Source organism: Dokdonia sp. LLG6352-1, from assembly GCF_045055815.1.
Lineage (GTDB): Bacteria > Bacteroidota > Bacteroidia > Flavobacteriales > Flavobacteriaceae > Dokdonia > Dokdonia donghaensis.
This window is the reverse complement of the sequence record NZ_CP159329.1, coordinates 670,687-728,357: the sequence shown is the minus strand read 5'-3', so window position 1 is coordinate 728,357 and position 57,671 is coordinate 670,687. Positions and strand designations below refer to the sequence as shown.

General features: G+C 38.2%; 44 protein-coding genes and 1 tRNA gene (2 of these 45 only partly in view). 11 read left to right on the top strand and 34 right to left on the bottom strand.

Annotated features, from left to right (window positions below; genetic code table 11):
• Positions 1-90, bottom strand: partial view of a BlaI/MecI/CopY family transcriptional regulator gene (locus tag ABVM49_RS03305; RefSeq protein WP_035326836.1) — the start only. 282 nt of this gene lie to the left of the window's left edge; the window shows 90 of its 372 coding nt (coding positions 1-90); its start codon is at positions 88-90; its stop codon lies off the left edge, out of view.
• 264 nt (positions 91-354) lie between these two features.
• A complete protein-coding gene (locus ABVM49_RS03300) occupies positions 355-1,743 on the bottom strand; it encodes a dipeptidase (protein ID WP_405203024.1) in 1,389 nt (462 codons plus the stop codon).
• Between the two features lie 131 nt (positions 1,744-1,874).
• Here ABVM49_RS03300 and ABVM49_RS03295 point away from each other — a divergent pair.
• Positions 1,875-1,956: transfer RNA gene (locus tag ABVM49_RS03295), tRNA-Leu, on the top strand.
• A gap of 265 nt (positions 1,957-2,221) precedes the next feature.
• Here the strand turns inward: ABVM49_RS03295 and ABVM49_RS03290 are convergent.
• From ABVM49_RS03290 to ABVM49_RS03225, 14 genes are all read right to left on the bottom strand, one after another.
• Positions 2,222-2,896: a bifunctional 4-hydroxy-2-oxoglutarate aldolase/2-dehydro-3-deoxy-phosphogluconate aldolase gene (locus ABVM49_RS03290; protein ID WP_405203022.1), complete on the bottom strand. Its 675-nt coding sequence runs from the start codon at positions 2,894-2,896 to the stop codon at positions 2,222-2,224.
• A 2-nt stretch (positions 2,897-2,898) separates the two neighbouring features.
• Positions 2,899-3,921: a PfkB family carbohydrate kinase gene (locus ABVM49_RS03285; protein WP_405203021.1), complete on the bottom strand. Its 1,023-nt coding sequence runs from the start codon at positions 3,919-3,921 to the stop codon at positions 2,899-2,901.
• 7 nt (positions 3,922-3,928) lie between these two features.
• Complete coding sequence (locus tag ABVM49_RS03280; protein WP_405203019.1) at positions 3,929-4,693, bottom strand: SDR family NAD(P)-dependent oxidoreductase; 765 nt, start codon at positions 4,691-4,693, stop codon at positions 3,929-3,931.
• Between the two features lie 14 nt (positions 4,694-4,707).
• Positions 4,708-5,979: an MFS transporter gene (locus ABVM49_RS03275; RefSeq protein ID WP_375253056.1), complete on the bottom strand. Its 1,272-nt coding sequence runs from the start codon at positions 5,977-5,979 to the stop codon at positions 4,708-4,710.
• A gap of 136 nt (positions 5,980-6,115) precedes the next feature.
• Positions 6,116-6,817: a FadR/GntR family transcriptional regulator gene (locus ABVM49_RS03270; protein WP_038598723.1), complete on the bottom strand. Its 702-nt coding sequence runs from the start codon at positions 6,815-6,817 to the stop codon at positions 6,116-6,118.
• A 71-nt stretch (positions 6,818-6,888) separates the two neighbouring features.
• Positions 6,889-7,797, bottom strand: coding sequence for a polysaccharide lyase family 7 protein (locus tag ABVM49_RS03265; protein WP_405203651.1), 909 nt, complete (start codon positions 7,795-7,797; stop codon positions 6,889-6,891).
• 5 nt (positions 7,798-7,802) lie between these two features.
• Complete coding sequence (locus tag ABVM49_RS03260; protein ID WP_035326860.1) at positions 7,803-8,639, bottom strand: PKD domain-containing protein; 837 nt, start codon at positions 8,637-8,639, stop codon at positions 7,803-7,805.
• A 17-nt stretch (positions 8,640-8,656) separates the two neighbouring features.
• The gene (locus tag ABVM49_RS03255) at positions 8,657-10,120 is read right to left on the bottom strand and encodes a RagB/SusD family nutrient uptake outer membrane protein (protein ID WP_405203017.1); all 1,464 of its coding nucleotides are present in this window, start codon (positions 10,118-10,120) and stop codon (positions 8,657-8,659) included.
• An 11-nt stretch (positions 10,121-10,131) separates the two neighbouring features.
• On the bottom strand, positions 10,132-13,200 hold the full coding sequence (locus ABVM49_RS03250; protein WP_405203016.1) for a SusC/RagA family TonB-linked outer membrane protein: 3,069 nt from the start codon (positions 13,198-13,200) through the stop codon (positions 10,132-10,134).
• Between the two features lie 266 nt (positions 13,201-13,466).
• The gene (locus ABVM49_RS03245) at positions 13,467-13,814 is read right to left on the bottom strand and encodes a cupin domain-containing protein (RefSeq protein WP_038598735.1); all 348 of its coding nucleotides are present in this window, start codon (positions 13,812-13,814) and stop codon (positions 13,467-13,469) included.
• Between the two features lie 5 nt (positions 13,815-13,819).
• Positions 13,820-16,117, bottom strand: coding sequence for an alginate lyase family protein (locus tag ABVM49_RS03240; protein WP_405203014.1), 2,298 nt, complete (start codon positions 16,115-16,117; stop codon positions 13,820-13,822).
• A gap of 6 nt (positions 16,118-16,123) precedes the next feature.
• Positions 16,124-18,343 (bottom strand): heparinase II/III family protein, encoded by a 2,220-nt coding sequence (locus tag ABVM49_RS03235; RefSeq protein ID WP_405203013.1) that lies wholly within the window; start codon positions 18,341-18,343, stop codon positions 16,124-16,126.
• Entirely contained in the window at positions 18,343-20,646 is a 2,304-nt protein-coding gene (locus ABVM49_RS03230) for a chondroitinase-B domain-containing protein (protein ID WP_405203010.1), read from the bottom strand. The genes ABVM49_RS03235 and ABVM49_RS03230 overlap by 1 nt, the downstream gene beginning before the upstream one ends.
• A 46-nt stretch (positions 20,647-20,692) precedes the next feature.
• A complete protein-coding gene (locus ABVM49_RS03225; RefSeq protein ID WP_405203008.1) occupies positions 20,693-21,658 on the bottom strand; it encodes a polysaccharide lyase family 7 protein in 966 nt (321 codons plus the stop codon).
• A 254-nt stretch (positions 21,659-21,912) separates the two neighbouring features.
• On the opposite strand from ABVM49_RS03225, the gene ABVM49_RS03220 reads away from it, so the two are divergent.
• The 3 genes from ABVM49_RS03220 to ABVM49_RS03210 are packed head-to-tail and all read left to right on the top strand — an operon-like array spanning position 21,913 to position 23,416.
• Positions 21,913-22,242, top strand: a complete 330-nt coding sequence (locus ABVM49_RS03220; RefSeq protein WP_038598747.1) for a helix-turn-helix transcriptional regulator — start codon at positions 21,913-21,915, stop codon at positions 22,240-22,242.
• 49 nt (positions 22,243-22,291) lie between these two features.
• Positions 22,292-22,759, top strand: coding sequence for a DUF6428 family protein (locus tag ABVM49_RS03215; protein WP_405203006.1), 468 nt, complete (start codon positions 22,292-22,294; stop codon positions 22,757-22,759).
• Between the two features lie 24 nt (positions 22,760-22,783).
• Positions 22,784-23,416, top strand: coding sequence for a low molecular weight phosphatase family protein (locus tag ABVM49_RS03210; RefSeq protein ID WP_405203005.1), 633 nt, complete (start codon positions 22,784-22,786; stop codon positions 23,414-23,416).
• Between the two features lie 90 nt (positions 23,417-23,506).
• Here ABVM49_RS03210 and ABVM49_RS03205 read toward each other — a convergent pair whose 3' ends face one another.
• The 6 genes from ABVM49_RS03205 to ABVM49_RS03180 form a co-directional block, all read right to left on the bottom strand.
• Entirely contained in the window at positions 23,507-24,115 is a 609-nt protein-coding gene (locus ABVM49_RS03205; RefSeq protein ID WP_405203002.1) for a hypothetical protein, read from the bottom strand.
• 10 nt (positions 24,116-24,125) lie between these two features.
• On the bottom strand, positions 24,126-25,121 hold the full coding sequence (locus ABVM49_RS03200; protein ID WP_405203001.1) for a YHYH protein: 996 nt from the start codon (positions 25,119-25,121) through the stop codon (positions 24,126-24,128).
• An 18-nt stretch (positions 25,122-25,139) separates the two neighbouring features.
• Positions 25,140-25,853: an SCO family protein gene (locus ABVM49_RS03195; RefSeq protein WP_405202998.1), complete on the bottom strand. Its 714-nt coding sequence runs from the start codon at positions 25,851-25,853 to the stop codon at positions 25,140-25,142.
• Positions 25,774-26,343 carry a toxin-antitoxin system YwqK family antitoxin gene (locus ABVM49_RS03190; RefSeq protein WP_405202997.1) on the bottom strand — a complete coding sequence of 190 codons (570 nt, stop codon included), beginning with the start codon at positions 26,341-26,343 and terminating at the stop codon, positions 25,774-25,776. Before ABVM49_RS03190 ends, ABVM49_RS03195 begins: the two co-directional genes overlap by 80 nt.
• A 22-nt stretch (positions 26,344-26,365) precedes the next feature.
• A complete protein-coding gene (locus tag ABVM49_RS03185) occupies positions 26,366-27,217 on the bottom strand; it encodes a YHYH protein (protein WP_405202996.1) in 852 nt (283 codons plus the stop codon).
• A gap of 217 nt (positions 27,218-27,434) precedes the next feature.
• Positions 27,435-27,731: a hypothetical protein gene (locus ABVM49_RS03180; RefSeq protein WP_035326904.1), complete on the bottom strand. Its 297-nt coding sequence runs from the start codon at positions 27,729-27,731 to the stop codon at positions 27,435-27,437.
• 191 nt (positions 27,732-27,922) lie between these two features.
• Here ABVM49_RS03180 and ABVM49_RS03175 point away from each other — a divergent pair, with 191 nt between their 5' ends.
• Genes ABVM49_RS03175 through ABVM49_RS03165 form a run of 3 tightly spaced genes read left to right on the top strand, consistent with a single transcriptional unit; the run spans position 27,923 to position 30,149 of the window.
• Complete coding sequence (locus ABVM49_RS03175; protein WP_405202994.1) at positions 27,923-28,936, top strand: sensor histidine kinase; 1,014 nt, start codon at positions 27,923-27,925, stop codon at positions 28,934-28,936.
• Positions 28,933-29,613 (top strand): LytR/AlgR family response regulator transcription factor, encoded by a 681-nt coding sequence (locus ABVM49_RS03170; protein WP_405202993.1) that lies wholly within the window; start codon positions 28,933-28,935, stop codon positions 29,611-29,613. Before ABVM49_RS03175 ends, ABVM49_RS03170 begins: the two co-directional genes overlap by 4 nt.
• A gap of 47 nt (positions 29,614-29,660) precedes the next feature.
• The gene (locus tag ABVM49_RS03165) at positions 29,661-30,149 is read left to right on the top strand and encodes a DUF3124 domain-containing protein (protein WP_405202992.1); all 489 of its coding nucleotides are present in this window, start codon (positions 29,661-29,663) and stop codon (positions 30,147-30,149) included.
• Positions 30,150-30,172: 23 nt separating this feature from the next.
• On the opposite strand, the gene ABVM49_RS03160 is transcribed toward ABVM49_RS03165, so the two are convergent.
• The 3 genes from ABVM49_RS03160 to ABVM49_RS03150 are packed head-to-tail and all read right to left on the bottom strand — an operon-like array spanning position 30,173 to position 34,033.
• On the bottom strand, positions 30,173-31,111 hold the full coding sequence (locus ABVM49_RS03160; RefSeq protein ID WP_405202991.1) for a carbohydrate kinase: 939 nt from the start codon (positions 31,109-31,111) through the stop codon (positions 30,173-30,175).
• Positions 31,104-32,450 (bottom strand): sugar porter family MFS transporter, encoded by a 1,347-nt coding sequence (locus ABVM49_RS03155; RefSeq protein WP_405202990.1) that lies wholly within the window; start codon positions 32,448-32,450, stop codon positions 31,104-31,106. The genes ABVM49_RS03160 and ABVM49_RS03155 overlap by 8 nt, the downstream gene beginning before the upstream one ends.
• A gap of 38 nt (positions 32,451-32,488) precedes the next feature.
• Positions 32,489-34,033, bottom strand: a complete 1,545-nt coding sequence (locus ABVM49_RS03150; protein ID WP_405202989.1) for a glycoside hydrolase family 32 protein — start codon at positions 34,031-34,033, stop codon at positions 32,489-32,491.
• A 206-nt stretch (positions 34,034-34,239) separates the two neighbouring features.
• Here ABVM49_RS03150 and ABVM49_RS03145 point away from each other — a divergent pair, with 206 nt between their 5' ends.
• The 3 genes from ABVM49_RS03145 to ABVM49_RS03135 all read left to right on the top strand — a co-directional run bounded on the left by ABVM49_RS03145 (position 34,240) and on the right by ABVM49_RS03135 (position 38,376).
• The gene (locus ABVM49_RS03145) at positions 34,240-35,280 is read left to right on the top strand and encodes a LacI family DNA-binding transcriptional regulator (protein ID WP_375253457.1); all 1,041 of its coding nucleotides are present in this window, start codon (positions 34,240-34,242) and stop codon (positions 35,278-35,280) included.
• 82 nt (positions 35,281-35,362) lie between these two features.
• Positions 35,363-36,019, top strand: coding sequence for a beta-phosphoglucomutase (gene pgmB / locus ABVM49_RS03140; protein WP_405202988.1), 657 nt, complete (start codon positions 35,363-35,365; stop codon positions 36,017-36,019).
• A 62-nt stretch (positions 36,020-36,081) separates the two neighbouring features.
• Positions 36,082-38,376 (top strand): glycoside hydrolase family 65 protein, encoded by a 2,295-nt coding sequence (locus ABVM49_RS03135; protein WP_405202987.1) that lies wholly within the window; start codon positions 36,082-36,084, stop codon positions 38,374-38,376.
• Positions 38,377-38,389: 13 nt separating this feature from the next.
• Here the strand turns inward: ABVM49_RS03135 and ABVM49_RS03130 are convergent, their stop codons facing one another.
• From ABVM49_RS03130 to ABVM49_RS03090, 9 genes are all read right to left on the bottom strand, one after another.
• Positions 38,390-38,995 carry a DUF4230 domain-containing protein gene (locus ABVM49_RS03130; protein WP_375253459.1) on the bottom strand — a complete coding sequence of 202 codons (606 nt, stop codon included), beginning with the start codon at positions 38,993-38,995 and terminating at the stop codon, positions 38,390-38,392.
• Positions 38,996-39,156: 161 nt separating this feature from the next.
• Positions 39,157-39,726: a pentapeptide repeat-containing protein gene (locus ABVM49_RS03125; RefSeq protein WP_405202986.1), complete on the bottom strand. Its 570-nt coding sequence runs from the start codon at positions 39,724-39,726 to the stop codon at positions 39,157-39,159.
• A 1-nt stretch (position 39,727) separates the two neighbouring features.
• The gene (locus tag ABVM49_RS03120; protein WP_405202985.1) at positions 39,728-40,618 is read right to left on the bottom strand and encodes a GyrI-like domain-containing protein; all 891 of its coding nucleotides are present in this window, start codon (positions 40,616-40,618) and stop codon (positions 39,728-39,730) included.
• Positions 40,619-40,628: 10 nt separating this feature from the next.
• On the bottom strand, positions 40,629-41,984 hold the full coding sequence (locus ABVM49_RS03115; RefSeq protein WP_405202982.1) for a vanadium-dependent haloperoxidase: 1,356 nt from the start codon (positions 41,982-41,984) through the stop codon (positions 40,629-40,631).
• A complete protein-coding gene (locus ABVM49_RS03110; protein WP_405202981.1) occupies positions 41,984-45,229 on the bottom strand; it encodes a VCBS repeat-containing protein in 3,246 nt (1,081 codons plus the stop codon). The genes ABVM49_RS03115 and ABVM49_RS03110 overlap by 1 nt, the downstream gene beginning before the upstream one ends.
• Positions 45,230-45,231: 2 nt before the next feature.
• Complete coding sequence (locus ABVM49_RS03105; RefSeq protein ID WP_405202980.1) at positions 45,232-48,573, bottom strand: VCBS repeat-containing protein; 3,342 nt, start codon at positions 48,571-48,573, stop codon at positions 45,232-45,234.
• Between the two features lie 4 nt (positions 48,574-48,577).
• On the bottom strand, positions 48,578-51,868 hold the full coding sequence (locus tag ABVM49_RS03100; RefSeq protein WP_405202979.1) for a VCBS repeat-containing protein: 3,291 nt from the start codon (positions 51,866-51,868) through the stop codon (positions 48,578-48,580).
• 86 nt (positions 51,869-51,954) lie between these two features.
• Positions 51,955-53,571: a RagB/SusD family nutrient uptake outer membrane protein gene (locus ABVM49_RS03095; RefSeq protein WP_405202978.1), complete on the bottom strand. Its 1,617-nt coding sequence runs from the start codon at positions 53,569-53,571 to the stop codon at positions 51,955-51,957.
• Between the two features lie 18 nt (positions 53,572-53,589).
• The gene (locus ABVM49_RS03090) at positions 53,590-56,727 is read right to left on the bottom strand and encodes a SusC/RagA family TonB-linked outer membrane protein (protein WP_405202977.1); all 3,138 of its coding nucleotides are present in this window, start codon (positions 56,725-56,727) and stop codon (positions 53,590-53,592) included.
• 521 nt (positions 56,728-57,248) lie between these two features.
• Here ABVM49_RS03090 and ABVM49_RS03085 point away from each other — a divergent pair.
• Positions 57,249-57,671 carry the 5' portion of an NAD(P)/FAD-dependent oxidoreductase gene (locus ABVM49_RS03085; RefSeq protein ID WP_405202976.1) on the top strand. It continues 813 nt past the right edge of the window, so the window shows 423 of its 1,236 coding nt (coding positions 1-423); its start codon is at positions 57,249-57,251; the stop codon falls past the right edge of the window.

The following is a 57,671-nucleotide window of genomic DNA, read 5'->3' as shown; positions in this document are numbered from 1 at the left end:
TGGATATGCTTCTATGAGATCTTTCATAAAAGCCTTTTCCTGTTTCCAGAGCAATTGCATAAGCTGTTCTTCAGAAGTGGATAGTGCCATAATGTTCTACAGTGTTAGAATGTACTCTACAAATGTAGAATAATATTTTGATTCTACAAGTGTAGAGTTAAAATATTTTAAGATAAGTGTCTGTAAGTGTGTCTCTTTACGCTTTCGCGAAAGCGTAGTTACCCTAGTTAATATCAGTAGGGGATAGGCTTCTGTCTATTGTCTAGCTTCGTTTTTTGAAAAATAGTGGAATAAAAAAAGCGCCTTAGTAATTACTAGATTACCAAAGCGCTTTTAATTAAATAAGATGTAGTACTACTTACTCATCTCTGTAAAATACTGGTAGAAATAAGGGATGGTTTCTATTCCTTTTAAGTAATTCCATACGCCAAAATGTTCGTTTGGTGAGTGTATGGCATCACTGTCGAGACCAAAGCCCATAAGGATTGTTTTACTTTTAAGCTCTTTCTCAAAAAGCGCCACAATAGGAATACTACCTCCACTACGTTGCGGGATAGGTGTTTTTCCAAAAGTTTGCTCATATGCCTTTTCGGCAGCTTGATAAGCCACATTATCTATAGGAGTAACATAACCTTGACCTCCGTGGTGAGGTGTTACCTTAACTTTTACGCCTGCTGGAGCAATACCCTCAAAATGCGTTTTAAATAGTTCTGTGATTTCTTCCCACTCTTGGTGTGGGACTAGACGCATTGATATTTTTGCATATGCCTTGCTTGCAATCACTGTTTTGGCTCCTTCTCCAGTATATCCTCCCCAGATACCGTTTACGTCTAGGGTAGGGCGTATAGAGTTGCGCTCGTTTGTTGTATATCCTTTTTCTCCATATACAGCGTCTATGTCTAATGCTTTTTTATACTCATCTAGTGAGAATGGTGCTTCGCCCATTTTATCGCGCTCTGCCTGTGTGAGTTCTTCTACCTTGTCATAAAAGCCCTTAACCGTGATGTGATTATTCTCATCGTGTAGTGAGGCAATCATTTTTGATAACACATTAATAGGGTTTGCTACGGCACCACCATAAAGACCAGAGTGAAGGTCACGGTTAGGTCCTGTAACTTCTACTTCTACATAGCTCAAACCACGTAGACCTGTTGTAATAGAAGGAATATCATTTGCAATCATCCCCGTGTCTGAAATAAGGATGACGTCATTTTCTAGTTTTTCTTGGTTACGCTCTACATACCAAGCAAGGTTTGCGCTTCCTACTTCTTCTTCACCCTCTATCATAAACTTTACGTTGCAAGGTAGCTTATCATTTGCAACCATATACTCAAGCGCTTTTACGTGCATATACATTTGTCCCTTGTCATCACAAGCACCACGTGCAAAGATGGCACCCTCTGGATGCTTGTCTGTTTTTTTAATTACAGGTTCAAACGGTGGTGAGTCCCATAGATCAATAGGATCTGGTGGTTGTACGTCATAGTGACCGTACACGAGTACTGTAGGTAAGTTTTTATCTATAATCTTATCTGCATACACAATTGGGTAGCCTGGTGTCTCACAAATTTCTACGGTATCGCAACCAGCTTTACGTAAGCTTTCGGCAACGGTAGCGGCAGTTTGATGTGTGGCTTCTGCATAGGCAGAGTCTGCACTAACACTCGGTATTTTAAGGAGTTCTATAAGTTCGTTAAGAAATCTGTCTTTGTGTTGTGCTATATATTCTTTTGGATCTTGCATTGTAATCTCATATTTGAAGTAAAAATACGAATAACGAATTGCAATTTTTATTAAAAAAATATTTTGCAATTGAAAAAATGTATTATATTTGCACCCCGTTACGAAGTAAACGAGTAACGATTTATTGAAATGCAGGCGTGGTGGAATTGGTAGACACGCTAGACTTAGGATCTAGTGCCTTACGGTGTGAGAGTTCGAGTCTCTCCGCCTGTACAACGAGAAAAGCTGACTTTAATTAGTCGGCTTTTTTTATGCGATAAATTCTCGTGAGTAATTAAAGGCCTTTTTAAGGCTCTTTTTGTTGCTTCAGGAAGTCTTTGTGCGTAAGACGTTGTAATGCTGACATTAGCTTCTTAGAAACCTCCTAACGTTCATTAAAAGGCAAAAAAATAAAGAGCATCCCCCGATACTCTTTATTATACACTCATTTTTGTAGTAAGCAAACTAATTCAAATATTGTGAGTGTTGTAAAATCTTATTATACTTTTTTAATTGAAGCTACAATGTCTAGCGCTTTTTTGGTTTTTTGTTCAATAGCTTTATAATCCCAAACACCTGTTGTCGTATCTGGAGCGATAAGTTTTGATCCCATACCTACGCAAGTGACACCTGCATTAAACCATTCTTCCAGACTCTCTTGAGTAGGAGATACGCCACCTGTAGGCATTATAGAGGTCCAAGGACACGGGCCTTTTATAGCTTTTACAAACTGAGCTCCATATATCCCTCCAGGAAAAAGTTTTACTACCTCACAACCTAACTCTTCTGCACGAGCAATTTCTGTAAGAGACCCACAGCCTGGTGACCAGAGTACTTTTCTTCTGTTACACACTAAGGCGATATCTTCTCGTAACACTGGTGTTACAATAAAGTTTGCGCCTAGTTGCATATAAAGCGATGCTGCAGCACCATCTGTAATACTACCTACACCTAGTATGAGTTCTGGTAATTCCGCTTTCGCGAAAGCGCACAACGCATCAAACACTTTGTGGGCATTATCACCTCTACTTGTAAACTCTATCACTCGAGCACCTGCACTATGGCAGGCTTTGAGAATGTTTTTACCCACCTCAATAGACTCGTTATAAAACAAAGGCACGATGCCTGTGTCTTTCATTGCTTGAGCTACTTCTATTCTTGTAAATCTTGCCATAATTATCTTGAAACTTTACCTGTTTGATCTCCATCCATAAATCGCTCTATGTCTTGTAAAGATACAAGGTTATAATCGCCGTAAATGGTATGTTTAAGGCAACAAGAAGCCACGGCAATATCTATTGCGCGTTGTTTATCCATAGGTTTATCTATGAGGCCATATGCAAGACCACCCATAAAAGCGTCTCCACTACCTACACGATCTACCACAGGGGTTACCTCTTGCACGTGTGCTTTATAAATTTGATCACCATCATATAGTATTCCTCCTATGCGCTGGTGAGAGGCGCTTACAGAGTAGCGCAATGTGGTCGCAACTTGCTTTAGGTCTGGACACATTTTAAAGAGTTTATCATACAGCACGGGTAACGACTTTTCGTCGTGATAATTGGGCTGTACTTTAGGTTCTCCTAGCATAAAATATGCAGTGTCTATGTCGCCTAGTATGAGATTACTATACTTGAGTAGCTCTGGCATTACCTCGTGAGGTTCTTTTCCCCATTTCCATAATTTTGACCTGTAATTTAGATCTGTAGAAATGGTAAGTCCCATCTTTTTTGCCATTTTAACTGCTTCTAGACATTCTAAAGCAGCTTGCTCAGATATGGCTGGAGTGATACCACTCCAGTGAAACCAAGATGCTCCTTTAAAAATAGTCTCCCAGTCAAAAGCTCCCTTTGTAACGGTAGCCATAGAACTGCCAGCACGGTCGTAAACGACATTGCTGGCTCTTGTTCCGGCTCCTGTTTCTAAAAAGTAAATACCTAATCGATCTCCACCTCTGTGTATATGTGTGTCACCAACACCTAGTTTTTTTATTTCTTGCAGTGCAGTATCACCTATCTCATTGTGAGGAAGACGTGTTACAAACTCTGCAGGAACACCTAAGTTGTTAAGTGATACTGCTACATTAAACTCACCACCACCGTAGGTAGCTCCAAAGGTTTTGGCTTGTGAGAATCTCAAGAAGCGCTCTGTAGAGAGGCGCAACATTATTTCTCCAAAGGTGACTACTTTACCCATATGCTAGTTATATACCTAATGCTTGACCACCACCTACTTGAATAGTTTCGGCAGTTAAGAAAGCTGCATCTGGACTTGCTAAAAATGATACAACACCTGCAACATCTTCCGGTTGTCCTAATCTACCTAGCATAATATTATTTGCCCACGATGCAAATACTTCTGGCTTTGTCTCTTTAATTTGCTTGTGGAAAGGTGTATCTATCGTACCTGGTGATACAGCGTTTACACGTATACCATACTCAGCTAGATCTTTTGCAAGCGCTCTTGTAATAGTATGCACTCCAGCCTTAGACGTACCGTAAATACCAGCACCTGGTCCTCCAGCATTCCATCCTGCGTTAGACGTATAATTAATGATAGTAGGGTGATCACCTTTTTTTAAGAATGGGATCGCCGCTCTAGAAGCAAAAAATACACTGTCAAGGTTAAGAGCCATTACAAATCTGTAAAACTCTGTTGTCATTTCTTCAAAACGTGATCTACCACCTAGACCTCCTGCATTGTTTACAAGTACGTCTATCTTACCGTATTTTTCACCTATTTTTTTGATGTTTGCTGTAACCTCTTCTTCTTTAGTCACATCAAAACCATAATACTCTGCTGTGATTCCAGCTGCTTTTAACTCTTCAAGTCTCTGTGCACCTTCATCATCTTGTATACCGTTTATAATAACTGTATATCCTTCGTCTCCAAGTCGCTTTGCAACAGCAAAACCTATTCCTCCTGTGGCACCAGTGATTATGGCTACCTTCCCTTTATTTTTACTCATAGTTTTTTAATTAATTAGTTATTTTCAACAATTTTTATATTTCTTATTAATCCAAATATTGATAGTACTACCATAGGAGCCAGTATTGCGATTACAATAAAAGCAGGTGTATATGATGTAGATGCTATAGTGGGTATTAACCAGTTCATTATAATAACAGAAATGGCACCAACTGTACCTGCAAGCCCTGCAAGTGTCCCCACAGAAGGTCCTCTAAATAAATCTGTAGAGAGGGTCTGTATATTTCCAATGGCAAACTGAAATCCAAAGAGTACGAGACCTGTTATAAAAATAAACGTCATAGGGTTATTGTCATTTACTAAGAAAATGATACCTAAAAGGCCCAAAAATATAAGTGTAGCTCCTATTAGTATCGTACGCTTACGCGAAAAGTCTACTGTATGTTTTGCCATTAACTTACCGCTATACCATCCACCAGCAAGACTACCTATCATACCACCTACGTATGAGATCCACATAGTAGATCCTATTTCTTCTACACTAAAACCAAACTGACTGTTGAGGTATAGTGGCATCCAGCCTACAAATAACCACCAAATAGGCTCTATAAAGAATCGCGCAGCAAGTACACCCCAAGATTCTTTATAACTTAAAATTTCTAATAATGAGAGTCCTTTTTCTTTTTTTGCTTCTTCATCTACAATAGCTCTACCTTCCATAATGAGGGCTTTTTCCTCATCTGTGATCCACGAGTGATGTTTTGGAGCAGCTTTATTGATAATAAACCAAGGAATAACCCATAAGATACCTAGAGCTCCAATAATAATATAAGTGCTTCTCCACCCATAAGTACCGTATAGTAATGCTATAAGGGCAGGAGCTATGATACTACCTACAGATGCTCCAGCGTTAAAAATACCTTGAGCAAGCGCTCTTTGATTTACCGGAAACCACTCGCCGTTACTTTTTACAGCTCCAGGCCAGTTTCCCGCTTCTCCTAGACCTAGTAATCCTCTAAAAATACCTAATGAAACCAGTCCTTTTGAAAATGCGTGAAAGACAGAGGCTAGTGACCATAGTATGATAGAAAAAGCAAATCCTAATCTGGTACCTATAATGTCCATAAGTTTACCAGACAGAAATTTTCCGGCGGCATAGGTCACCATAAAGATGTTGAGCATCAAGGCATAATCATAATCATCCATACCGAGATCTTTACCCATCTCTGGCCACATAATTCCAAAGGCAGAACGATCAATATAGTTGATAATGGTTGCAAGGCATATGAGCGCTATAATCCACCACCTTAGTCCTTTAAGTTTCATAATCTTTTTGTTTTTTGGGCTCTTGCTTATTTCATATAAGAAAGTGTGCGCCCTGGCTATTTTTTAATAGCTATTCTAAATTTGTAATATTTTTTGATTGTTTTTAAGCTTTCGCGAAAGCGTATATACTCATAAACTATAGATCGTAACAGTATTGATATAGTGCTTTAAAGTGCTCTTTCATCATTTGTTTTGCAACCTTTGTTTTTTGGTCTCGTATGGCTTCATAAATACGCTCGTGTTCTCCTATACTGGTTTGTGCCATTGTGCTATCACACACGTGATATTTCTCAAAATTTGTGATAATCTCTGGTGTGATCATAAGCATAAAAGTGTTCATTGTACTATTTCTAGAAGCTTTTGCAATTGCTAGGTGAAAGAGCAAATCTTCTTGTACGGCATCTTCTCCATTAAGCACCTTCTCGTTATATGCATCAAGGGCAGATCGCATTGCTTTGAGATCTTCATCTGTGCGGCGCATTGCTGCTAGACGTGCGGTTTTGAGTTCTAATAAAATTCTAGTTTCTACTAGTGATTTAAAGTGTGGAGTCTCTAGACTTAAAATGTCATCTATAATACCATTCATAGCAATCACACCTATGTTTGCTACAAACGTACCACTCTGAGGAATAGATTTAAGTAAACCGTAAAATTCAAGTTTTTGAATAGCGCTTCTCACATTGCCGCGAGATACTTCAAACTTTTCTGAAAGCATACGCTCTGAAGGAAGTTTATCTCCAGGCTCGAGGTTCTTATAATTGATCAATTCTTTGATTTGAGCAATTATAGACTTTTCGACCTCAGCGTTTTCAGATTTTGTACGTATGTCTAGATTCATATTTTTTACTTTATAGTTATACCTTTACTATACGGGAGTAACTGTAATATAAGACTTTAGTGTATTTTAAACTAGTGGCTTACATCAAGCTTATAGACTCGTACTATTGCAAAGGCCCCTTCGTCTCTTGTTTGTAAATAGTTGCCTACCTTGAAATAATTTTCAAAGATATTCCATCTTTTTATAGATGTGCTGTCATAAACTGCAAACTCTTGGTTATTTAACGATACTACCATTTTACCATCTTCTACATCTACCTCTAATGTGAATTTTCCAAATCCTACTTTTTGTTTAAAAGTATACCCTTTATCATCATCCCAAGCTTCGTCAAGTAATATGGCATCATCGATCACATTTTGACTTTTTAAAACCTTGGTTTTAACTCTTATTTTACCATCTTGCCAGTATACTTTTAAAATAGGTGGTGCATTATTATCCTTTTGACCTATTCTGTCTCTTTGCTCATTAGTAAGTCTGCCGTGTATTTGTGCTATAATTACTTTGTGGTATTTGCCATTTTCTGCTCTTGAGACAGCATCCATAGCCATCTTGACTTTCATATTACCACCTTGTTCAAAGGTCCAGTTTACATTATTTTCTCCAGAGACCATTTGTTCTCTTAATTCAGATCTGGAGTATTTTGTATTTCTGGTAGTTTTACTAGGGTAGGCGTGAAAAACAATAGCCCCTCTGGTACTATCATTGTACATATAGGGCTTTAAAGTTTCATTTGTTGCATAGTCTAAAATTTCTGGAGGGCTTACTTCAATTACTTTAGGATCACCTATAGGGATTGTAACCTTCCAATTGTTTAGGTCTATATCTGGTAGTTTATATTTTTTTCGTTTCTTTTTCTTCTTTTTCGCTTTCTTTTCTTTTGGTAATTCGTTTATGTTATTACCACTGCTTTCTACCAGCTGTCCAAAAGACAGCGTGGTAGAAAGTAATAGTAATATGAAAAATGTGGCTTTCTTCAAAATATATATTATTGTAATGCCGCCGTAAAGTTGTCTATACGTGCTTCTACACCTGCGTTATAAAAGAATATACTTACTGTACTATCTGCACCTGAATTAAAATCAAGTGTAACTAACGTGTAACTTTCATCAGATCCTGTAAACTCAACTATTGCAGACGCTTCTGCAGTAGCGCGATCTACATAACCACCACCAGGTAAAACAGATACTGTTGCAGACCCTCCTGGATCTTCTATTCTGTAAGAATATGTAATTCTGTAATCTGTATTTGGTGTAACTGTAAGTTCTTGATATCCTATTCTAGAGGCATCACTTGGCAGTTTTGCTGCCTGGCCACCTTCTGGTACAGTACTACTTGTGTTGATTTGAATCACCCCGCCTAAGTCTGAGTTACGCCACGAGTCACGACCATCACCAGTTCCATCTGGAAGGGTATTGTCTTCAAAGCTAGGTTCTATAATTACTGGAATAATAGCTTCTGGCTCTTCTGGTTCGATTACCTCTATTGTATCAGAAAAAGTACTCACTACTCCTAAGGCATCAGATGCCGTAAGTGTTATAGTATAAGTTCCTTCTGCTGCGTATTCATTTTGTCCGTCTACTTCTGTAGAGGTGTTTCCATCACCATAATCCCAAGAGTACGTAGTGGCACTAGTAGATAAATTTGCAAAGTTGTAAAGTGCAAAATTATTTATATCAACCGTAGCAATAAAGTTTGCTTCTGGTGGTGTTGTATCTTCTTGACTTCCTGCCTCAGGAAGGTCTAATTCATTTTCACAAGAAATGGCCGCCACCATCCCTAAAAGTAAAAGGGCAATCTTGCTTGTTTTTAAAAAATATTTCATCTTCTTATTTTTTTAGATTAGTACCCAGGGTTTTGTGATAATAACCCATTACTAAGGTTAATTTCAAACTGAGGAATAGGTAATAATAAATCTGTAGCGCTAAAGCTATGTCCATTTGCATTTGAGAATGCAGTAAGAACATCTTGAGCTACCCCAAATCTTCTTAAATCGTGTATTCTGTGATTTTCAAAGGCAAGTTCTACACGTCTCTCGACAAGTAAATCATCTCTTGTAATTACAGTTACTGTATTTGCATCATCATCTGGATTATCTGGATCATCTGCTAGTCCAGCTCTATCTCTTATAGCTTGGAAAGATGCGAGAGCATTAGATGAGGTAGTCTGAGCACCACCAGCTAGTATAGCCTCTACGTGCATTAAAAGCACATCTGCATAACGCAATATAATCCAGTCATTACCCGCACTCGTAGGGTCACTACTCGTTTCTGCAATACCTAAATCTGCATCGCCATTAGGAATCCACTTTACTACTTGAGTTTGTGTAGGTTGTTGTGCATCTACTCGCTTTGAGTATTGTGCTCTATCTCCACCAAATTCATCTAGAGCTGCAATAGCCTCATCTGTCACATAGTTTACTCCACTTGTACGACCTACCCCGTTAAGCATTTCTGCAGAGAAGTTTTGACTTTCAAGAGAGTTGCTTGCTACATAACCTACAGTAAAAATGTTTTCACCATTTGCCTCATTAAAGAATACATCTCTAAAATCTGCTTCAAGGGCATATTGCTCACTGTTTATGATATCTTCAAGTAAACCTTGAGCTTCACCATAATTAGTTCCTTGTGTTAAATATACTTTTGCGAGCATACCTTGTGCAGCAGCTTTTGAAGCTCTGTTAGGAGTACTCGTAACATCTAGAGAACCGATTGCATTTTGAAAATCTGTAAAAATAAAGTCATAAATATCACTTGTTGCTACTCTGGTAAACTGTGCTTCAGAGTCAGAGATAAGTATAGGTGCATCGATAAGTGGTACATCACCATACGAGCGTACTAAGTTGAAATAAGCTAGGCCTCTTAAGAATCTAGCTTCCCCTTCTATAGTTGCAGCATCCTCTCCAGCTAAGTCGATATTATCTAAAACTAGATTAGCTTTCGTAATAATATCATACATACTACGGTAGTAGTCAAATACAAAACCATTAGTAGGTTGTACTGTAAAGTTGTCAAATTGACCAGCTTCACCTTCACCACTTTTTGATCTTGTGTTGTCACTGAGCATCTCTGTTACATAGAACTCAATTTGTTGTGCGTGATTAAGACTTGCATCTGTAAGCTCAAGGCTATTAACACCTTGTAGTGCGTCATAAACTGATACTAAAACAGATTCAAGCTCTTCTGCATTATTTGGGAATGTCTCACCCACAAGTACCGCTGTTGGTACTGGCTCTAAAAAGTCATCGCCGCAAGAGACAGTGCTCACTACGATCAATAACATCAATAATCTTTTAAATGTTTTCATAGTTGTCTTTCTTAAAATTCTAAATTAACTCCTAGCGAAATTGTTCGAGCGATAGGCGATCCTCCACGTTGGTATCCTACATTGAGAGCTCCTTCATTTTGGTATGATTCTGGGTTCCATCCCGTGTAACCATCTGCAGTGATGTACATTAAGTTTTGCCCTGAAGCATATACACGAGCACGAGATAAACCTACACGTGAGATGAGATCTTTATCAAATGTATATCCAAGGCTCAATGTACGTAGTGCTACGTATGATGCGTCAGAAATAATATCATCAGTAAAAATTTTCTCTTTAATGAATTGTTGATCTGGAGTTGTTTCAGTATTGAAATCCTCACGACTACTAAATTGATTAAAGATATACTGGTCTGCAATGTTTCTTACCTCTGCACCCCAGCTTCCTTGTAGTGTGAAGCTAAAATCTACATCACCTATTTGGAAATCATTTGCAACACTCCAGATGAGATCTGGAAATGGATCACCTATGATTGTTTTATCCTCATCGTCTATAAGTCCATCACCATTTAAATCTTTTACATAAACATCTTGTGCTTCACCACCTACTACTGCATAAGGATCATTTATAAATTCAAGCGGGATATCTCTATCCACTACATAACCGTAAAAAGAAGAGATAGGCTGTCCTTCAAGAGTGATCCACTCTGCAGCACGTTTGCTATCCACATTTGTAATAAGTCCACTTGCTCCGGCAAAGTCCGTTAGTTCATTTTTATTAGTAGATGCGAGTATTGTAGTACTCCACGTAAAGTTTTCATTTGTAATATTACGTGTGCGTAGCTCAATCTCAATACCTTTATTAACAACTTCTCCTCTGTTTGCTAATGCTTCACTAAATCCTGTAGTTGTAGAAACTGGTACATTAAGTAATAACTGGTCTGATGTCTTGTTATAAGCATCAATAGATCCAGAGATTCTCCCTTGGAATAACCCAAAATCTACAGCGACGTTTGCCTCGCTTGAGCGTTCCCACTGTAAATCTGGGTTTGCAACATTTATAGGAGCAAGACCATTTACAACCTCATTGTTAAAGACACTGGAATTAGGCCCATATAATTGTAGTGATGGGTATAGTTCAATATTATCAGATATAAGACCGCTACCTAAGCTTAAGTCTTTGTTACCTGTAAAACCGTAACTAGCTCTAAGTTTTAAGTTACTTATTACATCGCTTTCGCTGAGGAAATCTTCTCTCGCTAGGTTCCAACCTAATGATACCGCTGGGAAGTAACCATATTTGTTATTTACTCCAAAAGAAGAGTGTCCATCTGCTCTTAAACTTACAGAGGCAAGATATTTATCTTCATAAGAATAGTTTACACGTCCAAAAAATGAAAGTAAACGCTCTTCAGTATTATATGATACATTTTCTATTACCGTTGTACCACCCCCTAGAGTTTGTAAAAGGTCATTTGAAAATCCGTTTACAGCAACCGCAGTATACTCGCGATCCCACTTCTCAGCAGATGCTCCTAAAAGTGCACTTAAGTTATGCGACCCAAAAGATTTATCATAAGTAAGTAATGCTTCAGTAAGGATATGTATACGCTCGAAGTTGTCTAAATCTAGTTGTGCGGCAGATGCACCGTTACGACTAGCTTCTACTCCTTGGTAACGACGTTGCTTTCTTGACTGGTAATCACCACCTAGAGTAGCTTTAAAGTTTAATCCTTCTGCAATCTTGTACTTTCCGTAAAAGTTACCATACATTCTAAACTGCTTATCTGTACGATCTCGCTCTAATACTTTTGCAGCAGGGTTTTGGTTACTTGTAGTACTTATATCCACTAGCTCACTTCCATCTCCAAAGAGATCATAATTATCAAAGTGACGTTCTCTTGCATAATCACCTATTTGTACATCTGGATACACGTTGCGATCTACATATTGAATAGAGTTTGCATCGTGAAAAATAGGTAACCACGGTTGTTGTCTTAAAATATCGTGAGTAGATCCATCAAAACGTCTTCTATTTGTATAAGAAGGAGCAAGGTTAGCCCCAAAAGAGAAGTTGTCATTTACTTTAGTATCTACTTTAAGTCTAAAGTTATATTTCTTAAAGTCATCTGTAATAAGTACTCCCTCATCGTGTACATAAGAAAGTGAGGTGTTGAATTTTGTTTTCTCACTTCCACCTCTTGCGCTCAGTGAGTGACTTTCTATCTGTCCGCCGTCAAAAATGCGATCTTGCCAAGACTCATCTATACCTAGCAGCTCTCTATATTGAGACCTTAGAGAAAGTTCTCCAGTATTTGCAAGCTCTCTAGCGTGAGATGCTGCTACGCTTATATCATAAGCATCACTCTGTCTTGCTTCTTTAAAACCAGTAAAGGTGTTGTAACTAAAAACCGTTTTACCTTCTTTACCCTGCTTAGTGGTTATTATAATAACCCCACCAGAAGCTCTAGAACCATAAATAGCGGCAGATGCTGCATCTTTAAGAACTTCTACAGAGTCTATGTCGTTTACATCTACAGTGTTTAGGAAGTCTGCATCGAGAACTACGCCATCTACTACAAGAAGAGGCCCGCTGTCTCCAGCAATAGATCCTACACCTCTAATGTTTATTGTAGCATTAGATCCAGCTTCGCCTTCCGTAGCCTGTATATTAAGACCGGCAACTTGACCTACGAGGGCTTCATTTGCCGTACCTACAGCTATCTGATCTAGATCTTCATTTTTTACTTTACCTACAGCTCCAGTAATTTTTGTTCTAGATTGTGTACCATAACCTATTACAACTACCTCTTCAAGAGCATTTGCATCTACTTTAAGACTCACGTTTGCTTCAGTTTGCCCAGTAATAGGAACAATCTTAGAAGCAAAGCCTACATACGAGTACTGTAAGACATCACCAACCGATACAGACAGCTGGTAATTACCATCAAAATCTGTTGAGACTCCGTTTTGAGAACCTTGTACAATTACACTCACTCCAGGAATAGGAGCATTGTCTTCCTCCGAGACTACGGTACCTTTTATAATATATGCGTCTTGCCCAAAAAGCAATACACCACATAAAAGAAAAAAGGCTAAGGAAAACTTAGTTTTTACATTCATAATTAATGATTTAAGATTTAATTAATTTGTTTTTTAAATAATCCTCAGAAAAACATTAAGTGCTATAGGTTCTGTATGCGTTTTACTACTTTTACAGCAAATAGACTTTCTAAGTTTATTTATACTTCCTACCAGAAGTGATTATCAAGGACAGTGTCGCAGCTGTCCTTTTTTTTATTGGTTTTCCAAACTGGTTTACCACTTTGGAAAACCAAATATGATGATAATAAATTGTTAATGCAAAAAAAAGAGTGTTAAAATATTAACTATTTCATAAAATCTTCGCGTATTGGTGAGAAAACGTCAATAAGCACCCCTGCTTCAGTACAAATAGCTCCGTGTAAATCGTGTGGCGGAATGTAAAAAGAATCTCCAGCTTTAAGGGTCTGAGTCTTACCGTCTATGGTAACATCAAAAGATCCACTCTCTACATAAGTTACTTGAGAATGGTAGTGCTCGTGCATAGGTCCTATTCCTCCTTTTTCAAAATGTACCTTTACGAGCATAATCTTATCGTCATAGCCCATAATTTTGCGTTTTACGCCTTCACCTACTACTTCCCACTCAATGTCTGCGCCTTGTATAAATTCTTTACTTGATCCAAATGATTCCATAATGTTTAATTTTTAAGTTGTTTGAAATAATATGTACCCTTCCAGGTGTATGTATTGTTAGATAATTCTAGTTTGTGTTGCGCTTTCGCAAAAGCGGAATCTACCACAATCACTACATAGCGGTCTTTGTTTTGTAAGGTAAGCTCGAGGGCTGTATACCCCTGAGGTGACGCTAGTGATTTAATATTTTGAATAGCTGCATAGGCATTTTCTGCTTTTTCGGTCACTGGGTTATACGTGCCGTGAGACTCTATTACTTGCACAAAAAGACCATTCTTCATATTGTTGCGACGATGTATAAGCATAGGGTCGCGACGTAAATTAAACTCTGGATCACTGGCCCCTACACGACCAAAAATGAACTGGTCTTTACCCTCTGTGAGAACAGTTGCCGAGTAAAATTTCTTGTTATCTAGCCAGGTAATCTGTGTGTTTTCTGTACTAGGGATGCCTGTAGCCTCTTTCCAGATATGCTGGTAACCTGCTTGTGTGCCTAGAGGGCTGAGTTGAGGTGGAGTGTTTAAATCAAGGTTAGTCGCCACTACCTGCCCTTTATAATAGAGTGGAAGGTCATATTTGTGATTGCTATCACTGGTCACATTAAGAATATCTATAAGCAACGGTTTTTTATGATGGTCTAGCGTTACCATCATCATAGTACGAGTAAACTGTGTGCCAGGGTAGGCATTTGCCTCTACCGCACTTACAACTTGAATGTTTGGGTCGCTTATTTCAAAAGTGGTTACCTCTGGGTGATGTTTTGAACTTTCTTTAAATATACCTTTGTAATGAGAGGTTTCATCTTGTACAAGGGTGTTGTGAGCTATTGTTTGTTTTGCCCAAGTTGTATTTTCTTTAAGATATCCTCCACCATTTTTTTGCTCTACATTTACAAAACGCGCCAGGCCATAGTCTTGTAATACCTCTTCACCATCTTCATATAAGGAGTACGATAATTTATCAAAGTGACCGTGACTTAACCCGTGAGCGGCATTCTTCATAACAAGTGCCATTGTGCCGCCCTCATAATTTGCACGTAATATAGCTACACCGCCTTCATCACCTTTTGCTCCGTCACGTAAGAGCATAGACTCTTTTATAAAAGGTTGTGCTTTGCCTTGATGTATACCTTGAGCAACGGCAAGGCCTGTGGCATCTAGCTGTACATTATCTTGTTGTAGTGCAACAGATAGTAATCTCGGGTCTTGATTACCATAATAGTATGCAATATCTACCGCAGAAACTAGGGACGCCGTTTGGTATGACATTCCCTTCTGTCCATCATTAAGAGGGAAGAACTCACCATCTGCATCTGTAAGGTTTAGTAGGGCATCTACCGCTTTAATAAGTACACCACCGTTGTATTCAAATATCTTGAGCTCTGGTTTTTTAGTCTCTAACGCTTGCGCGAAAGCTAAGAAAGGATACATCGCATAACGCTGATAGTAAGGTCCCTCTGTATAATAACCATCTGGCGAAAATGGCTCATCTAGATTTGCCAAAAACCCGGTTTTCTGTCCTTCTGCCTTTATCGTTCCGCCATCATTGTCAAGGGCTTCACTGTCTATTCCGTCGTCCTTTATGCCGTATAAAGCTCTATCTACAAGCTCGTCATCATTCATCACTAGGCCTATCATACCTACAGCTACCGTCCCCCAAGTACTATGATTATGTACTCTATTAAAAAACTGTGGCGTTTCTACAGATAGAAAATCTGCAAAGGGGCGGAATAACTCATTGTCTAAGGTCTGTCGTTCTTCTTCTGTGATCCATCCTCGTATGCCGTCATACGCCTGACTCATATACACAAGCCAGTTTGCATCATTAAGACATTGCCAAAAGATTTTTCCGCGGGCATATGAGCGTTCTTGCGGGTGACGAGGTAGTGACTTGTACATCTTTGCATATGCTAGTAGTACATCTCTGGTAAACGCTGCATATTTGGCGTCGCCTGTAATTTGAAACAGGGCACCTGCTTTTTGTAAAGTGGCATAATTTTTTTTGTGTTGAGTATGGGTGTAGCCACCGGCCATATCTTTTGGTATGGGCACTTGTATACCTTCTGCTATTACCGCGTCTACTTCTTGCTTTGCTCGCTCAAGCGATTTGTCAAATAATGGTACACTCCCTAATGCACTTTTGATATCATCTACACTTTTTGAGGTAAGCATTAGTTTAGGGTGATCTGCAACATTTTCTGAGTCACTTACTATATTAGTTTGATCTTGATTTTTACAAGAGAGAGCAACCATTACAATTGCGATGAGCTGTATAGCTTTTTTTAAGTGTTTAAAGTGTGTCATAAATAGTTACTTTATCTTATAAGTTACCTCTGTTGCAGGTTGTAATGTGTAGTTTGTATCAATAGCATCTTGAGTGACAATAATCGCTACTTTTTTGCCACTTAGTAGTGTGATGGTTAATTCTTGATTGTTTACTTGAGTCATTATATCTGCCCCTTCTGGAATATCTATAGTTACTGTGTCAACAACTGCTTTTGATATATTAAAGTAAATGGAGGTGTTTCCTTTAGATAGTATTTTTATACTGCCATTATGAAGTGACCACCCTTTTAAAGAGGGGTTTTTATCAGTCTCTCGTATGCGGGTGTCATATGTGCTATAAGGATAAAGTACAGTAATAAAACTATGTGATGCTTCTCCTTCTTTAGAAATGGTAGACCATTGTTTTCCTCTTTTTCCAGAAGTAGTTACACGATCCACCTTATTGAGTTGGTAAATATCTAGACCGCTTCCGTTAGAAAAATTAGAACGTAAGAGTTCGTCACCATTTTCTGTGGTGTAGTGACCTTGCCATTGTTGCTTATAGATATGTGCTTCTTTAGCGTAAAAATTGTCTTTCACGATCCAAAAATCATCTTCTACAGAGATTACTTGTCTTGTGTATGTAACCCCTTTTTCCTCAAAGCCATCGTGGCTGCCTATAAAAAGATCTATAGATTCGTTAGAGAGCCACCCCAGCACCTTAGGTTCTGGAAGACTTTTAAATTTACCAAAACCACTTCCTCCTTTATTAGATGTGTAGTCTTTACCTTGAAGTATGCTGTCTACAAGCGCGACATTTTTTACTTCACTATTTTTAAATAGTTCTAGGTCATCTAGTGAGTAGCGTACTTGGTAATTAGGTAAAACTACGTGCTCATTTGCCATTGCTTGTATACCTAGCATATCTCCGTGCTGGTGGTCTGGCTTGTCTTTATCTAGACCTGCAGATATTATGAGCATTTTATCACTAGCCTTCCAGCCTCCTCTCATTATATAATAACCTGTGTCTGTAAAAGCATATGACTTTGTTTTTGGTGGTTTTGCTTTTATAGATTTTAATCCTTCTAGTTGATTACGGCTTAGGTACCATAAATACTTAGGTTGTACTGTTTGCTTTGCAAAATGCCCCATTACTAGATCATCAAATAATAGGTAACCTAGTGTAAGTGTCCCAGAGATGTCATTTTTTTCTGCCCAAGGCGTATCTGTATCATCAGAGAGTACAGGAGCGCTTCCGTCTGGATAGGCAATTTTGGTGAGCGTTGTAAATAATGATTTGAGTTTGTCTTCCCATAGTGTACTTACGGGCATATTACTTTTTTGAGCCAATTGGTAAACATAAAAATAGTTGTCTATGTCGCTCTGGTGGTAATGTATAGTACGTTCAAACTGAAACCCATCTTTATTAATCTCTCTTTTAAGATGCTCTTCTAGAAGTGACATTGCGTGTGTATACCACACATCTGCATCTTTAAAGTCATTTAATATTATAGCAAGCATAGCCAGTGCAGAGAGACCTCTGGTCTGGTGATTGCCAGGTTTAAACTCTTTATTGTTTTTATATAAATGTGCTGCGTGTTGAAGTAGTGTGGCTATAGTATTAAGTTGATGTTTGTCTGTGTACGCTGCTTCTCCCAGATATCCATTATGTATTTGAAGCCAGTTTAAAATGCGATAACCAGATCTAAAAGATTCATACACGCCATTACCATCATTTATGGTTTCAAAACTATTAGTAATTAAAGCATTATTAAGAGATCCTAGTTGCGATGTGTAATAGTCTATGTAAGATGGGTTTTTATTCTCATAGCGGTATAAAAAAGCAATGTCTACCATTTTATGTTGCCTAGCAAGGTGTCTTAAACCATATGCATTAATAGGAGTTCCATTTTTATAGTTAAAAGGTAATTTCCAAAACGTGCTATCATCAAATTTATCTAGGTGATCTTGAGCTCTAGCCTTGTGATATGTCTCCATCTTTGGGTAAAGACGTTTGTACTCTTCAAAACGCGTGTCTGTCTCGTGCCAGTCATAAAAATAACGAGAGGCAAAAACAGTTCTAAAATGTAGTGCGAGACCAGCCTGAGAAACTTCTCCTAGATCTTTTTGTACGCTAGTTTTGAGATATGGGTATATATCATCTATAGCAATTACCCGTTCAGAAGGAATATGCTGTGCATATCCCGATAGGGTAAGTAATAAGAAGCATAGCTGGACCCCGTATTTTTTAAAAGGTTGCAACATTAGTAAACTAACTTAAGTTTTAAGTTTTGCACGACTTTAATCTCTCCAGAATTTGAAATCTTATTATCCACAGGTTCTTGTCCTTTTTCACCCCACAATACTGCAATGGTTTTTATAGGGTTATTTGTAAAGGTATTTTCGGCAATAGTTACGTTTACGATTCCTCTCGTTTTTAATAAGATATTACTCTTCTCTTGAGCGCCACATTGTGTAAATGTATTGCCACGCACGACAAGGCTACCGCCTATAGTAGATTCGTCATAACCACCACGGTAGTAGTCTAGCACATTCATCCCTACGTTTGTAAAGTTGTTATCTTCTACAAAAACAAAAGCCGCGTTATAATCTCCTTTGTCATTAGTTTCCTTATTAAGTTGGATACCTCTTGCAGTGTTTTTTATGGTACTATTTTTAATAGAGATTGTATCTGCAAACGAAGCTTTACTAGTTTCTAACACACTTTTAAAACCATCTATCTCAACATTATCTAGCCATAATTCATATGCCTGGCCCATCCCTTTTTCTAGGGTTGCAAATGCATCTGTACCCTTATCACCCTTAAGTATAATGTTTGAAAGCTTAAGCTTTGCTCTAGGTTGTAGTTCAAAACCTTTGGTAGCGTTTTTAAAAGTAATCACTGGTCTGTTATTCGTTGCATTAGATTGTAGGGTTACCGCTTTCGCGAAAGCGTAATTACCATCCACCTCATAAGTGCCAGGTGCTATATCTATGGTAGTGCCTTGGCTAGCATTTTTTATAGCTTTTGCCAGTTCTGCTTCTGTCGAAACTGTTATTGTTTCTGGGGCGTTTTGCGCTGGTCTGGTGTTAAACCAAGAGGTCCCGTAGTTTGAGATATCTAGCAATTCTTTATGATTACTTGATACCGAAACAATAGCTCCGGCACGGTTAGACTCGTCACGGCTGTTGCCTAATAAGTCTTGATCTATACGGTCAAAATCAAAACCGTTGTAAAGTTCATTTTGCGCTCCTTGAGGCGCAGAAAATAAGTTGTCACCTTGTGATAGGTCTAACGATTTTGTAATAATACCATCTGTCTTATAATCGCTCGTGTTTTTTACATTTATAAAGTTGCTCTTAAAAGTCACTCCCGTTATGGAGTCATATGTTTTTACAACACTGGCAGTGGGCGCATCTGTGTATATAAGATTATTTGCTACCACCATACGCTCTGCTCTGGCAGATCTAATCTCTGAAGCGGGTAATACCTCTGCCTGACTTAAATTTGCCCCTACACCAAAATGCCAAGGCGTCTTTGAGTTTATAAAAGAGTTATGTGCAACCACAACATCTGTCACTTGGTTATAACGATTAAGTGGAGATTTTGGGATACCATTCATCACGGCAAGCGGTGCTCTAAACTCGTTTCCTTTTAAGTTATAGAAGTAGTTGTTTACAATCCAGTGGCCCGTGTTTATGACACGTATACCACCTATAAATTCTGAATTTTCATTACCTAAAAACACGTTGCCATCTATAGTAGCATAATTACCGTGTCTCAATACCAGTGAACCCTCAGATTCAAAAAACACATTGTTTTTAAATGTATTGTAGTTGCTCTTACTAGAGATAATCTCTACCTCACCATTACAACGTTCAAAATAATTGTGCTCTACATTTACATATCCTGGTGTCATAGAGGTATAGCTGTCTCCTAGTTGCAGCGTCTCTGCACGTGGACCTCCTTTTCTAGGGCGTGGGCCAAAATGGTTGTCTTTAATCTGATGAAAGGTATTTACATTTTCATTACCCTTGAGCATCACACGCAGGGTAGGACCTTGGTTTGTTTTGCCAGTGATGTAGTTATGGTCAAAGCTGTTATGTTGCCCCCACAGTTCTATCCAGTGGTTTTTACTATCTCGATCTGGGTTTGTAAAATCTTCTATCACACAGTCTGTCACTCTAGAGTGATAAGCAATTTTTGAATCGTCTATTTTATATCTTATTACCGCTTTTTCTGTCGTAAATCCGTTTTTAAAATGTAAACCACTCACGTGCAAGTACGACCCGCCCAGCTTGATTGAAGAGTTACCCTCTAAGATAACCTCACCTGGAGTTTCGGCTGTAAGAGATATGGGATTTGCTTCTGTACCCTCACCATAAAATTTTATGGCAGCATCTGTCCAGACACCGTTTTTAAGCACAATATGATCTCCGGGTTCTGCATTTTTAATAGCTGTGTTGAGCTGGTCTATGGTAGTAACGGTCTGGCTTGCGTCTAGTGCTGCCTCTTTACAGGCGCTTAAAAGTACGAGTAAGCAAAGAAGTATGAGATGTTTATACATAATGTGATTGTTGATGTTTTAAGAGTTCTTTCGCGAAAGCGTACTATTAATGTGTAAGCTCTATATTATAGTACTTAAGCGTGGCAAAAGCCTGTGCGTCTGTACTGGTTAAATAATTACCTGCTTTAAAGTAGTTTTCAAAAGGCCATTTTTCTAGACTCACGTCCTCATAGATTAATGGACTTTGATCGTTGAGCTGTATCTCTAAACGGGCGTCACTAGCTGTAATGCTCAAACTGAAAGGTTCAAACCCCACATAACCCATATTGTCTTTTATGTCTTCCCAAGTATCGCTTGAGGTGTCTAGTAAAGCATCTCCCTCTGTAGACTCATCTACTAGTGATTTTTTATGAGACCAGATGTAACCGTCTTTCCAATACATTTTTAAGAGAGGTGGGCCGTTATTAGAACTAAAGCCGTGGGTCTCCATATCTTCTTGAGATATGATACCGTGTATTTGCATTACGATGGTACGATGATAGTCGTTACTTGAGTTAGCATCTTGAGATATGTCTTCCATTTTAAGAGTCCCAGAGAGCGTACCACCTTGGGTTAGCGTCCAATTATCTCTCGAATTAGAAGGGTTTATGAGTTCTCTTAACTCTGTTCTAGAATAACTGCTATTTGCTGTAGATGAAGCTGGATACACGTGAAATACGAGTGAGGTATCCTCAATATCATCATACATAAATGGTGTTATTGCCTCTATGCTTTGATACCCAAAATCAACTAGTTGTGCTGGTTGATATTCGTCTGGGCTTCCGTTATTATTTTCATCAACAGGTAGTGTCACTTTCCAGTTAGAAAAATCTATTGGGGCATACTGGCTAGTATCTGTCTCACTATCTGTAGTGCCTTGTGTATCTTCTACTTGGGGCGTAGGTGTAAAAGGGCCATTATCTCCCTCATCTGTAGACGAGCAAGAGATACTAGCTACACATAATAAGAAGATAATAATAGACCTATATCGTGCAGCGTGTAGTATACATTGTAGGGTGATTACTGTTTGCATTTAAATTTTTTAAACTGGTTTTCCAAATTGGTTTACCAGTTATGTATCTCAAATATAGATATAATTATAAGACTCGCAATATTTTGGCGTAAATTTTACGCTATTGCAAATTATTACCTACTATAATTGTTTAATTTGAGTTTGTGGTTTTCTTGAAGTGATAATTAAATTTCATCCTAAAAGGAATTTTAACTTACTATAATGAGTATGTATTATTTATTAATCGTAATATTGCAATCAAATAATATAAGAAGATGGGATTAACAAAAACCGAAATGTTTACAGATGAGCAAAACCAGATTTCACTTTTTTCAAAAGTATTTGGTCACCCTGCTCGTGTAGCGATATTGCAGCACTTATTTAAAATAAATAGTTGTGTATGTGGCGACCTTGTAAATGAAATAGGTCTTGCACAACCTACCATCTCACAACACCTTAAGGAGCTCAAAAATTTAGGTTTAATAAAAGGTAATGTAGAGGGTACGAGTGTTTGCTACTGTATCAATTCAGAAAATTGGACACGTATGAAAGAAGTAATGCAGCAATTTTTAGATCAAGATATTCTCGCAACAGATTGTTGCTAAAAAAAAATTATTCTCATTAATCGTATAATCGCAATAAACAAATAGAATTATGAAACTGTCAGAAGTAAAAAATGTACTTAATGGGTTGGAGACAATTTCTTTCCAACTACCAAGTGGAGAATTAGTGCCAAGTCATTTTCACGTGACTGAGGTAGGTAAGGTGTCAAAACACTTTATAGACTGCGGTGGTACTGTTCGAAAAGAGGAGGTAGTAAATTTCCAACTATGGAATGCAGATGATTATGACCATAGATTACATCCAGAAAAGTTGGTAAATATTATTGAGCTTTCTGAAAAGATATTAGGTATAGAAGATCTAGAGATAGAAGTAGAGTATCAAGCGAGCACCATAGGTAAATATGGACTTGATTTTAATGGATCAAGTTTTTTACTTACTTCAAAACAAACAGATTGTCTAGCAAAAGATCAATGCGGTATACCTGGCGTAGAGCCAGCTGTTGAGATTGTCGCAGAGACAAGCTCTTCTTGCTGTGGGCCTAATAGTACGTGTTGTTAATCACATTTTTAAAAAGAAATCTATATGACCACAACAGTATCAACGCTATATCCAAAGATCAATGATTTTATAGAGGGTTTAGATATACATAGTATTACAAAAGAGCGCAAGGAGACGCTTGAACCGTTAGTAGCATTTGTTAAAGAAAAGCACAGGCAGCAGGAGATTATAAGACTCAATTTTATATGTACACATAACTCTAGAAGAAGTCATCTCGCTCAAGTGTGGGCACAGGTTATGGCTTACTATTTTGAGATAGGGAAGGTATGTAGTTATTCTGGCGGAACGGAGCGTACAGCTCTTTTTCCGGTAGTTGCCACAACATTAGAAAACACAGGTTTTTTAGTAAAGACTATTTCTAGTGGTGATAACCCTGTTTACACAATAAAGTTTGCAGAAAATGAGCACCCTGTTATAGGGTTTTCAAAAAAGCTGGATGATACTTTTAATCCTAGTGCTGGCTTTGCAGCAATAATGACCTGCTCACAAGCAGATGGTGGATGTCCCTTTGTAGCCGGTGCAGAAAAGCGTGTGCCTATTACATTTGAAGATCCTAAGGTGTATGACGGCACTCCACAGCAAAAGGAAAAATACCTAGAGCGTAGTACACAAATTGCAACAGAAATGCTTTATGTTTTTTCTCAAGTGAAAGGATAGAATTGATGCGTCATATTTATACAATAAAGAAATCCTCTTAGTTTTATACTAAGAGGATTTCTTATTAATAACGCTTTTTTATTCTTAGGTCTAAGCGCGCTTGTATACTTTCTTGCTTAGGAAAGCTATAGCTATAACAATGCCAAGTATAGAAAGAAATGATACCGGTCCCATCGAAGCTTTCTGAATATTTATATCTATAAACTCATCTTCAGTTACCGAAAGCGATAGCGAGTAATTATTATCCTTATTAAGTACAAACTTTGTTTTTTTAAAGTCTTCTTTAAGTATAAGTAGAGCACTCTTGCTGTTATGTATATTCTTAAATAGCGTGTTAGTTAAGTCTATAGTCTCAAGATTAGAAGGGACCTTAGTTAACGTAAATAATACCTTTGTCGCGTGACCTAGTTGCACTTTACCATCAGTAAGGATGTAATTTTGATTCTCATTAAAACTTAGATTAAGATTCTGTGTAATATGATTTAAAACCATTTCTCTAAACTCCTCTGGAGTCTTGTATGGAGTGCTGGCATATGCTTGCCTTATTTCTTGCTGAAATGCAGTGAGAGAAGCATTAATTTGTAATACCCATACATCATTTTGCTTTTCTGCTAAGATAATCGTGGAGGCCTCTGTTTGATGTGCAAAACTCACTGATGTTATTAAAATCACTAGAGTCGAAAGAAGAAACTTTTTCATAATTCTAAATTTAGTTTGCATAAGCCCCTTTGAGACCATTTATGAAGTTGTTGTTGCCTGCGTTATCTACGTGATAGTGATAACCTCTAGTAACATCTGTATGACCGCGAAGCTCATCAAGATCTGAAGCAGCGATTACTTCTTGATTTTTATTTTCATAGATTCCGTGCCCATCTAGTGCATATCCTATAAGTGCGGCGTGACCATCTTCTTGTTCTACTTTTAGGCTAATGCCCGTTGCTGCGTGATAGTGATATCCTTGGTGTACATTAATATGACCCCCCGCATCATCAAATGGGGCTAATGTATAAGCTCCTAAAATATTATCTACTGGTGCTGGTGCAGAAAATTCAACTCCGTTAAGGGCGATACCTCGCGTAGACGGTGCACTATTTTGTCCAGGAGGTCCTCCTGGGCCTGTAGCAAAAAGTGTAGAAGTATTTTGTAATACTGGAGTTATAGGTATTAGGTATGTTTGAGATATATCTGTGATATAAGAAGGTAAACATTCTACACAAAAATTTTCATATTCTTCACCCACAGCAGGGTTTGCTGCATTTATACAATCTTGTTCTGTGTCTGTTACGTATATGTCACCATTTTCATCATACATTAACCAGTTATCATCTTCATAAAAGGCTGCCATATTTTCTATAAAAGCGCCATCTACATCATAAACTTCGCCATTTTCTAACCAGATCCCTCCCGCGTCTGCTCCATCTGCTATGTTATCTGGACACCAAGGCCCCATCTCGTGGTCAGACGGAGTACTGTTTGTGATAATCTGATAGCAATCTGTATTTGTGCCATCTGAGAGTGTGCAGGGAACAATGGTTAAGTTAACACCGTTTGTTGTAAAATTTTCTGGGTTCACATTTACAACTATTTCGTCACTATTGTTATCACTATCCTGATTAGAATTGTCATCATTAGAACAAGATGTGCAGCTCATCATTCCCAAACAAAGGATAATAATGGCACTTAGGTAGATTTTAGAATGTTTCATAAGTATAGTTTTGCTGGATTATTTTTCTTCCTTTAAAGTGTTTATATCTGCTATAAGTTGCTGTACAGATGTTGTATTGAGACCATTGTAAATACCTCGTATATGTTTGTCTTTATCTATGAGCACAAAATTCTCAGTATGTAGAAATTCATCTTCGGTTTTATTGAGACCTAAATCTTCCTCTATGAAGTATTGATTTCTACCTAGGTCATATATTTCATCTCTTGACCCTGTTACAAGGTGCCATTTATCTTTTACAACTCCGTTTTGACTTGCATAGTCTTGTAGGACTTTGCTTGTGTCGTGTTGAGGGGTTACAGAGTGTGAGATTAATAGTATTTCTGGATCATCTATAAAGGCTTGCTGAATTGAAGCCATATTTTTTGTCATTTTTGGACATATGCCTGTACAGAATGTAAAGAAGAAATCTGCTACGTATATTTTATCTTTAAAAGTATCTTGTGTGATAGTGTCGTTATATTGGTTATATAATTTAAATGGCGGTACTGTATGTAAGGTGTCGCTAGTGGTATAAGATGCATCTAGCCATAATGGAGTAAATGTGGCTTCGTTATAATATGGGAGGATTTCTACACGACTTGAGGCTGTGTTTGTATTTGTACAGCTTATGATGCTTAGTATAGTAATAAGGCTAGCGCTCCACAAGTTGTACTTGCTCATCATCCAACTGAAAGCAGAGATTTGCTCTTTTGAGCCCAAATATTCTTCCATTTTTTGCTTCATAGTTGTTATAAATTTTTCCGTTTTCTCTCCAAGATTGTTGTAGTCCTTCTTCTTGACCGTTTACAAGAGTAATTACCTTAAACTTAACGCCGCTTGTATACCATTGATATTGCTTTCCGTGGGGAATCCCATTTTCATAATTTGCTATAGATCTTTTGTTTCCATTACTCCACCAAGAGATAGTTTGCCCGTTACGTACTCCGTTTATATAATTTGCTTTAAAACTTAGAACGCCATTAGAGAAGTATTTTTCTTCAGCGCCGTGTTTTTTTCCTTTCGCGAAAGCGGTCTTCTCAGAGATAGTTCCATCAAGATATATGCTTGTTGCAACCCCTGTAAAAGGCTCTCCCTTATAATAGAAAAGCCCTTTGTGGAGGTTTAACTCGTTTAGTGTGACGGCTAATTCAAACTTTGAGTTTACTGAGGGTGTATAGTTTGTGACTTTTTCCTCAGTATTACGGTTACAGCTTATAATCAATAAGCATATTATGAGTGTTAGGCTATAGTATCGCATTTGGCGTGCCTTGATAATCTCCAGGAAATATGATGTAGTACTGGTTAAGATATAGTTCATCTTGTATGTGGTAATGATATTCCTCTTGATCTGTGTGTTGTGTAGTTGAGGTATGCCCACCAGATGCATCTAGATCTTCTGGATAGCTACCAGTACTTGCACAAATACGACCATACACAAAAAAACCATCGCTTATAATCCCTATAAGGTTGTCATCATTGTTGCTAAAAGCCTTTGGCTCTAGGTGGTAGTGATAACTTTGTGGACCCGTGTGTGCTGCTGTGTAGTCTAGGGATGGTACGGCATCATCTAGTGGTACGTTAGGGCCTTCTTGATCATCATAAATCATAGCGCCACTTACAGCAATACCTATAGGGCCAAGACCTGTAGCCGTGGTTGTACTTGCTAGTTGTGGTGATGAAGAAACGGTAAGCGAGTATGAACCATTAAAATCATCTATATTACCAGGTGCCATCATCTCATAAGTTGTGAGAGTGGGCTCTACAAAGAGTGGGTGATTCTCATCTGCTGCTGGTGTTACGAGTACATTACCCATAGGGTCTGTAGCGGTACGCTCTGTAGTATTAGACCAGTAGGGAGAGGTATGGTTAGGATAACCATTACTCTCTATAATAACATTAGAACCGCTTAGTAGGACTGAAACATTATCTTGATCAAACGCTGCAAAGGCTGCGTGAAGCTCTGCGGTTGTATTGCCGTCATCTGTCGTTGTAGTTGTGTCATTACTATCATCATTACTACAAGCTACAAGTATCACAATTGCACCACTTAGTAGTAGTGAAAGTGCTGCTAGATTTTTTTTGATGGTCGATTTCATAATTGCTTTTTAAAGGGTTTGTTTTATAAATGTACCGTGTTTGTCTATGCTGTTTTTTAATATTCTGTGAATGCTAGTTAGTTTTAAGTGAATGGTCCTAAAAGCTGTATCACAGGTTTTTAATGCAGATGATTAATTGTTGAATAAGTAAAAAAAAGGAAACTCCATAATTTCTTATGGAGCTCCCTAACCAAACATCAATCAAACAATTTATATACTATTTCTTACCTCTCGGTTCTCTTCTTTTAGGTTTTGGAGCTTTTTTGAACTCCTTTTCTGTGATAAAACCATCTTCGTTAGTATCTACTTCTTTAAAAGCCTCTTTAAGTGGTCCTTTTATTTCTGACTTGTCGAGCTTATTATCTTCATTTGCGTCCATATCTTTAAGTAATTGTGCAAATGTAGGCGGCTCTTTTCGGTCATTATTTCTTTGCCCTTGAGCACAAGAAACAGATACAATACCTAGCGTAAATACAATCGCTAGTGCGCTCATTTTAAAATTTATCTTTTTCATAATAATTGTTTTTGTGTTACGCTTATTTGACTCCAAAGTTGGCAATTAGTTAATTGTAAATGGGCTGTTTTCTGCCAGTTACCTTTGGTTTTCTGCGAGTGACGTATTTCTATCTATAAATGAGATAAAACAATAGCTGTAATTGCCTCAAAACAGCGATTGTATGAATTTTTATTTACGTTATTTGCGCTATGAATCTATTAGGAAGATATATTTCTCAGGTATTATTATGGCTAGGAGTCTGGAGTACGCTCTGGATATCTGGCGGTCGCGATGCTATATTTATAAGAGATAACGGTCTCGCATTTGTATTACAAGTATTGATTTTATTCGGACTTGTATATTATGTAGTGCCTCGCTTATTGTTTAAAAAGAAGTACCTCTACTTTATTGTTGCCACAGTGCCTGTAGTGATACTATGTGCGTATATCTCATCAGAGTTTGCACCTACACCTGTTAGAAGACCGCCACCTATGGGACTTCAAGGAGGAGCTCCTGGCAAGTTGCCTTCTCGTTTTTTTATACACTTATTAGTCCTTACTATATCAAGTGTTACAGCTATTTTACTAGAGACATTTATTTATGCTCAAGAAAAAGAAAAGAGTTATGCATATGCTCAAGCAGAGCTAAAAGAAGCAGAGCTTAAGTTTTTAAAAATGCAAATCAACCCTCACTTTCTCTTTAACGCGCTAAATAACATCTATGCACTCTCTGTTACAAACTCAGATAAAACGCAAGAAGGAATAAGCACGCTCTCTCAAATGTTGCGATATGTGCTGTACGATTGTGAACGACCAGAGGTATCACTTGGTAAAGAAGTGGAGTATATAGAACATTACATTGCCCTCTTTAAACTCAAAAGCAGTAAAGAGTTTAATATACGTTTTGAACAAGATATCACAAATGAAAATATACAAGTAGCTCCTATGCTATTTGTTCCTTTTATAGAAAACGCTTTCAAGCATAGTGGGATAGAACTAGGAGGTAGTAACTACGTATTTATTTCGCTTAAAGCGAAAGAAAATCACATAGACTTTTATATAGAAAACAGTATGCCTTCAAAACCGCTAGTCACAGACGGAGCCGGAGGTATAGGTTTACAAAATGTAGAGAAGAGACTGGAGATTTTATACCCTCAAAAGCACGAGCTTACTATAAAAAAATCTGATACCTTTAGTGTAGCTTTAAAAGTAAACTTACAATGAGCACCATAAGCTGTATAATAATAGATGATGAAGAGCTAGCAAGAACCCTACTAGAAACCTATGTACAAAAGGTGACCTATCTCAATAGTTTTGGTTCTTTTCAAAACCCAATAGAAGCCCTGTCATTTATAAAAGAAAATCCTGTAGATCTTATATTTTTAGATATACAAATGCCTGAGCTCAAAGGAACAGAATTTGCGAGCATCATCGCTACAAGTAAAAGTAAAGTGATATTTACAACAGCTTACTCTGAGTATGCATTAAAGGGTTTTGAACTTAATGCTCTAGACTACCTGCTCAAACCCATTACCTTTAACAGGTTTTTAAGCGCAGTAGAGAAGTTTCCGTTACAAGAAGTACTAGTAGACCCTACACATCTAGTCATAAAATCTGGATATGATCTTTATAAAATCGTTCCAGACGAAGTGCGCTACATCGAGAGTGATAGCGAGTATGTAAACTACCATCTAGAAACAGGTAAAAAAATAATCGCAAACCAGTCACTAAGTAAACTTATAAAAACCTTACCAACCTCATTTTTAAGAGTACATAGGTCTTTTATAGTAAACGGTGATAAAGTCACGGGTTTAAAAGGACGCGATCTTATTATAGGAGATAAAAGAATACCAGTAAGTGATAGCTACTACGATACGGTGAAGAAATCATTATTTAATTAGTACTTTTAAGTATTATGAAAACAACTGCTGTACATATAATATGCATTTTGCTTTTGGCATTAAGTGTCATAAGCTGCAATGAGCAAGCTCAAGTAAGTTCTGTAAACCCAGAAAACTGGGGAGCAAGAACGGCTACATTACCCACTGGTGATACGCTAGCTGTAGGGAAGACGTACCTGTCTATCTACTCTCAAATTTTTAGTTACTCAGAGCATAAAACGCATAACTTAACGGCTATGGTAAGTTTACGTAATACTAGTGATACAGATACGGTATATATAAACAATGCATCATATTATGATACACACGGCAGGTTAGTACGTACATATTTTAATAATGCAATATATCTATCACCACTTGAAACTACAGAGATTGTGATAGATGAAAAAGATGTCACTGGTGGTACGGGGTCTAATTTTATATTTGAGTGGAGTACACCTGCAGGAGCATCAGAGCCGCTTTTTGAGGGTGTAATGAGCTCTACTATGGGTCAACAAGGATTATCTTTTACCACCCAAGGGAAAAGAATCAAATAGGTGAGTAGCTATAAAATTACTCTCTAGCTTAATAGGTTATTAATCTCATCATTAGTAACTACAGGGTTTGCACCTGCTTTACCAGCAACCAGGCTACCTACTGCACAAGCAACTTCTAGGGCGTCTTCGGCAGTCTCACCAGAGAGAAGCCCAAAAACTAATGTTGCCAGAAAGCTGTCTCCAGCGCCTACAGTATCTACCACCTTTGCAGGAAAACCTACTTGTGTATGTATGCCACCTTTATGATAGAGCATCGCACCTTCAGACCCTAGCGTTACACAAACTGTAGGAGTCTCTGTCATTGCACTGAGCATTTTTAACTCATCCTCTAGTGTGTCACCCTCTATGCCCATTGCCATCACGATGAGCTCAAGCTCTTCATCATTAAGCTTTATCATATCTGCCGCCTCCATTAGGCTCGCTACAATTTCAAGATCATAATGAGGAGCGCGTAGGTTAAGGTCAAAAACAGTAAACTTAGATCGTTCGGCAAGTACCTCAATAGCTTCAAGATTTACAGCAGTTTCAGCCATAGTGCTATCTTCATCAAGGGCTTCAAGTATATTTCCGCTTTCGCGAAAAGCGAGACTACCTATAATAAGAGCATCTGCAGCGGTGACTGCTTCGGCATTTTTTTCATTCCAAGCGATGGCATCCCAAGCAGTGTCTTGAGCAATCTCATATGAGGCACTTCCAGCTTTGTCTAAGGTGACCTTTACTTGTCCTGTAGGTTTGTCATTGCGTTGTATCAGAGCCGTGTCGAGCCCCTTTTCCTTTATAAGCGCCAGGGCTACTTTACCTAAAGCGTCATTTCCCAAAGATGAGATCATAGACACATCTACCCCAAAGGAGTGTAAACGTAGCGCAACATTAAGTGGCGCGCCACCTAATCGTTTCTCATCTGGGAAAACATCCCATAATATCTCGCCGTAACTGGCTATTTTAAGTGGTGTATTAGGCATCTGTAACAAGCTCTTTTTCTAGTTCTTCTAGGGTACGTCCTTTGGTCTCTGGCATAGCAATAATTGCCCATAATAGTTGGAGTACCATCATTCCTGCAAAGAAATAATAAATATTCCAAAGATGGTCTCTCATTATGCCTTCTTTATCATCTATAAAAAATGGAGTTACGAGCGTTATGACAGCTGCAAAAACCCAGTGTGTACTCGTACCCCAAGATTGCCCATAAGCGCGCACGCGATTTGGAAAAATTTCTGAGATAAAAACCCATATAACAGCCCCTTGTCCTATAGCGTGTGACGCTACAAAGGTACAAATGAAAGTAAGTAAGAGGGCTGGACTTAGTTGCATCTGGAAACAAATACCTACCATAATAAGGCTCACAATATAGCCTACAGATCCTATCATTATAAGTTGTTTTCTTCCTAGCTTGTCTAGTAATCGCACGCCTATAAATGTAAAGATGAGGTTTACAATACCTATCGCAATAGAGTTAAAGAGCGACTCAGAACCGCCAAGACCTGCTTGCTCTAATATTTGTGGAGCATAATAGAGCACAAAGTTGATACCAGATAACTGATTAAAAAAGGCGATAAGAAAACCTAACCATAATACTTTTGAATATTTCTTTTGGAAAAGATTTTCTGAGGTTTTAGTTTGCTGTAAGTCTAGTTTTATTTCTTCTAGTCTAGACTGTGCAGCCCCAGCTCCTTCATATATTTTTTGTAAAACAAGCATTGCGCCTGCATCATCTTTTTTCTGTAGTACGAGCCACCTCGGGCTGTTAGGCACTTTCATCACCATAAGAGTATATATAAGTGCAGGTATAGCTTCTACACCTAGCATCCATCGCCAGTCGTTTGTACCGTCTACACCTTTAAGCAGCCAGTTTGACACAAAGGCAATGAGGATACCAAAGACGAGCCAGAACTGATAGAGACCTCCCAGTTTACCACGGTTAGACTCAGAGCTTATCTCAGATATATAAATAGGTGCCGCCACAGATGAGACTCCCACACCAATGCCTCCTATGAATCTAAAAGCCGAAAATGAATACGGGTCTTGTGCTAACGCACAGCCTATGGCTGAAACAAAAAAGAGGATTCCTATCCAGAAGAGTGTCTTTTTACGTCCTAATTTTTTAGTAGGAAAACCACCTAGTAGAGATCCAGCCACGGTCCCCCATAATGCCATACTCATTATAAAAGTACCGTGCATAAATGGCGATAAATTCCATAACTCCTTTATGGGTGAGTTTGCACCACTTATAACTACCGTGTCAAAACCAAATAAAAAGCCAGCGAGGGCTACGGTAATACTCCATTTTGTAATTTCTTTCATATGCCTTGTTTAGGGTGATGAGGTCGCGTGCTTCTACACTACTTCCATATTCGTTTTATTTTGCTCACTTTTAAATCTACGATTGTAGCATTCTCACTTGTAAACGTGAGTGCGGTAAACGGTGTGGTAGGAAAAATTTGATCTGTAAATACAGTGTTCCCGCCATCTATAAAAATCTCAATAGATGATGCATCCATTACAATACTATAAGCTACATCAGTAGGACTGTCAATAATGGCTGGTGCAGTGTGAACTTTATCGCCAAAGGATGGTTCAAAGCTTACAATGCCAGATTTTCTCCGGTCTAGATAGTAACTCTTTGTGCTGCTATCATAACCAAATTTTAATGATTCCTTATTGACATTTGTAAAGTTGAGTTTAAAGTCATCTAGTTTACCGGGTATTTTAAAATCTAAGCGTTGCTCGTTATAATCTTTGCTCGAGAGAGACATTCCATTCTTCATCGTATCGTGTACTACGGTTGCGTAAGCATATTCATCTAGAGAGGTGACGGGATAGTTTTTAAGGTAAAAGCCATTTCTATTGTTTTTATGAAGAGTAAGCTTTCGCGAAAGCGTCATAGCACTGCGCCACGCTTCTGTAGGGGTGTCACGGGCATAGTTCCAGTTGCTCATCCAGCCTATAAACGTACGATCTGTATCTGGCAGTCCATTAAAAGTAACGCCGGCATAGTTATCTGTACCGTAGTCTAGCCATTTTATTTCCTTTTGTTTTGTAGTAAAGGTGGTCCCGTCAAAGTCACCTACAAAATACTGAGTTCCCGATCCACCATTTGGCGCGCCAGGATTAATACTTATAATCAAGACCCACTTAGTCTCATCGCTTCCCTCAACTTTGAGCGGAAATAAGTCTGGACACTCCCAGACGCCGCCGTGAGCTCCTATATTTTTTCCAAACTCACTCATAAGAGTCCAGTTTTTAAGATTTGGGCTCCTATAAAATTTGGCGTGATCACCAGCGACAAGTGTCATCACCCATTGCTCAGTATTGTCATCCCAGAATACTTTAGGATCTCTAAAATCTTTGATGTTTTCGTCATTACTTATAACGGGGTTGCCACTATATTTTTTCCAAGTTTCACCTTCATCTAGACTATAAGCTATACCCTGAGTTTGAAAATCTTTACGTCCTGCTTTTTCACCTTCCATAAGGTGATAGGTAAAAATAGCAACCATAGGAGGGTTGTCTTTTGTCCCTAAGCCAGAGGTGTTATGTATATCCATCACAGCGCTACCAGAAAATATAAGACCTAGCTCATCTGGATATAAGGCAATGGGTTTGTGCTCCCAAGAGATAAGATCTTTTGAGGTGGCGTGACCCCAGTGCATAGGTCCCCAGACTATGTCTTCTGGGTAATGCTGGTAAAATAAGTGATAAGTGCCGTTGTGGTATAAAAGCCCGTTGGGGTCATTCATCCACATTGTGGGTGGAGTGAAGTGGTATTGAGGACGATAGTTTTCGCGAAAGCGGTCTTCTACCACAGCCACTTCATTTACAGGAGTTGTTTTTTCTTTACAACCTATAAGAGTGAAAAGTGCAAGAATGATAAGAAGCTGCTTCATTTTTTACTATGATTTTAGAACTTTAAGGCTCTCCTAGTTTAATTTTAATTCATAGGTGGACTAGTTAAAGCATCCTAAAATAGGTCAAAAATTCACATTTTGATAATAAATATAATAACTTATTAAGAATACATCGTTTTCGTACCCAAAAGGATTTGTTTAAATTGTACTATAGCTTTTAGTAAGCCTATTTTTACGATACCATTATGAAAAGAAAACTCACCTTAAAATTAATTGCCAAAGAACTTGATGTTTCTATCTCTACTGTCTCAAAAGCACTGCGTGATAGTGCAGAGATAAGTGAAGACACACGCCAGAAGATTAAAGCCTTTGCAAAGCTGTATAATTATAAGCCTAATAATATTGCGTTAAGTCTTAAAAACAGAAAGACGCGCACCATCGGGATAATTATACCGCAAATAGTGCATCACTTTTTTACCACTGTAATACGTGGGGTTGAGCAAATGGCGAGGGAGCACAATTATAATGTGATTATCACTCTTTCTAATAATGATTTTGATAAGGAAGTTCTTAATATGGAGCTACTTGCAAATGGTAGTACAGATGGATTTATCCTTTCTTTATCAAAAGAAACAATGCAAAAGGACGACTTTAGACACCTCACAGAGGCTATAGACCAAGGGATGCCTGTTGTAATGTTTGACCGTATAGTAGATGAGATACCTTGTGATAAAGTGCTTATAGATGACCGTGAGGGGGCAAAGCTAGGCGTAAATCACTTGATTAAAACAGGCTGTAAAAAGATAGCCATCATCACTACAGAAGATTATATCACCGTAGGAAAGTTGCGTACTAAGGGGTATATGGAAGCCCTTGAGTCTGCCGGTATTACCGTAGATAAAGATCTAATTTTAAAACTAGATGCTATAGATGAGCTTAATGATAAGGCAAAGGCTCGTATCAAACATTTCTTAAAAGGAAAAGACATAGACGGTGTATTTACGATAAATGAAATTTTTGCCGTGACCGCTGCCAAATATATTATGGAAGCAGATAAAACCATTCCAGAAGATGTGAGTATCGTGAGCTTCTCAGATGGCGAGTTATCTCAACACTTTGTACCTAGCCTCACTACAGTAAGCCAGCACGGAGAAGAGATGGGGCGTAAGGCAGCAGAGTTACTTATCAATAAACTAGAGCGACCAGAAGAAGAGGTAGAGCAATATACCACCGCATATATAGATACAAGTCTCATAGAGCGTGAGAGCACAAAGAGAGTAAAATAGGGCTATTACGCTTTCGCGAAAATTAAACACAAACACATCGAGTTATAACCAAACAACTCTGATGACCGAAAATATATTGAAATTGAAAAAGAAAGCATTCCTTTTTGACCTAGACGGAGTTATAGTAGACACTGCAAAATTTCACTATCTCGCCTGGCGTAACCTTGCCAAAGAGATGAATTTTGACTTCACAGAAGAGCAAAACGAACTTTTTAAAGGGGTAAGCCGTGTGCGATCGCTAGAGATATTACTAGACCTAGCTTCATATGATGCAACTCAAGAACAAAAAGACAGGTGGCTCATCCAGAAAAATGAAGAGTATCTTAAGTACATAAAAGGGATGGATGACAGTGAGATCTTACCAGATGTAGTGAGAGTACTCGATTTTTTAGAAGAAAAAAATCAAGGTATTGCACTAGGTAGCGCAAGTAAAAATGCGCGACCTATCTTGACTAAGCTTGATTTATTAGATAAATTTCAAGCGATTGTAGATGGTAATGATGTGACAGCAGCAAAGCCAGATCCAGAAGTATTCTTAAAAGGAGGAGAAGCTTTAAAAATAGAACGTACAGATTGTGTCGTTTTTGAAGATTCTATTGCCGGTATACAAGCTGCAAACAGCGCAGGTATGATAAGCATAGGTATAGGAGAGCAAGATGTGCTACACGAGGCAAACTACGTTTTTAAAGACTTTACAGAGATGAGTAATGCTTTCCTTCTAGAACTTATAGAAGCATAAATTTAATCTAACTACAACTATCATCAAGTATGAGGCTAGCTCATACGAAAGACTACCATAATATGCATATAGATTATATCACTCCAAATGATTGGTCCATTATAGAGGATGGATGGAACCCAAATAACGTAAAATCATCAGAGAGTCTTATGGCGCTAGGTAATGGTGCAATGGGGCAACGCGCAAATTTTGAAGAAGATTATAGTGGCGCGACCTTTCAAGGAAGTTATATAGGAGGTGTGTATTACCCAGATAAAACCCGCGTAGGCTGGTGGAAAAATGGGTATCCAGAGTACTTTGCAAAAGTGCTCAATGCGCCTAGCTGGATAGGTATAAAAGTAACAGTAAACGGAGAGAGTCTGGATTTACATACCTGTAAAGAGGTAAACGATTTTCGTCGTGAGCTTGATATGAAAGCTGGTGTATTGTACAGAAGTTTTAAAGCCACCCTACAAAATGACGTTGAGATTGCAGTAAAAGCAACACGTTTTTTAAGTATGGAGATGGATGAGGTAGGTGCAATTAAGTACGAAGTGACACCTATTAATGTAGACGCTACAATAAGTTATGAGCCGTATTTAGATAGCGGTATCACTAATGAAGATTCAAACTGGGATGACAAGTTTTGGAACACGCTAGAAGTTTCAGAAAATGATGATATGGCTTTCATCACCGCACATACTATGAAGACGGAGTTTCACGTATGTACGATGATGCAAAACAAGCTTTTTATAGATGGTGATGAGATTACGCTTTCGCGAAAGCGTTCTCAAAAAACTGCAACCTACTTAGGTCACGAGTATAAGACAGATGTTGCCAAAGGAGAAACCTTTGCCATACAAAAAATAGGAGGTTATGTAAGTAGCCTTAATCACGATAAAGATGGTCTCATAGCAGTGGCAACAGACGTACTAAATAAAGCAACAGGCTTAGGATATGATGCTTTGCTAGCTTCTCAAAAGGAAGCCTGGGCAAAAACCTGGGAGATGTCTGACATCACAATTGAGGGTGATACAAAAGCACAGCAGGGTATACGTTTTAATATCTTCCATCTTAATCAAACATACACGGGGCAAGATAGCCGTCTCAATATAGGTCCAAAAGGGTTTACTGGCGAAAAATACGGAGGTTCTACCTACTGGGATACCGAGGCTTACTGTATTCCATTTTATATGGCTACCAAAGATCAAAGTGTTGCAAGACAGTTACTCACCTATAGGTATAACCAGCTTGATAAGGCTATAGAAAATGCTCAAAAACTAGGTTTTACAAACGGAGCGGCACTATACCCTATGGTTACTATGAACGGGGAGGAATGTCACAATGAGTGGGAAATCACCTTTGAAGAGATACACCGTAACGGCTCTATGGTTTATGCTATATATAATTACGAGCGTTATACAGGAGATACGAGCTACATTCCAGAAATGGGGCTTGAGGTAATTATAGGTGTAGCGAGATTCTGGAGACAGAGGGCGACTTTTTCTAAGGCTAAGAATGCTTATGTGATTCTAGGAGTTACAGGTCCTAACGAGTACGAGAATAATGTAAATAATAACTGGTTTACAAACTATATCGCAAAGTGGTGTCTCGAGTATGCTTTTGAACAAGCAGAGCTGCTAAGAGACACTGCGAAAGAAGATTGGTCACGTATTTCTGGAAAAACGCATCTGTCTTATGACGAGATGCTTTCTTGGAGGTCTACTGCAGAGCAGATGTACTTTCCATACTCAGAAGAAAATGGTGTGTACCTACAGCAAGATGGTTTCTTAGATAAGGAATTAATCACCGTAGCAGATTTACCAAAATCAAACCGACCTATTAATCAAAAATGGTCTTGGGACCGCATACTGCGCTCTCCATACATAAAGCAAGCAGATACGTTACAAGGGTTCTACTTTTTTGAAGACCACTTTACTAAGGAGCAACTAGAAAAGCATTTTGATTTTTATGAGCCATTTACCGTACACGAGAGTTCATTATCCCCTTGTGTGCACGCTATACAAGCCGCAAAATTAGGTAGGATGGATCAAGCATATGAGTTTTACTTACGCACATCACGTCTAGATCTTGATGATTATAATAAGGAGGTAGAAGAGGGACTGCACATCACGAGTATGGCGGGTACCTGGCAGAGTGTGGTAGAAGGCTTTGGAGGGATGCGTGTAAAGAATGACACACTATCTTTTGAGACCAAAATACCTAATGCCTGGACGGGTTACAGTTTTAAAGTAAACTTTAGAGGCCAGATTTTAAAAGTAGAAGTGGCTAATGATGCAACCAACTTTACACTGGTGAGTGGAGAAGGCTTAAGTATTCTTGTAAACGGAGAAAAGAGAGAGGTATTACCAGCTTAAAGAGCTGGTAAGCCTATAATTTTATAGGTGTACTATCTGTAACTGCATTCCCATTATATTCAAGTGTCCACCCTAGTGAGTTAGTAAGAAAGTAAATTTTAGAAAGTTCTGAGATAAGTCTGTTTTGTGCATTTGAGTAAAGGGTAGAGTTTTTAACTTCCTTTTCAAGCCCTTTTTGCACGCGTGATTTTATGATATTATAATCGCGAGCATTAAACTGGTTGAGGTAGTCTTGTTGCACATCATAATATTCTATATTAGGATTAATCTTTAATTCAGGTTCTGGGATATAGGTAATGCGTACCGTCTTTGTGAGTTCATCAACCTCTGTAGCAACCTTAGAAAGATCGTAAGCGATAGTTGCTTCGGCATTTACGACTACTAGGGCCTTTTTTGTCGCAGAAAGCACATCTACATAGAATTTTTTTGAATCTTCATAGGTAAAGACTTGGGCATAGTTACCTTCTGTAACGATGAGTTTCCCTACGTTTTTTATTTGTTTCTCGATGAGCGCGGTGTTTGCTCTAAGCTGCTCACTTTCATCTTTTGTGTGTTCACAATAACGTACACCAAAAACAATCACAAGTGCAAGAGCTGCCCCAAAAAGTATTTTACGCATAATAGTTTATTATATAACCAAGGTACATAAAATAAAAAGCCGCACATAAGTGCGGCTTTAATGAGTTTCTAAATCCCCCAATTTCGATTCTCATTCTAATGATGTAAATGTAATTGCTTCTTTAAGTTTTAGGTAGGGGTAAATGCCCCTTTATAGTAATGTTACTTAATTATTATTCCAGAAGAGCGTAAAAGTCCAGCAAGATTGTCGTTTGAAAAAAGTGCTCCTTTTAGTATCGTTTGTGTAGGGTTTATTGTGTAGTCTATAGCTGTCCTAAAGTCTGCCCTAAGTAATTTTGAGTTTTCAAAATTGGTTTTGGTTAATATGCATTTGTCAAACCTAGCCTCGCTCAGATCTGCCTCAGTAAAATCTACTTCGGCCATAGGGCAGTCTATAAAGGTTGTTTTTTTAAGTGGTAATGCGGTGAAGTTTGAGAGGTTTAGAACGCTTTCGCGAAAGCGTAATCCCAACATAAAGATATTACAAACACTAAAATCTGCTCCTAGCAGTTTACAGCCGTCAAATAAAACTTGATTGAGACTAGTGCCACCAAACTTTACATTAGTGAGGTTGCAATTTATAAAGGTGCACTCTAAAAAAGTACTGTTTGAGAGATGAAGGTTTTCAAAATTACACTCCATAAATGTGCAATTATCATACTCGCCTTTATCTAAAGGTTGCTGAGTGTAATCTATACCTGTAAACTCTTGATCACTGTAATATGAGCTCATATTATTCTACAATGGGTAAGTAAACTTCTGTCTTCCACCTGCTCTCGTCACCAGCCATATTTGGATTGTTATAAAAGACTTCAGTAGGTTTTAGATCTACTTTAATATTATTGCTCTTTGCATAGTTAAGAAGCGCATACCAAGCACGATCTGATGTAATATAGTTACCGTTATAAATAGCTTTGAGTGCTCTTTGTGCAGGTCTTGACCCATATTTAATGTCTTTTACTACTGGTAAAGAATCCGTTTCTATCATAGGGAATGCAAAGTGATATTTTATACTATCGGTTACCCTGTTCCAGTCTGTGATTTGTACAAAGGGGCGTCCATCTAGCTCAATATCATAAGTAGCCATTGTACCTTGCAAATGCCCTATATCGCGCATCATTCCGTCTGCTTTGAGAATTTGTAGCCCTTCAAGCTCTGTATAGGCATAAAACTTGGCTGGGAGTTCTTCTTCACCTACTATGGTTACTGTAATTCTATCTAGATGATCTTGTAATAACTCGTTAAATTCTAGTACAGTTCTAGTAGCACTTTTTTTAAAGTCTGTGTCCTTAAAAAGCCCATTTATACGATTGTTTATAGAGTGCGCGGGATCTATTACGTGTACCGTAACCTCTGTAAGTGAATCGTGCACTTTGTTAAGTTGCCACTCATATATGTGAGTAGAGTCTTGTACTGTAAATTCTTGAATGATTTGTGTGTGTTCATCACCCAGTTGTACCTCTGTGACTGGCGCGCCTTCTTTCCAGTTTTTTATAGATTGCTCTATAGTACCTAGAGTAGTTTTTGCCTTAATCTTTGCAGTAAAGTCTCCTGGTTTAAGATATAGGTACCATACGCCTGTTGCTATGATACTTACTATTATGAATGCGATAATCTTTTTCATAATAGATGATTTAGTTTGAAGTAACGCCTGTTTCTGTTTTCATATCAAGTTGAGATACGACATATTGCCCAAGGTCTTTTCCTTGGTTAAGACCTATCTCTACAGCCGCACGATAGTGTATACCACCATACATACGACTTATAGCAGCTTCTTGTGCTGCTGCTCTAAAGGATTTAAAATTACGTATAGGTAAACCATATGCAATCTCTGTGTTATCATTAAAAGAGAAGTTGTCCCCAAAAATACTAGTGAGGCTCTCTGCCGCAGCACCAGACACTACTGAGTGGCCACTTACGTACTCTGGAAAAGGAGGTGTTTGTAAAATAGGTTTCCAAGAGTCATCTATATGATCATTTATAAGCGTCTCTGGGCGTATTAAATTAGAGCGGTACTTCTCATCCCAACAAGATATAAAAGCGTCATACATTGCTATGGTTGTTTTTGTATAGGCGTGCAAAGTATGTACTACATCTAGGTCAGCCTTTTTTGAAGCAATTTTTGTAATACCCACCCAGTGACCGCCAGGGGTTATCTTTTTTGTAGCAAACATTAAGTGACCTCGTGTAACAGATACATAAGGATTACAATCCCAAAACTGTGCTATGGCAATTTCCTCAGAGGTATCTCCGTCTTTTGTTATTTGCTGGCTTATGTCATAAACCTCCTTAAGCTCTTTATAAAAATCTGAATCTTCTTCTAGTGAAAATGCTGGTGGTGGTACAGGTTTAAATTGGTCTGCCGTATTAATTACAAATGGTCTTATTTTATTCCAGTGTGGCTCTATTCCATCCATATAAGCGGGTGGTGTAGGTTGCCATCTAGAAGGCTCGTCAGAACGTACAGAGAACTTAGGCATTGTGCGAGTTTGTTTGTAATTATCTCCATCCATCCACGCTGCAATATGATTAGACACTTGTAGTCCATAATCTCTTGAGTGTATAAACTCTTCTTCATTAAGCTCTTGCCAGTTTGCATAAAGACTATCTCTATAAGTCTCTATATCTTGCTCAGAAAATATAAGACGTTTACTCATATCCATATGAGCAACGAGGGCCGCAAGTTCATAGTTGATAGATGCGTCTTCTGCAGGTGTTGGGATTGCTTTAAAATTTGTGAGTTGTCCTGAAAGTGAGGAAAATGTAGGATTGTCTTGAGCTAGTATCTCGTAGGCAGCAATATTAGGATATGCATAAATTCTACTAGCTACTGGAGGCGAGAAGATATCGTGTATAATCACTTCTGTAACTTTATCTATCGCATTATGAAAGTGATCTGGAGTAATCACAATAGGCTCACTCTTTTTTGAACAAGAGCTTAAAGTAATTAAAGCAGTAAGTAGGACTATGAGTGTGTACTGTGTTTTCATTATTGTGTAGTTTCTATTGTATATACCTGTGCTGGTTCATTATTAAAAGTAACGAGCAAGTAATTTGTGTTATTATGTGTTATGATAGATAGCTTACGAACAGACTTTTGAGCAAAATCTAATCCGATGGTATACCCATCTATTATTTCTTGTTCTGATTTTATAAGAGCACCAGGGAACGAATCTAACCTACCGTGATACGGTTTTGTGCCAAAATAATTTCCCCCTACGAGGGCCCCTTTTTTTCCATCATTAGTAAAGTCAAATACTACAAAATCTAGTAGAGGAGCAACTTGTAATGATGATGGGAAAGGTACAAAAGTAAAGGAACCTTTTTCATTTTTTAAGTATCCAGACTTTAAAGTGGTAACATTTAATTCTTGAGCCTTAGATAAACTCTTGGCACCTATAATCTCTGAGATAGTTTTACCAGCAAAATCATTATTTGTACTATATTTCTTTTTAAGAGATACAAGTTGTTTCGCTAGTTCAGGAAGATTTTGAATAGGGTAGTAGTTACCATTTCTAGAAGTAGCAACCAGTGTTTCGGTCTGACCGTTGTTATCAAAGTCTGCGTGATACATTTTGAGCGGCGCACCTTCTGTAGCCGTAAACTTGCTGTTAGTTCCCCAGTTGCCTAGCAGGTAATCCAGATCACCATCATCATCTATATCAAAAGGCGCTATGGTTTGCCATAAACCAGTAAGCATCTTTGTTATTAACTTTTCTTTAGATAGCACGCCATTATTATTTACGTAAAATTGAGGCGCCATCCATTCACCTATTACAATGAGGTCTTTCTGGTTATCATCGTTAAGATCTGTCCACACGGCATCTGTAACCATACCTATATTACCTAGGTTGTTATTTTTATCTACAGTGTATTTGCCATTGTTGTTTTTGAGGAGCACACTTTCTGGTGCTGTACCAAAATCGCCAGTAATTACTTGATGACCTATAAACAAGTCCATATCACCGTCATTGTCATAATCGTTTGGAGCGATAACAGAAGTGTTGCCCAGTAAGTTGAGAGGTTGCTTTGAGAGGCTATCATCTAGTTTTAAGATATAATCATCAAGAGCACTATTAGTTTGTGCAAAATCTGCGCCAGCGGTGCCTACTATAATCTCACCATCTTGAATGATTGCTGTTTTGTCTTCGGTTTTACTATGTTTTTTTAAGGGTTCTATATACGCTTTCGCGAAAGCGGAATCTCCACCCAAGTATATTTGAGACGAAGTAAATTTTGAACTACCAAAATAAATATCATCCACCCCATCATTATTTATATCACCCACTGCGGTAGCTGGACCCCGATCTGAAAGTTGATAAGGAATTAATTTTTGGCGGTTAAAGTCTATATAAGCATCTTCCTTGTGTATGTAATCTATGCCTAGATTTCCTGGTGTTTTTGAGAAGAGTTTTTCATTTTTTGGTAATAAACTATGGTAGTCAAAAGGTGTTGAAGCCCGTGGTGACAGCTTTACCAATGAATTTGTAGTTACGTTGCGTTCAGTTTGGCAAGTGTTATCTGGCCATATAACCTTGAGAGAATCAATAGTCGTATTTTTAGGAAAGCCAAAATGCACTAGAGGCTGTGACGATGCTTGGAACCCTCTGGCGGTATAAAGCTCTTTGTACTGGGTCTTACCTCCTGCATAAGCAAATACTTTAGTACCTATCCCAAAAGGATTCTTAGCTGTGTACTCAAATTTGAGTTGGACATATGTAGCCGTAGTATCTGTCTGGTTGATGTAGAGCGTTGCTTCTTTGTTTATATTATTAACTACAATGTCCAGGTCTCCATCGTTATCTAAATCTGCAAGGGCAGATGCGCCAGAAACAGATGGTTGAGATGCTAGCCACGTCTGTGATTTATCTGTAAAGTTTAAATCTCCATCACCCTTAAATAACCTGTTAGGTGTTGCCCCGCTGGGCATAAGGTCTAGAGCTTCATTATCCAGTAATCGGGACTCGTTAATGCGATTTTGAATTTTATCACTAGAGATAAAGTTTATAAAATCTAGATTGTTAGGTCGCTTAGGAATACCGTTTGCAATAAATAAATCTTGTACACCATCGTGATCAAAATCGGCAAAAAGAGCGCTCCAGCTCCAATCTGTAGCAGCAATTCCAGAAGATAGTGCCTGCTCTTTAAATTGATATCCCGGTTGATTTATAAAGAGCATATTGCGTGTAAACTGGTAGTGATACCCAAAGCGCTCTGTACGTAACTTTTGCGTTTGGATATTATCATCACCTTCAGACGCTTTAAGAGCAACTTCATCATCTGGAAGCATATCTAATGAGATGATATCTGGGAAGCCATCACCGTTAAGATCTGAGTTGTCATTACCCATTGAGAATCTTGAGGTGTGTGGAAAGTGTTCTTTTAAGCTTTCGCGAAAGCGTACACCTCCTTCATTAATGTAGTAGTAATCATCTTCGTGAAAATCATTACCCACATAGATATCTGGCCATCCATCTTGATTAAAATCTGCCACCGAAATACCGAGGCCGTAACCATTTATGCCTCCATAAATACCCATCTGCTCACTTACATCTGTAAAGCGGTTGCCATCATTTCTGAGAAGTTTGTCGCCTGTCTTTTTTGTACGCTTGTTGCGCAGGGATGCTTTGCCAAAAGAGGACTCTGTGTGTATGGCGTGGTTGAGTAAATAAATATCTAGATCTCCATCAAGATCATAATCTAGCACTGCGGCTGTAGTCCCGTAATCATTAAAATCAAGCCCATAGGTTTCTGCTTGTTCTGTAAAAGTACCATCACCATTGTTTATGAATAACTCATCGTGACCAGCGAAATCATTTATACCCACCACAGCACGCACATAGATGTCTAGGTATCCATCTGCATTTGCATCAAACATAATAGCACCGGTACTCCAAGAGTTATTTCCTCCAGTTTTGGAGCTAGTTGTGATGTCTGTAAACTTGAGATTACCCTCGTTGAGATACAGTTTGTTTTGTACTTGGTTGCCAGATAGGTAAATGTCTTGTAGGCCGTCATTATTAATGTCACCCACAGCTACGCCACCACCATTATAAAAGTAGAGGTAATCTAGTATGTTAAGAGAATCGCTCTCTGCAAGTGTATTTGCAAAGGTGACTCCAGTACTGTGTCCAGGTGGAGTTTTGAAAAGCGGCAAGCTCTCATCTACAGTCTCGCGTGTACACGAGACAATGATAAGTGCGATCCATAAAAGTACTAGTGCACCTCTTCTCATAGTTAATTGTTAAGCGCAAAAACTCTAGGTTTACTGTCATTAAGCGCGGCTATAAAGTATGTGTTACCAGCTGCATCTGTAAACGTCTGTAAGTGTTTCATCTCTTCGCGCACATAAAACCCGCTTTTAGTATATGGTTGCCACTCAAAGTTTGCAGAGCCATCACCTAGTAATACACTCCCAAAACTTGCATCTAGTTGAGAATACTGTGGTTTGTACTCAAAGTTATTACCACCCATAACAAGATCAAGCAGTCCATCATTGTTTACATCTGTACAGCTTATACCGCACACACAAGATAATTGTACGCCAGCAGGTAGAGCCTTTAGTGTAAAGTTTCCTTTTCCATCATTTATGGCAACAGCAGACTCAGAGGTGTTAACTTTTTTTACTTTAGAGTTTGCCAGCACCTCTGCAGAGAATAACTCATCTATAGATCTTTTTGCATAATCTGAGGCTTTTATGTTCTGTTTTTTTAGTGATACGATTTGTCCCATTATTTCCTTTTTCTGGTGTAGGGGGTAATCTTTACCATTTTGAGTTATGGTAGTAATTTGTTCTATCGTACTATTTGCATCAAAATCATTTATAAATAACTTCATAGGTGCATCTTGAGTAGGTTTGTAATGAATATTTGTTCCTTCATTACCTAGTATTAAATCTAGATCACCATCATTATCTATATCTGCACTTTCAATACTCTGCCACCAGCCGTAAGCATTATCAAGACTCGAGTTGTGTCTCACAAGTTTTCCATTTTCTAGTTTATATGCTTTTACGGTATCCCACTCTGCAGTGAGTACTAGTTCTTTTATAGTGTCACCATCTATATCTGTCCATACAGCATCTGTAACCATACCAGCAACATTAAGGACAGCTCCTTGTTGAGGTGTTACATTTGTAAAGCTACCTTTACCATTGTTTTGTAATAACAAATGCTTTGGATTAATACCGTAGGTGCTTGTTGTATTTCTAGAACCTATAAATAAATCTACATCACCATCTTGGTCATAATCATAAGGAGCGATGACAGAGGCACCTTGATTTACAGCTGGTAGTAATTGAGCCGGATTAAATGAGCCGTCACCTTTATTTACGTATAAACGTGGCCTGTAAAATGGAGCGCCATCTATCTGGTTTCCTCCAGTAGCTACGATGAGGTCTAAGGCGCCATCACCAGTTACATCTACAAAAGAGGCCGCAGTATCTTCAAAAATTGCAGATTTATCAAAATTTATAGAAGAAGGTACAAGCTTCCCATTACCCTTATGTAAATACAGGGTAGGAGCTTGGTCTTTTGCTCCACCTATAAAAATATCTTCATTACCATCTCCATCTACATCACCTACTGCGAGAGCAGGACCTTCTTGTGAGAGTTTCTTTGCAATAAGCCCCTCGTAGTCAAAATCATTGTACTCATTTTCTTGATGTGAAGTAAGGAGTGTGTTATCTAATTCTCTAAGCAGGGTGTTAGACTCTTTGACTGGGTATTTATATACTTCAGAGGCCTCACTAATTTTAGCCGTAAGTGTTTGGTTCGCATTAATGTTTTTGAGTAGTTGTGTCTTGTCATTAGGCCATATAATACGCAATGAGTCTATAGTTTTTGAAGCTCCTAGACCTATGGTCATATCATACTCCATAGAAGATTGAAAACCTCTAGATGGAACAAGTTCTTGTAAAATAGATTGATTGTCGTGATATAAACGTACAGTAGTACCTACGGCAAATCTATTTTTATCACTACCCTCAAAGTTTAGTTTTATATAATTATGAGATTCATCTACTACAGAGTTGTTTCTGTAAACAAATGCATCCATATTTACATTATTAACCACAATATCTAGATCACCATCATTATCTAGGTCACCATAAGCAGCACCATTAGACATACTCTCTAGGCCTAGGCCCCAGTCTTGTGCCTTGTTTGTAAATGTTAAGTCCTTCTGGTTTTGATAAGCATAATTAGGTAGTGGTTTTACAGGCATTTTATTAATGATAGAATCAACTGGGTGCGTTTTACCATTGACCTTACTACGTATAAGTTCATTTGCAAAGAAGTCTACAAAGTCTAAATCTGTGAGGTCGTGGTTAATACCGTTTGTAATGTAAATGTCTCTGTAACCGTCATTGTCCATATCAAAAACAAGACCCGACCAACTCCAGTCTGTGGCCTCAACACCACTAAAGTATGCTGTTTCAGAAAATGAACCATTGCCGTTATTTATTTGCAGCGTGTTCTGAATGAACTGCTGGTAAAAGTCGTCACGCTGTTTACGTTTATACACATTATAACCGTCAAATTCCATTACAGACTTCACGCGCTCCTCTCCATCGGGAAGCATATCTGTGATAAAAATATCTTGCAGCCCATCGTTATTTATGTCTGAGATATCAATACCCATCGCAGAGAGTGATAGGTGAGAGGTCCACTCTTTAATCTCTTCTGTAAAAGTGCCGTCTTGGTTATTTATATATAAATAATCACGCTCAAAGAAGTCGTTTGATATATAAATATCTGGCCAGAGATCTTTATTTATATCTGTAACTACAACGCCTAGCCCAAATCCTATAAGAGAGCCATATATGCCAGACTCTTCACTTACATCTGTAAATACTCCACCGTCGTTGCGCATAAGTAAATCACCTACACCTCTAGTATCGCTATCTACATTTGCCCAATCTTGTGCACGTTTATCCCGTTGCCCTTTGTTACCTAGACTACTCACAGGTACATTACTATTGTTAAGGATATATGCATCTAGATCACCATCTTTATCATAATCAAAGAAGGTCGCGTGTGTTGTAAAGCCAGAGGTGGCGAGATTATACTCTTTTGCGCGCTCAGTAAAAGTGAGGTCACCATTGTTAATGTACAGGTCATTATCGTGACTGTTTTCCTTAAGGTTGCCAGCATTACTTACATAAATATCTAGAAGTCCATCTGCATTAACATCTGCCATTGTCACCCCAGTAGACCAAGGTTTGTTACCCTCAATACCAGCGCTTTTAGAAATATCTTCAAATTTAAAATTGCCTTTATTGAGATACAATTTATTCTTCCCCATATTTGCCGTTAGGTAAATATCTGCAAGTCCATCATTATTTATATCACCTATAGCAACACCGCCACCATTATAAAAATTACGGTATTTAAAAATGTTGAAATCTGCTTGATTTTTTATGCTATTTATAAAAGAAATACCTGTGCTGTCTGGCGACATTTGTGTAAAAAGTGTCTCCTTAGTGTCAATATCTAGACTTGCACTTTCTTTATTACAAGAGCATAGAAAAATGGTAAAAGTTACTAAGGCAAAAAGCCTGTATGTTTTTAAAATGTCCATAAGTTTATTCTTCTTTTCTAAGAAACAATGGAGTGTCATTATTTCTACCAACGATGATGTATTTTTCTCCAGATATCGTAGTTGTGTCAATGCTTCTGGAAGCACCTAAAATATTGAATTTTGTCTTTTCTGCCACGTTAAAAAAGCCCTTTTTATCATTGTAAAGGACAATACCTTTTGAGCCGTCTAACCTGCCTAACTGTGTACTTATCTGGTAATCATTACCTACTAGAATAAGGTCGTTATAACCATCATTATTTATGTCATCTACAAGTATGTCGTGTACAGATGAGACTTGTGCGGGTAATGGTAATTGTCTTTTGGTAAAGGTGCCATCTCCTTTGTTTTCAAAATAAACAGAGGCAAGCTCTGTGACTTGTTTTACTGTTGCGGTTGTAAGCTTGTTGCTAGGTAGTAAATCTTTAAATTCCGCTTTCGCGAAAGCGTTATAAGAAAGATACTTTTTATTGAGTTGTGGTAGCTGTTTTACAAGTTCGTCTTTTGTGGCAATAGTCGTCTCTGCTCCTTTGTAGAAATAGGTTACTATAGGGTCAAGTTTAGCATTATCATCAAAATCTTGGATATATAACTGTACTGGCGCTCCCTCCGAAGCCTTGAGGCGGGTGTTGAGTCCCCAGTTACCAGCAATTATGTCAAGGTCTCCATCGTTGTCAAAGTCTTCTACTTTTAACGAATTAAACCAGCCTGTAGCGTTTTCTAAGCCATTATTATGTTGTTTTGAAAGCTCCTTACCGTCATTGAGTAAAATTGTGGGAGCCATCCAGTGACCTGCAACTACTGCGTCTGGATAACCATTATTATCTATATCTTGCCACTGTATGTCACGCACATTACCAATGTCTGTAAAGTCTGAGCTATAACTCTTTGTGATATTACTAAAGTTACCTGCACCATCATTACTAAAAAGATATTGTTGCGGTGTTGTCCCAAACTCTTGAGGGATAACGTCACTTGTTATAGAAAGATCTAGGTCACCATCTTGCTCTAGATCTACTGCACGAACAGTAGATGCATTTACAAAGATGTTGTCGAAAGCGTTTTCAACTTGTTTAAGCCCTTCTTGAGTATTGAGATACAACCTAGGTTGTAGCGCACTGCCTGTTCGTATCTCATTGCCACCACTCACAATGATAAGATCGTTGAGCTCGTCACCATTTGCATCAAAAATGATAGCGTCTATATCTTCGGCAATTGCGTGTGTGTGATCATTAGGAAGTTCTTTTTGAGTAAATTTTCCTAAAGTGGTTTGCAGTTGTAACGAAGTTATTTGAGATTTTGCGCCTAGGGTTATAAAATCTTCTAGGCCGTCATTATTTATATCACCTACGCGTATGGCTTTGCTAAGATTAGTAGAACTATATGGTACTAAAGGATTGCGACTAAACTCTACGGTAGCATTTTCATTATGACGAAAGGGAATTAGGGTGTCATTTATAAAACGTGTTATAGGAGTTATCTGTATACTATCATAAAAATTGCCAGAGGCATTTTTATAATCTAGAGTTATCTTTTGATTAGAAATAATAGTTTTTAGCTTTTGTGTTTTTCCGTCTGGCCATATCACTCTTAAAGAGTCTATGGTATTCACAGTATCTAGACCTATAAATAGTTCTGGAGCAACAGATGATAGAAAGCCACGCGTAGTATAATTTTCAAAATACTGTTTACCTTGCGTACTGTATACCTCCACCTTTGCACCGATACCAAATTTATTGTGATGCGTACCATTAAAAGCCACTTTAAGATAGTTTCTTGTGGTGTCTATTTGTTGTGTCGTATTCTCCAGTATGTAAGCAGCTTCATTTACATTATTTATAATGAGGTCTAGATCTCCATCATTATCTAGATCTGCATATGAGCTTCCATTACTAAATGACGTTTTAGGAGCTATCCAGTCTGATGAGGTGTTTGTAAAAGTTGCGTTTCTATTATTTTTAAAGAAGTAATTTTCTGTTTTTTTGCTAGGCATTTCTTCTATAAAAGGAAGTTCACCATCAGTCATATTTTTACCTAGACGTTTCTGAATATTATCATTAGAGATAAAATTGATAAAGTCCATATCGTTAGTAGCTCCTAGTATGCCATTTGTAATGTAAAGGTCTTTATGTCCATCATTGTCAAAGTCTGCTAAGAGGGGAGACCAGCTCCATTCTGTACTCGCTACGTTGCTCAAAAATGCCGTTTCGGTAAAGGTAGCAGCGTCGCTATTTATGTGTAGCGTGTTCTGCATAAATTGTGGTTTGTAGCCTTGCTTTAGATTATTTGAAAATATAGGGTAGTTATATTCGGCACCAGATGTTTTTAAGGTGTATGGATCTTCTGGTAACATATCTACAGATATGATATCAGAAAGGCCATCATTATTTATATCTGCTATATCATTTCCCATAGAGAAGTGCGAGGTGTGACCTAAAACTCCTGCACTGCTATGTATTTCTTTAAAGGTGCCGTTTTTTTGATTTAGGTACAAATAGTCATCTTCAAAAAAGTCGTTCCCAACATATATGTCTGGATAACCGTCGTTATTAATATCGCTAATACTAATTCCTAGGCCGTAGCCTATTTTTGATGCATATATATTCGCTTTCGCGGAAGCGTTATAAAAAACACCGTTTCTATTTTCTAGCAGTCTATCGCCATTTATAGTATCCCTAGTTTCTCGCTGGCTCCCTCTGCCAAAGTAAGCATTGGGGTAGAGTGAGTGCGATAGTAGGTAAGCGTCAAGATCTCCATCTAGGTCATAGTCAAAAAAGGCAGTCTGAGTGTTGAGGCCTTTAACGTCTAATTGATACTTGGACGCTTCTTCTTTAAAAGTAGGTACACCATCTGTAAGGCCTTGATTTATATATAGTTTATTTGAGCCTTTAAGATTGAGATGACCAGATACTTTGGAGATATAAATATCTAGATATCCATCACTATTTATATCTACTGTAGTAACGCCAGTGGTCCAGCCGTCTCTGTTGTTTATACCAGAGGTGGTGGTTATATTTTTAAATTTTAAGTCACCTAGATTTAAATATAGATGATCTTGTTGAAGATTTGAAGTGAAGTAGATGTCTATTAGGCCGTCGTTATTAAAGTCGCCTGTAGCAACGCCAGCACCGTTATAGTAGTAGAGATAATTAAGTATGTTAAGCTCTGGTGATTTTGTGAGCTCATTTGTAAAAGTGATTCCAGTATCTATTTTATGTACAAAGCGGTAATTTTTCTCTGGCTGTGAGCAGGAGAAAAGAAACATACATAGTAGGAGTAGGGGTAATGAAGTTTTCACTTAGATAAATTACTTATGAGAATGTAATATATAAAAAGAGGGTTAGAAAACTCTAACCCTCTTTTAAGCTAATTATTGTACCAAGTTTAGTAGCCTGGATTTTGGGTAAGGTTAGGGTTTAAAATAAGCTGACTTGCTGGGATAGGGAATAAATTCTTATCTGTATTTCCTACAGCAGCAGGGTCTTTAAGTTGCCAGTCTGAAGTAAATTGACCAAAACGGATCAAATCATTACGTCTCCAGAATTCTGCATAAAACTCACGACCTCTCTCATCTATAATATCTTGAGCAGTAACAGAACCTAAGGCTGTAGCTCCTCTTAATAATCTTAATTCATTTACAAGTGGTGTTGCATCACCTCCAGAACGGAAGATTGCTTCTGCCTTCATCATATGTGCATCAGAATATCTGAAGAATATCTCGTGTGGAGTAAATCCTCCATAACGAGCAGCATATTTTTGAACACGTATACCTGTAACTTCGTTGTTGTTAATAAGGCTTATGTTTCCATCTGCATCAGTAAAGTCTCTTGTAAAGAAGAGTGGGTTACCTGCACGATCTTGTAATGGAGTACCATCATCTGCATATTGTTGTCCAATTAAGAATCCAAAACCAATACTTGTTCCATCTGCAATACCATTGTCATTACTATCTGTTCCTTCTGGGAATTCTGCAAGAGTAAGACCTGATGTTGGTACAAAACCTCTTCTTTCCTCTTGACCGTTTCCTGGCTCATTATTATTAGGATCTCCTTCAAATAAGTCATAATAAGATGCAAGTGTTGAGAATCCATTCCATCCACCTCCAGCAATTTCTGGTGACATATTGTAGTGAAGACCATTCCAGATACGGTTACCTACACCTGTAGGGATAAACCAGATTGTTTCGTCATCAAGTTCTTCTCTGAAAATATCAAAATATCCATCTTCAAGACCATAAGCTTCTGCCTGTATTTGGTCTACTAATGATACTACTTGGTTCATATCTGCACTATCTGCAGTTTCATTACCCAAGTATATATGCTTGTTAAGAAGCACTTTTGCAAGAAGGTATCTTGCTGCCGCTTTGGTAGCTCTAGAGTTACCTGATCCAGGTCCACCAGCTGGAAGATCTGTGATAGCAGCGTTAAGGTCAGAAACGATTTGATCTACAGCTTCTGCACCAGTTAAAACAACAGGGTTAACAGATAGATTTTCCTCTGGATCTCTTACTGGGATCTGTCCAAAGTTATCAAGAATCACCCACATACCTAATGCTCTTAAAAAGTAAGCATCTGCTTTGTTCTGAGTAGACGAGTTAGTTAAACTTGATAGTACTTGTGCAGATTGGAAATGTAATGAGTTCCACTGTACGAAGGTATTAAGAATGAACGTGTGAGTTGTTAACCAGTTGTGCTGGTGTAACTGTCTCCATATACCATTATCACCCCAGTCAGATCCACGCGTTGGTATTAAAGCCGCATCAGTAGTTACTTCAGATAAAGCAAATAAGTTTGCTTGATCTCCTATGTAACCATTAAGTGATCCGTACATATTGTCTATGAAAGAATCTGGATCTGTTACACCAGCAAAACTAGCGTCTGTTACAATACCTGCTTCGTTTCCTTCAATTTCGAGATCGGTACAGCCTACAGCTAGTGCTGCCACCGCAAAGATGCCCACAATATTGCGAACCATCTTTGATAAATTTTTGTTGTGTTTCATAATTCTTCTTTTTTTTATTTAAAATCTTGCATTTACACCAAGTGTGAATGTACGGGCTCTAGGGTAAGAAGCGTAGTCGATTCCCGCAGTAGGAATCGCAGAAGCATTAAGAGAACCAGTGTTTTGGCTTATTTCTGGGTCAAGACCACTGTAATCTGTAATTAAGAATAAATTTTGTCCAGTAAGGCTTAAACGTAAAGAATCAAACATCCCTTCACCGCTTAATGGCCAGTTATATCCTATAGAAGCACTTTGCATTCTAATAAAATCTCCTTTCTCAAGGAATCTTGTAGATACAGCAACTGTAGAGTTTGCATTCTCATTGCTGGCTACTACATCTTGAGTTACGTTACCACCAATAGAAAGAGCAGACTTTGTAAAGAAAGCGTTTGCAGTACCGTTGTATACAGAGAATCCAAACTGACCGCTAAAGTAAGTAGCGATGTCAAAGTTCTTATAACGTGCATTAAGAGATAAACCTGAAGTTACTTTAGGAACAGCATTCTCTCCCACAAAGAATTTGTCAGAATCTGGATCTCCTACACCGTCACCGTTAAAGTCTCTATATGTTGGGTTACCATCTCCGTCAAATCCTGTAAACTCAGCCATAAAGAATGAGAATAATGGTTGACCAGCTTCCAGTTGTTGTGCAAATGCACCAGTAAGTCCATTACCACGTATTGCTCCAGTTGGGATGCTTAGTGGTGTGTCTTGTACTTCGTTTTTGTTATACGCGATGTTGAAGCTAGCTCCAAATCCGAAATCATCTGTATCAAAGAAATCATAGTTTAATGATAATTCAACCCCTTGGTTAAGTACAACACCATCTTTTAAGTTTTGGAAAACTGTTCCTCCGCTTCCTGCAGGTGCAGCAACATCTTGATTAAGTAATAAATCGCGAGTTTCTTTACGGTATACGTTTACAGAACCGTTAAGACGATCATCATTAAATCCAAAATCAAGACCTACGTTAAAGTCTGTTGTTTCTTCCCACTTAAGGTCAGGGTTAGTAAATGCTCCGTCAATAAAAGTTCCAGGAACTCCTCCTGCCAGTACATTAAGGTTGTTGTCAATTCCTGCTCCTGCAGCTCTCTCAATCTGTAAGAACTGTCCAAAACCAAGACCATCTTGTGATCCTACGATACCAGCACCTAGTCTAAGTTTTAATGTAGAAATATTATCTCCTACAAAATCTTCTTCAGATATCTTCCAAGCAAATGCTCCAGAAGGGAAGTAACCATAACGCTCATTATCACCAAAACGTGAAGAACCATCTGCTCTAAAAGTACCAGTAAATAAGTACTTATCTGCAATAGTATAGTTAGCTCTTACAAAGTAAGATTGTAACTCATCTACAGAGTCAAAGATACCAGCTGTATAAGCAGGTAATAAACGTGTAAAGTTTGTAGGTAATTCAAGACCAGTTTGAACCTCTGGAGTTAACCTTGTTAAATATGTACCATCTGCACCGTATCCAAATACAGCATATCCTCCATCAAGTACATCATCTACTAATCCAAACTGACGACTTAAAGCGTCTCTAGTTTGCTCTAGTGTTTGAGATCCAAAACCAGCAGCATTTGAGAAATAACCGCTATTGTCAAACTCTTGGTAAGAATAACCAGCTAAAAGATCTAAAGATGAGTTTCCAAAGTCTTTCTTGTAGTTAAGTGTAGCTTCAAGTAGTGAGTTTTTATTTTCGGTCTCTGTAAAACCTCCACGACCTATTCCAGAAGTGTTAGGAAGACCTACTATACTAGAAGAGTAAATTGCGCTACCCTCTGCATCTGTCTTGTCATATCCTACAGTTACTTTTGCGCTAAACTCGTCTGTAAATGAATAATCTGCAGAGATATTTGCTAGTAATCTTTTACTATTTGTTCTACCCTCAAAGTACTGAAGTAAACTTGCTGGGTTAAGTACACCTCCACCTGGATTAAAATCTGGATCAGAAGGGAAAGTAGGGTTACCTCTTAGTGCAGCACCTATTAAATCTCCTGTAGAACCAGCAGTACCATCTAGTGCAGGGTTCTCTCTGTTAATACGAGAGATACTACCTTGACCAGTAATTAAAAGTTTGTCATTAAGTAAACGCTGTGAGAAGTTTAATCTACCTGCGATACGCTCAAGGCTTGAGTTTTCAATCACACCGTTGTTGTTTCCGTATCCAAAAGATGCACGTAAGTTACCACCAGTGTAACTCTTAGAGTAACTTAAGTCAGTCTGTCTTGAGAAAGCATTACGAGTAATGTAATCTTGCCAGTCTGTGTTACCACCTTCTACAAGAGGAGTAGCTCCTATTGCATCTGTAGCATCAAGAAATTGCTGTCTGTTAAGTAGGTCATAACTATTTTGTGGCTTTGCAGAACTTACAGAAGAAGTTAGTTCCCAAACACCTTTAGACGCTCCACGTCCAGCTTTAGTTTGTATAATGATTACACCGTTTGCTCCTCTTGATCCGTAAATCGCTGTAGCAGATGCATCTTTAAGTATAGAGATACTTTCAATATCGTTAGGGTTAATAAAACTTAGCGGATTACCACCAGTAGCACCACCTTGTACACCAGCTCCAACACCTACAGTAGGGGCTCCTCCACCAGAAAGTGGCACACCGTCTACTACAAATAATGGGTCGTTACCAGAACGTATAGAGTTGTTACCACGTATACGTATAGCAATACCTGCACCCGGCTCACCAGAAGATTCTGAGATTTGTACACCGGCAGTTTTACCTTGTATAAGTTGCTCTGGAGATTGAATAACCCCTTGGTTAAAATCTTCTGATCCTACGTTGTCTACAGACCCTGTAGCATCTTTAATAGTAGTAGAACCGTACCCTATAAGTACAACTTCGTCTAGTGCGTTATCTGTTGCCAAAGAAACATTTACAACACTTCTACCTCCTACAGCTACTTCTTGAGTAGCAAATCCCACATAGCTAAATACTAGGGTAGCATCGCTAGGAACATTGTTAAGACTGTAGTTACCGTCAAAATCGGTTGTAACACCATTTGAGGTACCTTTTACAATTACGTTTGCTCCCGGTAGCGGGCCATTTTCTTCAGTAACTGTACCTGTTACTGTTTGGGCTTGGGCAATCCCTACAAAGAGAATTGCGACAAACAAGAGCATACTTTTAAGTATTACTTTCTTCATAAGAATCTTGTTTAAAAATTAGTTTGCTTAGTTTTTTTATGAGTAATCACCTCATTTTAAAAGCTAAAAATATGTAAATTTTATGTTAAGACCATACACATTGCCCGATAAAGTTACGAAAACGATTTCGTGTGAACAAACCCATTTTAGTAGGAATTCAGTAAAAAATGGTAGTCAAAATTCGTGTTTTCGCATAATTTTATGGGTGTAATCTCTAAATGAAAAACGATTTTTTAAAATCTAGCTATTTAAAACACTTTTTCGTAATGTTTTCGTAACATTAGTAAATGTTAAATTTTCAACTTGTAAAACAAGTGATGCGGGTCCTATAATTGGGTTTACGCTTTCGCAAAAGCGTACTCATATTATTAGCCACTTTATTTAAAATACTTAGAGCTCCTTAATTTGCTTTTTAAAAAACGTATTTGGTGGTGGGGCCATATAATATAGAAGCAAAGTAAATTATATAGTAAAGGCTTTAATAAACTTATCTTTACAAACGTATTATTCCAGATGTTAAGATGAATAGATTTGATATACTCATAGTAGGAGGTGGGGCTGCCGGTTTTTTTACAGCTATTAATCTTGCCGAAAAAAATCCGCAACTCAAGATTGCTATACTTGAGCGAGGTAAAGATGTCCTTACTAAGGTTAAAATTTCTGGTGGTGGTCGTTGCAATGTTACTCACGCAGAGTTTATACCTAAGCAGCTTTCAAAAAAATATCCTCGAGGTGAGAAAGAGCTGCTTGGGCCATTTCATACTTTTATGACGGGTGATACCATAGCCTGGTTTGAAGAACGTGGTGTCGAGCTCAAGATAGAAGAAGATGGAAGAATGTTTCCAGTAACAGATTCTTCGGCCACTATTGTAGATTGTTTTATCTCTCTGGCAAAAAAGCATCGCATTGAAGTGCTTACTAACCACGCGGTGCAAGATGTAGGT

What these genes read in the sequence shown, in the direction of transcription:
- ABVM49_RS03300 (WP_405203024.1), bottom strand. Translation starts at nt 1,743, where the DNA reads ATGCAAGATCCAAAAGAATATATAGCACAACACAAAGACAGATTTCTT.
- ABVM49_RS03290 (WP_405203022.1), bottom strand. Translation starts at nt 2,896, where the DNA reads ATGGCAAGATTTACAAGAATAGAAGTAGCTCAAGCAATGAAAGACACA.
- ABVM49_RS03285 (WP_405203021.1), bottom strand. Translation starts at nt 3,921, where the DNA reads ATGGGTAAAGTAGTCACCTTTGGAGAAATAATGTTGCGCCTCTCTACA.
- ABVM49_RS03280 (WP_405203019.1), bottom strand. Translation starts at nt 4,693, where the DNA reads ATGAGTAAAAATAAAGGGAAGGTAGCCATAATCACTGGTGCCACAGGA.
- ABVM49_RS03275 (WP_375253056.1), bottom strand. Translation starts at nt 5,979, where the DNA reads ATGAAACTTAAAGGACTAAGGTGGTGGATTATAGCGCTCATATGCCTT.
- ABVM49_RS03270 (WP_038598723.1), bottom strand. Translation starts at nt 6,817, where the DNA reads ATGAATCTAGACATACGTACAAAATCTGAAAACGCTGAGGTCGAAAAG.
- ABVM49_RS03260 (WP_035326860.1), bottom strand. Translation starts at nt 8,639, where the DNA reads ATGAAATATTTTTTAAAAACAAGCAAGATTGCCCTTTTACTTTTAGGG.
- ABVM49_RS03255 (WP_405203017.1), bottom strand. Translation starts at nt 10,120, where the DNA reads ATGAAAACATTTAAAAGATTATTGATGTTATTGATCGTAGTGAGCACT.
- ABVM49_RS03250 (WP_405203016.1), bottom strand. Translation starts at nt 13,200, where the DNA reads ATGAATGTAAAAACTAAGTTTTCCTTAGCCTTTTTTCTTTTATGTGGT.
- ABVM49_RS03245 (WP_038598735.1), bottom strand. Translation starts at nt 13,814, where the DNA reads ATGGAATCATTTGGATCAAGTAAAGAATTTATACAAGGCGCAGACATT.
- ABVM49_RS03240 (WP_405203014.1), bottom strand. Translation starts at nt 16,117, where the DNA reads ATGACACACTTTAAACACTTAAAAAAAGCTATACAGCTCATCGCAATT.
- ABVM49_RS03235 (WP_405203013.1), bottom strand. Translation starts at nt 18,343, where the DNA reads ATGTTGCAACCTTTTAAAAAATACGGGGTCCAGCTATGCTTCTTATTA.
- ABVM49_RS03230 (WP_405203010.1), bottom strand. Translation starts at nt 20,646, where the DNA reads ATGTATAAACATCTCATACTTCTTTGCTTACTCGTACTTTTAAGCGCC.
- ABVM49_RS03225 (WP_405203008.1), bottom strand. Translation starts at nt 21,658, where the DNA reads ATGCAAACAGTAATCACCCTACAATGTATACTACACGCTGCACGATAT.
- ABVM49_RS03220 (WP_038598747.1), top strand. Translation starts at nt 21,913, where the DNA reads ATGGGATTAACAAAAACCGAAATGTTTACAGATGAGCAAAACCAGATT.
- ABVM49_RS03215 (WP_405203006.1), top strand. Translation starts at nt 22,292, where the DNA reads ATGAAACTGTCAGAAGTAAAAAATGTACTTAATGGGTTGGAGACAATT.
- ABVM49_RS03210 (WP_405203005.1), top strand. Translation starts at nt 22,784, where the DNA reads ATGACCACAACAGTATCAACGCTATATCCAAAGATCAATGATTTTATA.
- ABVM49_RS03205 (WP_405203002.1), bottom strand. Translation starts at nt 24,115, where the DNA reads ATGAAAAAGTTTCTTCTTTCGACTCTAGTGATTTTAATAACATCAGTG.
- ABVM49_RS03200 (WP_405203001.1), bottom strand. Translation starts at nt 25,121, where the DNA reads ATGAAACATTCTAAAATCTACCTAAGTGCCATTATTATCCTTTGTTTG.
- ABVM49_RS03195 (WP_405202998.1), bottom strand. Translation starts at nt 25,853, where the DNA reads ATGGAAGAATATTTGGGCTCAAAAGAGCAAATCTCTGCTTTCAGTTGG.
- ABVM49_RS03185 (WP_405202996.1), bottom strand. Translation starts at nt 27,217, where the DNA reads ATGAAATCGACCATCAAAAAAAATCTAGCAGCACTTTCACTACTACTA.
- ABVM49_RS03180 (WP_035326904.1), bottom strand. Translation starts at nt 27,731, where the DNA reads ATGAAAAAGATAAATTTTAAAATGAGCGCACTAGCGATTGTATTTACG.
- ABVM49_RS03175 (WP_405202994.1), top strand. Translation starts at nt 27,923, where the DNA reads ATGAATCTATTAGGAAGATATATTTCTCAGGTATTATTATGGCTAGGA.
- ABVM49_RS03170 (WP_405202993.1), top strand. Translation starts at nt 28,933, where the DNA reads ATGAGCACCATAAGCTGTATAATAATAGATGATGAAGAGCTAGCAAGA.
- ABVM49_RS03160 (WP_405202991.1), bottom strand. Translation starts at nt 31,111, where the DNA reads ATGCCTAATACACCACTTAAAATAGCCAGTTACGGCGAGATATTATGG.
- ABVM49_RS03155 (WP_405202990.1), bottom strand. Translation starts at nt 32,450, where the DNA reads ATGAAAGAAATTACAAAATGGAGTATTACCGTAGCCCTCGCTGGCTTT.
- ABVM49_RS03150 (WP_405202989.1), bottom strand. Translation starts at nt 34,033, where the DNA reads ATGAAGCAGCTTCTTATCATTCTTGCACTTTTCACTCTTATAGGTTGT.
- ABVM49_RS03145 (WP_375253457.1), top strand. Translation starts at nt 34,240, where the DNA reads ATGAAAAGAAAACTCACCTTAAAATTAATTGCCAAAGAACTTGATGTT.
- ABVM49_RS03135 (WP_405202987.1), top strand. Translation starts at nt 36,082, where the DNA reads ATGCATATAGATTATATCACTCCAAATGATTGGTCCATTATAGAGGAT.
- ABVM49_RS03130 (WP_375253459.1), bottom strand. Translation starts at nt 38,995, where the DNA reads ATGCGTAAAATACTTTTTGGGGCAGCTCTTGCACTTGTGATTGTTTTT.
- ABVM49_RS03125 (WP_405202986.1), bottom strand. Translation starts at nt 39,726, where the DNA reads ATGAGCTCATATTACAGTGATCAAGAGTTTACAGGTATAGATTACACT.
- ABVM49_RS03120 (WP_405202985.1), bottom strand. Translation starts at nt 40,618, where the DNA reads ATGAAAAAGATTATCGCATTCATAATAGTAAGTATCATAGCAACAGGC.
- ABVM49_RS03115 (WP_405202982.1), bottom strand. Translation starts at nt 41,984, where the DNA reads ATGAAAACACAGTACACACTCATAGTCCTACTTACTGCTTTAATTACT.
- ABVM49_RS03110 (WP_405202981.1), bottom strand. Translation starts at nt 45,229, where the DNA reads ATGAGAAGAGGTGCACTAGTACTTTTATGGATCGCACTTATCATTGTC.
- ABVM49_RS03105 (WP_405202980.1), bottom strand. Translation starts at nt 48,573, where the DNA reads ATGGACATTTTAAAAACATACAGGCTTTTTGCCTTAGTAACTTTTACC.
- ABVM49_RS03095 (WP_405202978.1), bottom strand. Translation starts at nt 53,571, where the DNA reads ATGAAACACAACAAAAATTTATCAAAGATGGTTCGCAATATTGTGGGC.
- ABVM49_RS03090 (WP_405202977.1), bottom strand. Translation starts at nt 56,727, where the DNA reads ATGAAGAAAGTAATACTTAAAAGTATGCTCTTGTTTGTCGCAATTCTC.